This is a genomic window from Paenibacillus glucanolyticus NBRC 15330, from assembly GCF_004000885.1.
GTDB lineage: Bacteria > Bacillota > Bacilli > Paenibacillales > Paenibacillaceae > Paenibacillus_AQ > Paenibacillus_AQ glucanolyticus.
On the sequence record NZ_BIMC01000013.1, the window covers coordinates 57672 to 115342 of the forward strand.

The following is a 57671-nucleotide window of genomic DNA, read 5'->3' on the forward strand; positions in this document are numbered from 1 at the left end:
CCCGGATATCTACCTTAACAAGAATGGAAGAGAGTTTGCGATCTGTCTCATTACAAATATTCATGAGATTGGTGATACTAAGATTGTAAATTTAATTAATAAGCGAAATAAATATTTCGTAGATAAAGGGCTTGAGACCATTTGGTTTATAGAGGAGCGGGAACTGGCGTATGATTATGATCACAGAGTATTGTTCTTATGGGAAGCCGAGTATGGCCTTGCGATAAAGACTAAGGAAGACCGCGAGTGGGATAAGCTTGTAAAAGATTTAATCGAGGAATTCCCTAATGTCAGTGTTACGGATCTTTTTGGTTATCGTTCGTACGGTTCATTAGATATTGATGTTAGAAGTTTGTATTATGTCCACTCGGAAGGGAATAACATCACAATATCTACCCATCGAATCATTTTGGATCGAAAAAAGTCACCTTACCGTGCATATGCACTAACAAAGGGATATAAACAGAATATATCATACGCACTAATAGTTGAAGACGAAATCCTCCTCTGCGATCAAGAAATCGAGGAAAAGGCCCGCTTGGAATTTGCGAATGAAGTAGCATTCAGGGTTGACGAACTTATGAATTACACTCTGGATGAATCCGAGTTGATTGTCACAGTTGGAGAGTCAATCGAATATAGAACTGAGGAAACCAGTAAGACGACTGATTTAAAGGAAGACCATGATAGGAGATTTTCTATTGACGAGGATACCTTATCAGAAGTCCTCGTCGTCGATATTGATTTTACTGATTATCTTTTAAAGGTTAAGAGGCGAACCATAACAGTTGCAGAAGCAAGGCAATTGAATCACTATGTAAGATTGAATAAGGGTGAGCTAATTCATTATGGTTTTACCATTCAGGCACTTTCTAAAATTATAGATGAATCGATCGGAAGAATAGATGATCCTGCAATTCGCACTTGGCTTGTTGATATTCAATACTTATAAATTTCACAGGTAGTCGTTTTTACAGAAAAATTATGGGATCATGGAGGATCTATGTACAAGAGAATTCAAAGAGTAACCTTTAATTCAGCAACCTTTGCAGAGCCTATTGAGAACATTCTCTTGAACCAAAATAGACATTTTCTTAAGTCGGTCGAGTATTCGCTGTGGAAAAAATACCTTAGCGTTTTTCCTGAAGCTATGGGAATTGATGATATATATGACTATATTCAATTACACCTTGGTTTCCAGAGTGATGAAGAACCACTTGAATTTGATATCCATCCACAAGTTGTTGTGGAATTATTGGATAGCATTCTGACTTCTAAGATGGAAGAAATGATGCTTGTAACAGACTTAAAGGAGCCTTCAGATATTAAACCACTTATTCCATCAGTTACTTTCAATGAGTATCTTGAATTAGATCAACAGACAGATATTCTTAGCGTTCTCGGAGTTGTTTTCGAAACGCATCTTGAAAGTTACCCAGAACTTGAGAGAAAACCATTATATTTTATTTTATACCGGTTGCGAAATAATCTATTGTACACCTTTGATGATCGAATATTTACTACGGATCATATTGGAAAGACTTTAGATAAACTCAAAAAAAAGTTCGATGCTCTTTTATTAGATTGTGTACTTTATAATCACGGAGGCGTTCTCTCAGTTAAGATTATTCAGAGTATCTATAAAAAGTGTGAAACGCTAATAATCCATTATTTTGCTTCCGAACAGAGAGTGGGGAAGCCTCTGGAAGAGGGACGTAGAATATATGATTATGTGACTGAACTTATTAAAAACTCTAGAGAATTTGAACATTTAACCGCAAGATATATCGAGATATTTGAGAATCTATTTAAAAATGAACTGAGCGAATCTGATTTGAGGGGTTGGATTAGCCTTTATTTGAGCGATTTTTACCACATTGCTTTACAATTTGCCTCACCTACCTACGAAAAAAATAGCCTTTCAGGACGTTATTTTGAAGCTGTTCGATTGGCAATAGTTGAAGCAATTCTGGAACAAGGCGATCCAGAACTAATCATAAAGACTGAATATGACGCATTACAACCTGAGCAGTTCAAACAACTATTTGACTGGATGTACGAAGAGAACCTGAAAATTGTAAATTATACAGTATGTCTGCATGTAAAGGATCTTAAAGCTGACAGCCGTTTTTCTCGACTAGACTTGAAGGATATAGAATTTATGTCGGATGCACTTTTTGAAGGATGGCAACATGGCCTTCCATTTCAAAAAAATTTTGAAAGGCCGCATCTTGTGAGGAGTTCAGAAGATCAACAGAAAGAATACATCTGGGTACTCGTACATAATATTCTGGCTGGTATCAATGACATTCAGAGCACCTATCAACTAGCAGAGGAAAAACTCACGAGCTGTCTAAGTCTATTGTATTTCTTTTCGGCGCGAGACGATGATCATAACTTTATAATAGAAGATCAATACCTGGCTTATAATCATGATAGAAAGAAAATGCATCATGCATATGCAAGTAAAAAAGGAAATATATCTGCCAAATCCATTGATGAGCTAGATCCTGAATTAGTGGATCTTTTAGTTCGCTTTCATGACACTGAACTGAAGTGGAAGGCCGATATATTACAAGCTGCTAAAAACTTCGAGCATTATTTCCGATCAATGGGTATATCAGAACAGATGAAATATCTTAAGGCTGTAATCACAAGTCTTTTTGGAAACACGCAGGACCAAAGATCGTTAGCAGCAGCTTGTTCTGTTTTCGTTTCGGGAACAAATTATAGAGGTTCTGATGTTACATTTATAGATACGAGAGCTTGGCTATTTGATGACTTCATGGAGTTCTTTATGCTTTGTGAAACCTCGGGAAAGTTTGCATTAAAAGAACGTATTATGGAACGTTTCAAAGTGTTCTGCAAGAATGTTTTTGTGACTACGTTGGTTAATTTTGATATTCTGGATAGCAACGTTCATGCAACGATTAAAGACATAGTGGATTGGCTGTACTTCGTTTATCCTAACCATCGTCCAATCAGGGAAGAGGTGCGTGACCAATGAATACTCATTCACCTACCTACGACATAATTCCCTCTCTTGATGATCTGAATGGAGAACGTTGCTATATTTATCAGTCATCTGGTTCAAAACTATTAGCACACGGAAGCTTTGTTTTCCGACAAGGATCGTCTTTTAGAAAGAATATTGAGCAGTATGCGATGGTGGCTTCAAGTCATCTGCAAAAAGACACAAATGAGTGCCGGCTAGCGCTTAAACAAATCACAAAAGAACTTAAAGACGGAATCTATAAAGTCATTGTATTAACCCAATATGATGATAATAAGTATGCATTACTAGAGATTGAGGGTATCAACTGGGAAAACAAGCGGGGGTACTTAGAAACAAAAGTCCCAATTCCAACATTAAGTATTCAACCAATAACTAAAGATGAATATATAGAAATTTCAAAAACGACTTATGAGTTTGACTGGTCGAAACTAAACGTTCCACCAGGTTGTTCAGGGACTAAACAGTCGGATGCCTTTGAGGATCTTATAAATGAATTAATTCTTCATTCTAAGGATATCGTAAATTATGCTCGGATAGGTACCGGTGTTGATCGTGCAAGAGATGGTCAATTTGAGATAAATATGGCTTCTTGGCTTCCTAAGGTTAACGCATCGACGAGATGGATCCTTCAATGTAAGTACTCGGTAGATAAGAACACGTCCTTGGCTATTGATGAAATATACAGTGAAATGATAAAGGTCCTTATGCATAAACCTGATTATTATTTACTCGTAACAAACCGGAAAATAACAAGTGATTTTCTTGACTGGTTTAACAGTGATCTTATGTTAGAGACGAATTACTTTATTCCATATAAAAAAATACTGATTCAAAGAGAAGAACTAGAAGAGCTACTCGTGCAGCCAGAGTATATACATTTGAGGAAAAAGTTCTTCGGATGAGTTATCGTTTTTGTATCTCGGCAGTTAAAGGCAGCACTAGATACTCTCATTCTACTAAGATTAGAATAGGTGAATATATTTAGAATCTTATAGTGTAGGCTCTTTTTGGTGTCTTATACTCCCCAGTTAAGGTGAACATTATGGATCGGAATTTTCGTAATTTGTGTTCAGTAATCTCTTAAATCTTTCCGATATAAAGAGTAATTGGAGAGGGGGATAAACATATACATACCGAACGTTTGAAGTCCAAGGAAGGATTCTTATTGTTACTACTAAGTGCAATTCTACTAGTAATCAGTGGTTGCTCATCGAAGGAAGATCTTGTAGCCAGCAATATTACCATTAACATTTCGGTAAAAGAAGAGTTCGATGTTGATAATCGACTCAAATTTAGTGGAACTACTAATTTACCGAATGACATGGAGCTTATTTTATCCGTGTCTGGGGAAGAGGGATACTCTTCTCAGACTAAGGTTTATATCACTAATGGTCTATTTGAAAGTGAATGGTTCACCAATAAGGGGGAGGGGCTATCACCTGGCAGCTATAATCTTCGTCTCTCATCCCCCACAGCAAATGTGCAACCCGAATCGGTCCAAGATTTGATTGGAGAACAAGGAGCAAATTTGACTGGTGAGTACGTTGTTTCCAATGACACCTGGGGAAATATGATCGAATATACATATGCATTTCATGCAGGTAGTTTCACAAGTAGTTCAACAGATGAAGATGAAGAGATTTGGGAAACAGTTGATGAATTTTTGGCTTCGGGGCAATACGCTCTCGTAAGGGATTTCATTGATCAGATTCCCAACCCAAGCTATGATCTTCAGATGATGCATCACTTGGCCATGTACCATATTTATGGTCAGGGAGGAGAGACGGAGAAGTCATTTGAGTCTTTGTACAGCATACCGAGCAGCTATAGTGGTCGAAATGAGGACTTGATAGCCTATGAGAAAAGTTTGTACACAGATATCATAGACAGTAAAGACAGTAAAGAAGACAGTGACTTTAATATTTATGGAGAATACCAACCAGTAGAGAGTATGACACCTGAGGAAATACAAGCCGAATTAGAAGCAATCTTGAAAGAATCAATACCCGACAATTAACAAATATACCCAATGATACAATGTTTTGATGATTAGGAACATCAGAAGTTAAAGATCTTTTTGCTTCTGGTAATTCGACATCTCGATCTGATTATCAAGTAAAATGGAGACTAAACCTAAATCGAAGGAACCTACAAAATTAAAGTGGTTGTAAATGATGGTGTGGCCGTCCGAATGGACGGCCTTTTAATATACAGCTGAATAGTCATTAAAGGATAAGGCGGCATTGAAGTAAGGAGGGAAATCGTTGACATTCAAGTAAGAATGATCGTAGTTTTATATCTCGAAACAATTCTTCGTCTTTTCTCTTGGATTTTTCTTCTCAGTCTTGGGCTTCTCCTAAGGACTGAGCTCTTTTTTCAGCAACTTAATCGACCCCACCGAATCATGGGGAGCACTAACAATCTGATCAACTCTTTGTCTACACCCTTAGCTGACTCTCCGACAAGTGCATCTGAAACTCTAACGAAATAAACCCAACATACCGCTAGTTAGGAGCAGTATGCCGGTTCCGACAAGCATTAGGCGTCGTCGCGAGTTCCTCGCAGACTGAGGGGGACGATTTCACTGAACCACCATCCAGCTGCTGGAGTTTGCAGCCTAATTTCCAAATTGCTGTAATTTTGAACAGTTCCTTTTTTGGGGATAATAACGGCAGGAATGTCGGTTAAGCTATTGCGATAAAGGCGGGCAGCTGTATTCAGCACACCTTTATTAAAAAAGGCATCGCGATCAGGACTATCAAATCCATCGACCTGGAATCGTAGAATTGTATTCGGGTTATATCTTTTTGTATCTTTATTGAATACCGTTCCACCTTTGAAATACAGGACGTAACTGTTTTTCTGGTCTTTAACCATCAGGTTCTTGATCGAAGGTCGGTTATTGAACCATTTGAGCGTATTGATCGGCTTGATTAACCCAAGGTTAGGGTCATTCGGATCAGTAAGGTCGATGGCAATAAGTGCGTCGAGCTTGCCTTGATACAGTCCGTCTTTTGACGTGATGGTCATACGTTCTTCTTTCCACATTTCTTCGACCGAGGCCTTTCTAGCATGTCTCAGATCGGCTTCCGTGGTTACCCACATTTCCGGCATCACGGTGAAGATGTTTGTTCCATGCCATGCGATTTCAGCACTGCCGACCGCATACTTATCGACGTGGAGGTCAGTGCCGTTTTTCTTGGAAAGAATTCGTTCGATCACAACGATCGCCTGTGCACGCGTGGTCATCCCTTTCGGAGCGATCTGCCCTATACCGACGCCTTTAATAAGACCGGCTTTCGTAGCGAGATACATCCATTTGTCATCTTCTTTTGTCGTTTCTCCGATCGCACGAGCTACAACGCGGGCCATTTCTTCACGTGTCATGACTTTCGTCCAAGCGGCTTCGTTATCGTTGAAATCGGCGGATGCGTAAAGGCCTGCTTTGCTTGCAGCTTCAACGTACTCCGTGTACCATTTACTGCTTGCTGGCGTGGTCTCAAGTTCCAGGGCCGAGACGACCATCTTCACGAATTCCGCGCGTGTGACACTGGCGTCTGGCTTAAATGTACCGTTCGTGTATCCATCGACATAGCCTTTGGAAACGGCTTTGGTAATGGCGCTAGCGCCCCAGTGGGTCGATTTCACATCGAAAAATTGAGTTGTAGCGGCTTGAGCGTTAGGTGTCTTGATGCACATCATACTCACCATAAGTGCTGATGCCAGTGCGATTCCTGCAATTTTGATGAATTGTTTTTTCATGGTACTCTCTCCTTTTGATTAGGCGCTCTTAATTTGGGAGAACGCTCCTTTATATTTATCGTCATCATGGGCTTAGCAATTTGCTTTTCTATATACTAAAAGGTAAATAACCATACCTTGCCACGCCTTATTCGTTCTCAAATCATTCTTCTACGCGTCCCATGGCTTCGAAACGACGTGATCGTGATATTGAATTCTGTTCTTAGTGGGACAGATACGCGTTAACGTATCGATCAGAAGAATGGGTTATTAAATTTCAGGCACTGAAATCCATAAACTGAGGTAATCATTGTATACGGATCCTGCAGAGGGTTGGAATATCAAAACTGAAGTGAAAGCTTGAAGACCACTTGGGATTTCATCCAAAGTGGTCTTCATTTAGTTTAGAATTCTGTTTTTTACTTTTTTTCGTTTTTATCAGGAACTTGTTTGATAGCGGAACCTTAGATGGAAAGAACGACAAGATTACCGTTACTTTTCAAAAGAAATTCTACACCTTGGACCCCAAAAATCAAATCGTTTGGAATAACCGCACATACTACCCTACCAGAAAACTTGTGACTGGTATCGGTCTAAAACTATTGACCAAAAGCAACGAGCAGGCTGCAGATGATTGGAAGGAGTTTCAAATCATCGAATAGCGATCGGACGTATTCAAGTTACTCTAAAACAATAGAGAATCGCTAGGTAAACGGAGAAGACTAACGAAAGCCCACCTCACGAGGTGGGTTTTCGTTTAGTTTTCGACTGATCAAACAAAATAGTATGTTCGGGTGTTTGGGACGGTTTGGGCTACGAAATTCGGATATTCGATCTTGGGAATTTGAGGCGTATGGTCCTGAACAGTGAGCATCAGATATCCGGATTCGTAGTTGATCAATGAGTAAAGGACACATTCTCGTTAGTGATGTGTCCTTTACTTATGTTATCAGCATCCATAATGAAACAAAATTAAATTGAAACTATTCATATCTTAAATTCGGATTAACTATCCTCTATTAACAGCATTTAAACGATATTTCGATAAATTTTGTGTGAATCCCGGTTATGTTATTACGTTTCAGAGAAGTTCTTGGAAATAGACTACAAACGAAACGTTAGAAAAATCATAACTAAGTTCATAATAGATGCGTTATTTATTGGAGAGGGATGATTACACCGACTAGGTTGATAAAACTTAATACCTCAATCTACTAATATATTACTTGTTTTACAAATATAAACTATTGTGTTAAGGTTGTTTTGTAAACACTTCCAATTGTTAGGGGGTTGTGAGATAGTACGATACATTTACTAAAGTTTCATAAATAACGATTGAGGAGGATTTTTCAATGAAAAAAATGCTTGTAACAATGTTGGTAGTTATATTGACATCTGTAGGTTTACATACTGGTAGTGTCTCTAATGTAGAGGCTGCTGAAAACGATTGGGTAAATGGATTTCCGCCATATTCTGAAATTGTGAATACAGACTCAATTCTAAGTGAACTTACTGAGGAAGAATATCACGAGGCAGTAAGAAATGCTATTCCTATAGAATCATTGATGGTAGAACCCACAGAAACTCAACCAGAAGGAAATATTAAACCTATGGCTAATATGTCTTGGGCTTTTGATAATTTGCAACCACCCGGTCCATCTGGTGGGGCCCACTTCTCAGGTGAATTCACTTCTTCAGCAACTAAATTCAAGATTACTGTTGTTCAGTGGGCTACTAATAGTAACAAAGCCCCCTCTGTGAATTATACACTCGTCAACAGAGATTACTTTGGAACGCCAGCCCTCATCTATGGGAGATTTACACATACGAACGAAACAAAAGAGATATGGAACGTACCTCCTGGTACATACCAAGTAATGGTAACAAATTTGAACGATTTTCCAATTTCAGGGAATGGATATATTGATGCTATCTTTTAAGTATTTCCTCAACAACAAATAACATCTTAGAAGGGGTGAGTGATCATGAATAAGAAGTTTTTAAGAAGAACTATAATCATTGCATCATGTTGTTTTGTATTAATGAGCGCTTTTTTTATAATCAGAGAACTTATAGATAATAAGCAAGTTATAGACTCGACTATTAATGACACCACTCCACCAAAAAAAGCATTACCAGATTGGCAAATTGAATACGACAGAAAAGCTCGAACAGAACCGGTGGAAAGTGTAGCAACTGAACATGGAGAATTTTATTATGCACCTTTTCCAAAACAATTTCCACGAGAGGAAGTTGTTAGAGGAGATATTGGTGAGGAAGTGACCGAAGATACAAAACAGTTGATAATAAGAGGATATTATTACGAAAAAAAATAAAAATAATATCATCGTATACGGATTTCTCCGGTCTAACCTTCAAAGATGAAGGCTAGAAAGTGAAAAGCTTTCCAAGAAGCAAGCGGGACTGACCCTATTGCGTGAACAAAAACACCTTCAAGAGATGTCCATGTTTTTAGAAATGGAGACAACCTTGGAGGTGTTTTTGCGCACCTATATATCAAACTCTGAGGATGCCGATAAAGGATGAAAAAAGGAAGAGGAGCAAGATCAACTCACTTACTGGGTTCTAGACCTTAGGGATTAACTATTCGCTCTAATAACAGAATTTCAACTGTCGGCCTTGTTTACCGAATGACGTCGATCCTCTTGTGCAATATGAGTATAGATCATAGTCGTGTTCATATCGGAATGACCGAGCTGCTCCTTTAACTTGGCAAGATCATTATTCTCCTGATGAAACTTCGTCGCAAATGTATGACGCAGTTTGTGGATCGTCAAAGCAGGCCGGCCGAACGAATCAACGTACCGCTCAAGCATTTTCTGCGCGGCCCGAACGGTCAGGCGGCTAACGGTTCCGCTCGGTCCAGTGGGGAGGGAGAGGAACACGGCCGTCTGGTTGTCACCGACGCGGTAACGGTTTTTTCGTATCGCCACATAGGACTGGAGATCCTGAAGTGCAATATCGCTAATCGTTACGCTGTCCTTTTTATTGCCTTTTCGAGTCACAGAGACTTTTGCTTTCAACCAGTCGATATCGTCAAGATCAAGCGAGAGGGCTTCTGATATGCGGAGTCCGGACCCTAGAATAAGGCTGACCAAAGCCAAATCCCGTTCCTTGTTTTTTATATGGGAGTTAAAGATACGCTTGTTGGGCTCACATACGCCCTGGAAGCCTTCAGCTACAAACACTCGAAAATCAAAAATTTCATCATCTCGCAGAATTTTATCCTCGATACGAGCCGCCTTTTTCTCCACTGTGAGTTTTTCCTTGTCGGCCTCGACCTTAATCATGACATTCCGCTTCAGGTAAGGAAATCCTTGATCATCTTCCGAAATCTGCGACAGGAAATGGAATAACGATTTGAGAGAGGCGAATTTACGTGCAATCGTATCCTTTGAATTTCCATGTTCAATCGAAAGGAAATCAGCGTATCGTTCGACGTCTGCTGCTCGAAGGCTCTCCAGCACATCAAGCGGGAGATCCCCGCGCTCCCCTTGGTAGAAGCCCTCGGAGATGAGCCAATTGAAGAATGAGATATAATCAAGACTGTAATTCAGCAGCGTATTTGGCGACTTCTTGCGCTTGCTGCGCTCTATGTATTCCTGGGCGTACCACGGGAGTTCGATCATTTTGCTGTCGGTTTTTTTGAATAGGCGTTTACGTTCGTCGATGTGCATTGTGACCTCCACAAGTTCAAAGTTAATAACGCATACATTGGTAAATTTCGAATTGCGTAAGGGATTGGCCTCGTAAAGCTAAAGGAAATTGTATAATGAAATTCGCGCCAATTTTTTCAATAAAGAAGATTCTCTCAGTTCGAATGACGTCATCCACATAGCACTCACTTGCATTAACTAGATCCAGAAATCTAAGTCCGTCTCTAAGTAATCCTTTAACGGAAATAGGGACGGTTTTCCATTCGTCATTATCGTTTTTAAATGTTACATGATAGCGATGCTTAGGTTCGTATTGCATATATCCTCCAAAAAAGGTGGCTTATAGGAAAATTGCGTATAAACCGATGACTATGTAATCTTTAACGGCATTAAATAGTGTTATGCTATGCTGCTACTACATATATATTGTACCAAACATAAGTTCCATTTACTATGATTTCGTCTAACTTGAGTTATACGTAATTAAGATTAATTGACAAATACAACTTCCACATCGGAAATTGTTAATTGACAATGTTGCTTTAGAACATTTCGTATAGCTCTTTCACCCTTTTCGGTTAATATCTAATGGTATAAATTATTACCCCAAAGATAATAGCCACAATAATAAAGAGCCCTGCAGCCCCTAGAGTCATTAACATATCGCTTAATAATCCACGTTGTTTTAATCCATTAAGCTTTTCCTTTGCTTTTCTTTCAGACACATCTTGTTGGATTTGATCTAGATTCTCAGGGCCCATAACCATTAGTAATCCCCCTGTGCTTGTTTTTTCTATTTTACCACAATTAATAAAAATAATGATTAATTTGTAAATTTTAATGGTTTTTAAGTGGTTACTTAGATGTCCGGTTGAATTGGAATATCTTAGGGCAAGACCTATATATCAATCGTATAACTTTTCCGGCCAAAAGAGGATTCATGTATCAAGCCATTGAATGTACCATTCATAATGACGACGGGGTTTTGAGTTAAATGACGAACATACAACGACGTGACGAATGGACATGATAGGGTTGACGACGGATGATGACGGGAAGAGAGGTGAGTCATGGATATTAAGCGAACATATTCTCTTGTAGATATAGCCGAGCGATTGGGAAGGCCACGGACAACGCTTGCGGATTGGTCACGTCAATTCCGGGAGTTGTCATAGCCTCTATTACCGCCATTTACAGGGGGAGATTTGTGTCATTCTTCATTCCGCTCACCATGAGGGTTAATTTGTGTTACTACTTCAAACGTTTCATTAATGGTGCCGGCGCTCCACCGCAGCTTCCAGATCCTCGGTACCAGGAGTCGTATAGATCATCGTCCCAGCTGCGCAACGTCCTGGTATATCCAGGGGTAACGTCGCTGCAGCAACGAAATAGGTCTATCCTTCATCAATGTTTTTAAATCCAGCTGCTTTCAGAATATCTAAGTATTCCTGAGTGGCATCCTTTTCTTGAATTTTTTTTGTTTCAGCAAAGACGAATAATGCTTTGGCAACAGAATGGCCATCATAATCATTCTCCATCGCCACGCCAATTTTTTCTGCATTATAGCTAACCTGTCTAAGATCGCCAATAATCAATCCAGCATTCCAATCGGGGATACAAATAAACCATTGGCCAAAAGACGCTTGACCAAAATAAAGAGAAATACCTGATCCCCTTGCACTGATATCTAGCGAATAATGATTACCATACTCTTTATAGTTTTTGATCTTCCCTTGCCAGGTTGTTTTTCCATTTGAACAATTGAACTCCATTCTTCATTCACTCCCGAATTTTATTTGATTTGAATTTATGTCCAGCTGATCGACTCCACCACAGCCGCCACATCCGCTCTTTCATTTTAAAGTCTCACGGCCACTCTTGTTATTGCCAGGCTCCATGATACAGCGGACTAAAGGATACTTTTTACGTTTCCATGCCTCTATCTTGTAGAAAGTAGCCCCAATACTTGTACATTTATAAGCCAACCATTGCAACGGATTTGCCCGTCGAATCTCTATTGAAATATTCATATTTTTTGCCAGTTCATGAAGCCGTTCTTCCTTGTAATGATCAGTATAAAATAATACACTAACCCCCTTTTTCAAAGCTAGTCGTCGAATTTTTGCCGCTCTTATGGCAATCATATTCCAATCCGTGAGGGATCCAATATGAAATTCAAACGTATTAAACAACCGATTGTACCATATACCGTGTCCGTATCTTTTGTTGGAAATGGTTACTTCGACAATAGGATAAATAATAGCAGCTATTAAAAAAAAAAGAGAAATTGATGTACCGAGAATATTAGCTCGAAAAGCAAAAAAACTCCCGATAATAGCCATAGTGAATGATAATGAAAATACAAACTCGGTTATCTGCAATCTTATTTTCAATTGCGTTCTTCTCCCTCGGTGATTTGTTTAGTGTTTTAATTTCTCCAACAAGCACACAGGTCGCGGCCGACAGCTGGCCAAAATAAACCTTCCTCTCATATTACTTATTCATTTTTCTTTTCACCTCATACAACTCTCCAGACAAATAGGCTATTAACCCTGCTGAAACGTACAAGGCAATCCAATCGCCGTCTGCTCCAATAATTTTCGGAAGAAATTCAGAAGCACCTATAATAAGAAAGACAACGAATAGCATAATGACAATTTTCAAAATGAACAACTCCTTTTAAGAGGGATAAGAATATATTTCCCGGTGTAACGCTACAGTAGAATTCTCAGCCGATGAATTCGGCTCGCTTCTTCCATTATATCTCATCTTATCATCTCCTACATAGAAGACGGCGAATGACGCATGGTCAATTTCACCGATAAAAGGAAAAACGGACTATACAAGCCAAATTCAGTCCGTTTCTTCTGCTATCCCCGTTCAAGTTCAAGCTGCTGTTCAACAGCTGAAGGACGGTCATTTCGCCGAGATCGATGTTGATGAACTCGATCAACGGAACCTCATTTGTTGTCATATTGGACTTGAGCATGAGCTTGGATTCCAGTCGACCGTGACTTGCCCTGGGCCTGTGTGTGGAGAAGAAGTTCTCATATACCGGTGTTCAGGTTGTACTCCATGCTCGCGGATTGTAACGTCCGATCGACCAGCCTTCAGTTTCCTTGAACGTCGAGGGTCCATATCGGTGGACGGCAGCACCGTTACCGGAGAGCTAATCGTAGTGTTCACAGCTGGCCCAATCCCCAATCAGCGCATTATTGAAACTCTCTTCTTCTCTGCCTGTCCTAAGCGTGAAAAGGGCTGTTTCCGAACGAATAAATTAAAAATAAAAAAAGGAGCAAATGTCAACGCATTGCTCCCTCTCATCTATTTTCTATCGTTGTCCTTGTTAATTAAAGGACTTTTGTCCCGCTCTTCAATCTTTCCCGGATCAAAGATTTCTTCTTGGTTTAACATGTGTGGTGGGAATTTTTCATCTGTCATGTGTACCGGTGTAATTTTTGACGTAGAATTATCCTTGAGGAAGACGTTCCCAGTATCGTCTTTTCCAAATGTGTAAGACCATTTAGTCAGTGGTTTATTTTCTCCAACGGTAAATTCTTCAACTGTTCTTCCTTCTACCCTTAATGCTGATCCGACTATAAAAGAAACATTCATCACAGAAGAAATACCTTCAATTTGGTAAACAGTTGGTCCAAGTTCTTTCAGTCTACCAATTATTTCACGCTCAACCACATCAGTGGCAGTTCGAACGTTATAACCCTTATCCAGTGCATTCTTAAATATCTTCGATAACGGAGTCAACGTTTCCTTAAACTTTGACTGGTTCGTAATTATAACTCCGCTTCCTATTACTTCATTTTCAAAACATAAGTCCGGAACAAGATTATAAACACGCTTTGTTCCATCTGATAATGCATCGATACGGAACATTTTATTTGTCCCACTAGCAACATCTAAATAAACTCCTATAATGGCCGATTGAACATTATGTGGCTGTCGATCAAAAAAATCAATAATAGACTGATACAACACTCCATGAGGATCATCAACGTTTTGAAGCGTAATCTGATTTATTTTGGGCTCAAGTATGTTTTTTAAATTGCCTAGGGTGAAAACCGCCCCAGCCATATAAAGAGCTAGACTGTTATCTACAAAGACAAACTTCTGAGCAATATCAAACTGTTCACCAGTATTCGTTTTTGTTAAACGAAAATCACCAATTACACAGCCATAATTCCCGACCTTAACACCTGCAATTAGAGTCATGACTCTTTTACCCCTTTATATTTTTTGAAATGATTTTACATGAAGTGCTTACTCAGGCGGCTAATCTGTCTGAATTCCATCCAATTCCTTATAAACTCTACGCCATTCTTTTTTCAGTCAATCAGGAGGCAAACCAATTAGTTGCGCTATGGATTCAAGAGAACATCATTCATGTCTTTTTCGATTTTCTCAAATTACCTTATGTCAGTTAAGGTCATACCCATCATGTAGGCTACTTCCTTCTGTGTGTACTTCTGTACCCTTCTTGCTTTAACGATCTGTTCATGTAAGTATCTTTTAGCCATCACTAATGCTCACTCCTTTGTTTAGCTGACGGGTTTACTCACATGCTACACCATCCCCATCACGATCTAATGCGTATCTGTAGCCAGCTTCGTTTTTATATAAAGGAGCAACATTCGCAACCCTTGCTTCAGAGCAGTTGTTGTAATAAACATGATCAGAGTCTTTCTGGTTATTTATCCCCGCAGCCATTATAAACAGCCAAGGTATTAAAGCAGAAATTCCCCATAAATATGTCCTTGTTTTAAACTTTGAAACTCTCTTCATGTCTTCTGCATTAAGCCACTTAAACCCACTAATTATGAACATTAACATATTCAGAGTTATTATAGCTGATATCGCATACTCAAGAACAGAAAGTTCTTCGTTCAAGTATAGAGCCTCCTAAAAATATTGATTTTCAAAACGCCCTCATTATTAACGGAAGCAAACGTTCTTACCTAGAGGTTAATTATGTTGAAAATGTTAAATGGAAATGGGTTGTATAGAGTTCAAGATTTATTATGACTGATCGTGAGGCGACCGATCTTGGACTCACTTGGTTGGATGGTGGGTTGTTTTAGATGACAGGCACGACGTAAGGAATACTCAAATTCAAGGTGTGCCCGCTTCCCATAGGGAAAACGGGCACGCTGATTAATCATTAATCATAATAATACATTCGGTCCAGTAGATTATCTAATTCTTTCTTCAGATACTTCCGCATTTCTACGCGCCAATATTCACGGTTGCTGAATTTCGAATGAAACAGTTGAATATTTTCATGGAAACCTTTATCCCACGAATTAAAATAATATTTGCTCTCCATCTCCGTACGAAACGCATCGTAACTCAGCGCTATAGCGATCCTAGAGATAATTTGAGATTTTTGCTGAATGTAAATCTCCACAAGCCGTTCCGGCGCTTCGTTTATAGCCTTTTTTCCGGTCTCAGTCTGTTTCAAGTTTTCAAAGGAGATGTCAAAATGCATGCTCCAATCTTGAAAAAATGCGATTATCCACTTTTGAAGCATGTTCCGGATGTGCAACCTAAAATCAGCATACACGTTAGCCTGGGTTACATGCCCTACCCCGATTCGGTGTTTAAAGAGGAAAGTTTGTACCGACCTACCATGGTACACCTTATTAGGATCTGCATATTTCAAGTATTGCGTCAATCCTTCCTTCTCATTGAGATCAACCATATGTTTGGAGAATTCATCCAGTACGTGGACCATATATCCGTCCATGTTACTCTCCATGGCAGGATGAAGCGGGTTTGTTCCTTGTAACCACATTCGGCCGGCCAAAGGGGGCATATATGCATCATATACTTCACGGGAGAGGCTCAAGAGAGTCTCAAAAAGTCTCTCCTTCCCCATGTTTTTCTCGGCAAAGAAATCCGTCAAGCTATTGAGAGTGTGCAAATCAAGAGACACGAAATCAATCAGATCTGAACTGCCGAGTTCCTGTGAGAGTTCATCCTCTTCCCGCTTCAGCTCATCCAGATATGCTTGATACGCAGCCTGGGCGTAGGAATCCGTACTCTCTCCCTTCATGAAATTCGTGTCCCCGATTGCTATCATCCGGTCTTTCTTCATCTTCTCATACAATACAAGGTCAGATCGAGTACGTAAGATCTTTTTCGGCATGTTCTCAAGAGTTTTCTTATTCGAAGCCAGGAGCTCCTTACAAATATCGTAGATGGTTGGACGCTCATCTGCACCACATAGAAACAAAAAGGCATCAAAACGTTGAGTCAACACATGGTTCAAGGCATTTTCAATATCGTCTTTTTCCTCTCCAATTTGAGTGAGTCCAGGCGTATCCAAAATGTTAATCTTCAGAAGTTTTCCGGGATACTTAGATTCTGGATACACGCGTTTAAAAGCTTCATGGAAATCATCTGAAGGCGCAACCGCGTAAGCGAGCTCCTCTACAACCAAAGAATAAGGACTAGAAGGATCGTATGTTTGTTTAATCAGATTCTCAACCTGATCAGCATTTACAAAACTATCTAACACAATGTGATCCTCATCCAGCAACTGCTGGTTACAGATTTCAAGGATATCGGTTTTTATGGATGCATATAATTGTTCAAACCATTGGTAGAGCAATTTAATACCCGCCTCGCACCGTATATCTAGCCGTTCGTTGATGACTTTATCATAAAAGTCGCGCTTCTTTGGTTTGGGATGAAGCGACTTCCCTTCCTTTTCGCGTTCCCTGACTTCTTCACGAAGCCCATCCGTGACCATTAAATACAGATTCTGAAGCTTTTCCCGAAGGGAATTAAGAGTCGGAAATCCGGTTACTATGTCTGTATTTTTCATTTGAACGTAACTGTAATAATGATACGCCCTGTTTTTCGGATCTAGGATGTTTCTAAGGACTGTTTCATCCACTTCAGTATCCTCAAGGTCATCTCGGTAGGAATAAATGAATTCGATAAGCGTCTCGGTCAACTCGGCCTTAATAGGCAGAGGATCGAATGGTTTCGTCTTTATACGAATCAACACCTTATCTTGCATCAGTTTCCCATTCAGCATGAGTTTGGTGTTGATTAAGCTCGTTTGTTTGATGCCCACATTCCGTGCCAGTAGTCTGTTACTTGAATTCGGCAATACAGCAGTCAGAGTGGACGACTTCCCAGATCCGGATGGACCGGTGGCCACAATGGTTGGCGCAGCGTCTTGGTTACGAAAAAAGCCGCGTAGGTTCGTAACGGAGTCCAGATTAATGTGCTTTGGGTGGATCATATCTTCATCCTCCTAAAATGATGTGATGATCCCAAAATCGCATTGCTGATCCTACACACGGCATAATCATAAGAAGTAGAAAAAAGAGGCATGGTCAAGATAGACCATGCCTCTTTTGTAAGAGAACCCGGGCCATCAAAGTCTGTACGAAGCAGACTTACAGAACGAGATTCGCGTTTTCGAGGTTCGCGATGTTCTGGTGCAGTGCATGATGCGCTTTGAAATTACTTCCATCATACTAAGACTAACCAGGGTTTACCAGGAGTGATTACAGCCAAAAACTGAAAGAAATTAAGTAATAGTGCTCCGAATTCTTGATCTATCTTAATATTACTTACTACTACGCACTTTTTCACAGGTTTTTAGGACTCCAAGCGAAAATTTTCTATTGAAATCTTTTCATATGCAGCTTCCACTGCTTGTCTTTCTGAATAAAAATTAATAATAATTGAAAAAATATGTAAAATAATTACTTTTGAAATTTAAATTGGAATGATATCTTTATTAAGAAATCATTCCCATTTTAAGGAGCTGGTCGTGTGATTAGGAAAAATCTTGTGCTCAAATGTTTGTTAGTCTCAACGATTCTTCTGGCATCTATGAGTGGTATTGCGAGTGCCTCGGATAGCATTTCTACCACTGGACTATCCATCAATCCAAACTCTGTTGCTGCAGCAGCAGTTGAAAAAAAGTATGTAACTGGTGTTACGAGAAAATTTGCCAAAGATGCAACTATCCCTGCAACTACCTTACATGAATTTTATGATTCAAGAGGTAAATGGGCTGGAGTGCTGACTAGGTATGATATTACGGAGTCAGGTGACTTCTATATTGCTTATTATCAAGGGTATGTATACTTAGAAAACTGAGTAACTTGATGAGCCGTTATTTGTACTTAACGGCTCATTTTTATCTCTCACACTCTTAAGAAATTATGGCATTGAACTTCTCTGCGAGAGTCCAGCGTATTCCGTGAAAATAAAATACGATAATGAAAATAGTGAACCTACCGCGAATACGACAGCACTTATAATTTCAAAGTGACTGATAAAGTCTTCATTTCATCATCCAACAACTTGGTATTCAATGAGTTTCTTTTTATTTAGAATCCATGCATAGTTTTCACAATCACTCTCTTCCCTTTCTAAATCCTCTTCGCTTATATGGGGTCTAAGCTGCTCCGAGTAATCTTCAAACGTACCAGGATCATCCCCCATTTCTTTACACCAAGGAAGATGATCGCTCTCCCATAACATACGGATATGTTCATCTATTGATCGCTTTTTCTTTTTCGAACTATTCATCCTAATACACTCTCTTATTCATTTTGTTTCATCGCATCTACATCCGTACAGTTGCTTATAATCTTCGACAATACATTTTTTCTTCTTCGCGGCGATATTCTTTAGCCTGTCTATCTTCATAATTACTATCATGTTTCTAAGTAACGAAATCAAAAGTTGTTCCCGTTATATTCCTGGATATTATGATGTAAGTGCAAACGGCCATCCATTTTAAATAGGTCGTAGCATACCTGCCCTAACAGAATTGAATAACCATTATATTTTTCTTCAATCTCACTTAATATATGTGTTTATTGGCCCTTTCTAGGTTTAATATCAATCCAGCTAAATAATAGGCACACTACAATTACAAAGGGCAGCAGCCACCAATCGCTCATTTCTTTTTTCAGCATCAGGCTCTTAATCAGCCAACCTGAGACAACGCTGCCTGAAATTACGATTAATTCATGCCATTGGATTTTTTTCATCCATCTTCACCTCTCACAACCCCGTATTCATTGAAGTACATCGACATCTTCTACCAGGAGCAAAGGAAAAGTATAATCCGTAATCTGGGAGTTTAGGAATGATTGAGCAGCGTCCACATGAGTGGGGTCAATCTCTAAATACCAACGAACATGATAGGCAGTTTCATTATCATTCCAAGGAAACCGTCTATAGATATCCTGGATACGTACCGGTGGGTTTAAGACCGTCATAAGCTCCTCTCGTAACTGCCCGTAGGTAACTTTTTTTAAATCATTTTTTAGGGCGCACTCGTAACCTTTGTTTTTTAGAAAATCCATTAATGATTTAATGATTTCTTTCGGCATCTCTTTATTTTTAGTGAATTGTGTATATTCCAGCAATTCATATCTCCTCATAGAAACGTTCCTTTCTATGAACACTTTTATTCATTGAAGATTATTAGCTAAGTCATCATCTAATGCTTCATTTTCCGATTTACAGCTACAGCAAAGGTACCCGTATAGAGTCGTTTTCTTGCTGTCTTGGATCACATTATTTTTACAGCATTCATCCAATCGACTTCCGCACTCAAAACATAATTCGGCCTTATTTTCAGAACGATTATCCAGTGTTCTATCGATTCCAATTATAAGTTTCGGGTCAACTTTAATGGGCATTAGCTTGTCCTCCCCTTCACAACCACGTATTCAATATGTTTCCTACTAATCAAGACCTACCCATCTTGACGCAAAAGCCTTCTGAGGATTTTTTCTTCGATCTCTTCGCCCTCATCCCAGATCCGTTCACGCTCTGCTAGTATTCCCTTCTTAAACAAATGAAGTAGTTCATCGTTGGGTCTAACATGATCTACTTGAGTGACGGTACCACTAAACTTAACCGTATAACAGTCAGTACCATCGGTCGATTTTGAATGTTCTACATTAGCGGGAGTTTGAATATTTTCCATTAATCAAATACACCGTCCTATTCATTTTGTATCTTTTGATAGCCAATCAGTCACAGCTTGCATACCTTGGCAAAATAAATAGAACGATATTACAAACAAACCAAACGCTAAAGGAGCCGCAATAAATAACTTCCACACACTTACCATTTATGAGCACTTCCTATTCATTATGTTGCTAAAGAAATAATGAACCTACGCCCCAAGTTATCCCTCCAAGTGGTAAGTAAGTAAGCAAACAACAAACAATGGATGTGGTACACAAGCGATGTGCTCTTACGAGTTGGCCTACTTCTTTATATCCTTTTGATGTTATATAACCCATTGATCCAAAAAAAAGTAGAACAACAGCCCCTAACACTTGCGCCTCTTTAATCAATTCCATATAAGTTGCGCCTCCTATACATAATTAGTTCCTCTATTTATGTATACTCCCTTATTCAATATGTGGTTTAATGGTAGACCGGCTTTCCGATTCGAAGTCTCTGTTCAATCCGATTGTGCCGAGCTATAATTATAAATTGGAATAGAACACCTGCTACCGTGTTGCCCACCAACAAGGTTATAGCAGCCGTTCTACTACCGTTCATATCTGGAATTACTATTCCTTTGGTTGCCATCATAATAAGCAACGCAAACATTATTTGAAAGAATTTGTAGTGATACGTAGATAAGAATTTGAGGACTCTTAATTCAGTTTGCTTCTCCAAAAAGACTCACCCCCAAGTTCACTGTATAATCTTTAATAGGTATTATCGCCTACCTTTTTCTTGCGTTGACGTTTTCTCATGTTTCCCTCCATAGCGGATGAATTACAAATCGTTACTTTTATTTTCTTTTATTGATATTCTCTTATTTCCTTCAATTGATTTCATAGCAGCCAATTTACATTTAGCAACAGCTTCCTCAACTGTCTCCCCGATTGCGTGTATATCTTGCTTAAAAGAGCTCCAATTGGGGCCATCAATATTGACCCAAGCATCATACCGATTTACATATTGTTCGCCACGATCCTCAACATAGATTTGTTCTCCGTCTAATGTCTCTGTGCACGGAATCATTACTGCCATTGCTCACTCTTCCTTTCTTACACTCTGCCTCTTCCAACTTTCGTGCTTCTGTCGCAAGTTTTAAAGCTTTTGTTCTAAGTCTTCCTGCATTAACATAATCGACTTTTAAAGCAGCTGCCTTTTATCTAGTCTCCCAAAGTCCTGCTCTATTATACAAATCTGCCGCTTTTTTCTTCCTCTTGTCACATACTCACCCTATTCATCTTGATATATGACCTTTTTCAAAGCCATGTTGTCTATGTATTTTACAAAACCAGCGATCGTAACCGATTTACCTTGTTGGATGCATTCTTGAACATAGAACTTAAAACCTTCGCCTATGTCAGATAACCAGTCTTGGCCAAAACCACCATCATATGCCGACTGTTCATATGCCTCTAACTTTTCGAGTAATTTTTCTGCGATCATGCCTTTCCCTCCTTATGGATAAAATCAGCCTTAATCTTTAGTTACCTCAAAAGCATAGATGCATAATAAGCGTAAAAATACTCGTTCTGATGCTCTATAAATTCTTCTGACGTTCTTTCTACTTAAGGAATACCGACAGGACTAAACCTAACACCGATCCAGTCAAGAGCATGATTGTCCAATGCTAATTTAATCTTTTCAAACTTGCACTGCTGATACCCTCCTTTTCAATATGTAGCTGTATAAGCTTTTACTAGATCTTTCGCCATTGTGCCCACCGTCTCATCATCATGAATCTCATTAGACGTAATTTCAATCAGTAGATATAGTAATAAATCTCTTGGATCGTATTCGGGATGAGTCTTATTTTTTTGCAGTTTTTCCTCAAAATGTTGAAGGTAGCTTCCAGATTCAATTTCACTTTTTTTGATAATGATTTTATCCTCCACCACTTCGTGTATTGGAGTTACTTTACTGAATGCTTCTCAATACGTCCTCACCCTTCCGCTTGTGTACTCTTTCACTTCAAGTATCAGTCTATCAATTGCAATTTTTTTCATTCTTACATTTACATCCTCACAGAGATCCAATGGGCAATCATGGCAGCCAATGGAAGGGAAATATAAAAACCGATATGCAAAAGTGAAATCTTCTCCTTCTTTTTAATATGCAAGATTAATCCAACAACTGCCGCAAATAACATGAGTAGTACATAAAAAACAACTATATTTTGTGACATGAATTTATCATTCTCCCAGTGAGATTTGATATTCATTATGATTCTTCGTTCTACGGCCTTACCATCACTTCGTTTTACAGATCTGTTAGAGAAAAAGGAATTCCTGTTCTAATACAATCCTTGATAAAAAACGGTAGTCCTTATTACCCTCTTTCTCTTCCAAAGCAGTATCTTTCAAGTTCACGTATTCTCATAAGAATATAATCAGTACTACTATTATTATTTATAGGTATTTCTTTATTCTGCTCTTGAAGATTTTTTATAATTTTGTTGAATATTTCATAGTCTTTGATTATGTCATCTAAGAACTCATTGACCTGATCTTCTTTATATCCTAACCATGATCTATCAAATTCTTTATTATGTATATCAAGTGCAGTGTATTTGGGTTTTAGTTTGGTTGTTTCACTCATCCTCAATTCAACCCTTTCTATGTTATTTTTTAGATTATTGTTGAATTTCTTTGGAGTCTCGTTAATGTTTTTTTTACTTTGTAGAAAGTGTTTCTGTAGATCCAAAGAAAATATAATAATCGGTATCCTCTGGAATACCGTACTTCGATAATCCTTCCAGCCTAACTTTCACTAATTTATCTTCATTTGTTTCCGACACCATAACACTATCAACTTCAAGAACTTTGACCTCTACGCAACTATCTACTGAAACCTTAGCTTTATTGAAGTTAATGTCAGCGTATAAATATTTGATCTCTTCGTTTGGGAGCATACGAGCATATGTAGGTAGATTTTCATTCTTCCAAGCTTGAACAGCCTCTTTGTGATTCGGAATTTCTTTAGAGTCATGGTTAAGCATGGAAAAGAGAAAGCATAGGAAAGATATTGCACAAACTAATCCAATGACATGTTTAAGTTCTGCTAGTACATATTCGGATAGAAATAATGAAAGCCAAAATAAAAAAAGGAGGATCGACAACCCTCCAAACAACCAGATATACAACGTTGAAGGTTCGGAAGGATATAAAGCGATGAGTTCTTCTTTTGACATTTTATTCACCCTCTCAACTAAATTACTTAGGCATTGAAATACGGACGTTAATAACTTGCATATCATACTTCCCTAAATCACCGAATTCACATAAATTATAGATCATCTGTATCTCTTTCGAGAAATTAAAACCAGTTTATTTTTATTGAATTGATACGCCATCGACAATCATCTTTTTATGAAGTGAGACACAATGGTATGGTACGGATTGAAGTCTAGCCACTTTAAGGATCAATATTAACTTAAACCAAAACAAAAATAGCCGCCCTTTCGGACGGCCCTCTTATAATACCTGGATTCCAGGTATTAATATCTTTCCCCGAACTCATACACTAGACGACAAAATGATCCATTCTCTAACGCCAACTAATACAATTTTATGTATAATTTTGAGTTAAGTCTGTACTATCATTTCTACTGTAAATAAAAAGTTGAGAATATATTCGCAAATTATAACAAAATCATCCATTGATTAGGGAGCGTATGTTTGGTTATAATACAAACAAACGTTCCCTTTTAGAGGTGGATTAGATATGGGTATCGGACTTAAGTTAAACGAAACTAAATTAGTGAAGGATTATATTTTACTTCCTCTCCTACTCGATGTACTGGAGAAGGATCGTTCTTTGCTTTCACGATCAGATTTAAAAACTGTGGATCTTACCAATGTAATGATCGACCGTTTGCAAAAAGCTGCATTAACGGACTTAACAAAAGCTCGCATAAAGATGCGCGAGACTGGTTTAAAAGTTTACGAAAATAAAAAAACAAGTATTGGGGTAGAAGTTGAATTTGTCTGCAGAGGGTATCGCCATAAGATTTCGATGCTATGGGGGCTCATCGAGGCTGAAATTGAGCAAAGATCTTACAATTATCTTGGGTTTAATATTGAGGACAAGGGGTGGCCAGTTTGAAATCATCTAACCGAGTAATAATGTTAGGGGATTGTCAGTCCTTTTATGCTTCTGTAGAGAAAGCAGATCATCCCGAGTACAAAGACCGCCCTTTGGTCGTTGCAGGTGACCCTGAGCGCCGCTCTGGAATTGTTCTTGCTGCTTGCCCACTTGCAAAAGGTAAAGGCATAACCACTGCTGAAAGGCTGGGTGAAGCGCTCGCTAAATGTCCAGATCTCGTTGTTATTAAACCCAGGATGCAAAAGTACATTGATGTCTCTATGCAGATAACAGAGATTTATAAGACCTTTACTGATTTAGTTGAGCCGTATAGCATAGACGAACAATTTCTTGATGTTACAGGGAGCATGCATTTATTTGCCGAGTCTTCTGAAGAGTTGGCCAATATGATCCAATCACAAGTTCAAGAGGCAACAGGAGTATATACTCGGTTCGGGATAGCCGAAACGAAAATACTAGCTAAGACCGCTTGCGATAATTATGCCAAGAAGAATCCATCCGGCATATACACTTTGACCAAAGAAATGCTCCCTGAGACGCTCTGGAAACGACCCGTCAGCGACATGTTCATGGCTGGGAGTAAGATGACTCGCCATTTTACTGTTATGGGACTTCCTACGATCGGCAGCGTTGCTCAGACGCCACTTGGAAAGTTAAAACAGATGATGCGCAGAAAGTTCGGGAAAAATTCTGACATCAAGGCGGAAATGTATTGGCGGATCGCTAATGGAATTGATGATAGTCCGGTTCGTCCAGGAACACATCAGGTTGCTCCTAAGTCGGTTGGACACATGATAACACTACCTCGTGATTATGCAAAACTGGAGGAAATTAAGGTCGTTCTCCTTGAGCAAACGGAGCTTGTCTGCCAGCGTTGCCGAGGTCTAGGTTTTATGGCACACGTAGTCTCTGTTGGTTGCATGGGTGCTGATTTCGACCGGCCGACTGGGTTCAGCAGGCAGATAAAGATGGAAGATCCTTCAAATATCACGAATCAGGTATACAGTTGGGCGTGCAGGCTTCTTGAAATGTATTGGGATGGACTTCCGATTCGGAGAATTGGCATAAGTGTGACACAACTTACAACTGACACGGAATATCAGTTATCTTTATTTGATACTCGTCGAGAGAAATCAATGGCACTTGAGCGGGTTACTGATGCGCTGAAGAATAAATATGGAGAATCAATTGTTATGAGGGCAGTTTCCAAAACTGAAGCGGGTCAAGCGATCGATCGCTCTGCGAAGATAGGAGGACATTATAAATGACACGTAAATTACTTGATGGTAACGGACTCTGGGAGTCAAGTCGTATGATGCTGCCGGAACATAAGTATGCAATTAATCGTAAACAACATGAGGAGGGGCGAAAAAATAAACCAATACTGGATGGACAGGAAATCGAGCTGATTGAGACTGCATTAGTCGAGTCTTTTCATGAACATCGTAGCGTTACAGTACAGATTTTTGATGAATATCAAGATGTTAACTTTACAGGAATCGTGACTGTGATTCATACTTATAGACGGGAGATAAAACTTTCGATCTCATCTGGTGAATGGGAATGGATTAAAATTGAAGACATTATTTCAGTATCGTAATATCCCTCAACATATGCTATGAAAAGGCTATTTAAGCGAATTAAGCATCTCATAAAAATAGGGCTCTACGGATCTTTGTGGTGAAATCATAAATTCTAATATCTAGAGATTTACTCGGTTGTTCCTCTTCACAAAATCCGAAGAACCAAAAAAAACAAACGCTGACTAGCGATTTGTTTTTTTGGTTCTATTTCTTTTTGTGCAGATTGCAGCTTTCCTAGATTCGATGATTTTTCTCTTCATCAGACTTATGATCAAACCACCACTCATCATACTCTTCGATACATTTACAAACTAAAGTGAGTTGTTTTGTAGAAACCCAGAAGCCATCCTCCCTGATCACTCCTTTCCTTACTTTAAACTAATACTCACTTTATCGATTTATGGCCTTAGATCTTACGAATATAACTTCTTTGATAGCATATTACTTTGAATTATTTATTGTCCCTTTTTGCTGCTCTTTCTAAAATAAAATCATGATATATTTTCTGAATTTCCTCAGCTGTTGAACCGAAATATTCGCTTGCTGATTGGAAATTTCTTATATCAGCTCCGTTATCTTGGTTCAATTCATTCACCTCATTGCTAATATAATTGTAAACATCATTTTTCGTATTTTGGCTATATTTAGATCCTGAAACTTTGGTGGAGTTAAACACGATTGTATACTCGATTATTTTTGAGCCTTCTTTTTCAACTACATACTTCCCTGTATATAGCTTGTCATTAATGGGGATTTCAGAAAAAATAGTTAATCTAATGTTACCGAATGGTTTTCTTATAGATACATTTCTTAAGTACAAGTAGCCATCTTCATGAAAAAAAGTCGAACCAGTAAATGACTCATCTGTATCCCTATTAGCGCCCCAAGCAAAATATTTAGTATCAGGGGCGTTAGTTTTCACCCTAATATTGTAAGTATCATCCCCTTTTAGAAATACCACAGGTTCCTCAAAAAAAATTTCAATTGGTTCTATTTTTTCCGAACAAGCAGACATAAGCACCAATATAAGGAAAAGCGAAGGAATCATTGTCCATCTATTAATATTAGACTTCTTCATATGTTGAGCTCCATTCTCTCGTTTTGTTCATTCGCATATCTTAAGGGTTTTATAAATCACTATATATATCGGCTTCTCTCAATCAAGATATAACCAATCTCGAATGAATTGCTGATTAAACAAAATATTTCGTCGATAATGTTTAAAGTGTTTCAGATTTTATAGATAAATATTTAAAAAATATTGACCGCTGGTATATTTATACATTAAATTACTTAGTATAAAGAAATTATTTAGAAAATACTGGATTTGGATCTGGGGGGGTCTCATTGGAACCTACAGACAGAACGATTAGTTCAGAATTGTTACGATATTTAAGGCAAGAGAATGTAACTATCTCATTCTTTGCAGATAAATCGGGGATCAACTCGGGGACTCTTAGCAGAATCATAAATGGGCAACAATCTATTTCCGTATCAAGTCTTGATTTGATAACCAAGGCGATGAATCTTGAGGAAGGATCTTTATATTCTTTATACGCTAATGAAACTTGTATGTTATCTTCTCTCGATTGGAGACGGCTTGGACCTTTCATCAAACGGTGTGCTGAACTCAGGAAATTACAAATTATTGATCAAGTAGTTGGTTTGATGATGGATAGTCTCAGCTATGCAGCTGTGCTTTTTGAATGTGCGGAAAATTTATATATAGCAGGTTATAAAGATGCCGCAGTGATTATATACAAAAAAGTGGCTGAAAGTGAAAGATATCAGCATGCAGAGAGGTTAGCCTTATGCCAATACAGAATATTTACTTGCTCACTAAATAAGAATCAAGAGCACAATTTGGAGTGTGCTTTACAACTTGAATCGTATGTATCACGTCTTGGTGAATCTGAGCAATTAGACGCATTAAAGGATCTCTCGAATATTTTTTTATCCTTACGAAAATGGACTAAAGCAAAATACTATGCACAATTGATGGGTCGCATCTCTAAAAATCTTTACGATCGAAAAATAAATCGAAATAAACAGGGAAAAAAATCTGTAGTGCCGGCAAAACCACTGTTTGGTTATATTTTATATTCTAACTTGATGTTGGGTGCGATCGCTGCAGAAAACGCAGCGTATGACCAAGCTCTATATTACGTTTCCTGTTATGAAGATCTTAACTGGGTTGTAGAAACAGATAATGAATCAGAGCAAACCAAGAAACAATTCCAAGAGTGGGCAATAGGTAACAAGTATCTCTACCGGTTAATGTCAGGGAGTACTGAGGTATTGGAAGAGTACGTAGATTATATTTCTGTTCGTAAAAACGAGGTGTTGATGGCCCTATTTAAGATTGTTCAAGCAGCAAATTTGTATCGATTTGATATCGATAAGTATCTCGAACGATTTAGGGGTTATATATCTGATCAACTGGAAAGAAGCGAAACCGTGGGTAGCTATACGACTCATTTCTTTGATGATCGTTTTGCAAATTTTTTGACTGATGTAGGTTTATATTATTTGGGAAGAAACAATATCCATAATGGCGTTCGATATATATTGGATAGTTTGGCAGTTTCATATAAAATCAATAATGCAGCGAATATAGTGAGGTGCTGCAGCACAATCGAGAAAATTCGATCTAAAATAGATCACTCAGATCTCCAAAAATACGCTGCGATTATGAAGGAGGTTTACGATCAAGATGAAGAGAAAAATGGTGTTGCTATCATTAATTGCTAGTCTAGTGTTTCTGGTATTACCGAGCGGTATAAGTTCAGCGAATGAAGCAAGTTTGATTATAAAGAAACCTTATACCGCTGCAAGTCCTCAACATGGTGAAGGCGGATGGTGAATAACATCCAATAGGGTGCAGTGTTTTTGCTTGTTGAAAAATAGTTTTCTGATAAAAAGATGATTCCTGGTTACAGGAATCATCTTTTTTATGCAAAAACAATTTTATAGATGTACGGTTAAACGAGGATGTTAATGGAAAAGTATAACAAGGAATCGTTATAACATAAGGAGGAAAGTAAATGATTAAAGTTACCTTAGATATACTCTGGGAGACCTAACCCTGACACTCAATTTTGTGGATATATGTTGGCACCTAAAAGCATGAAAGTTAATTAAGGCTATCTTATCACAACACTATATTAGAACAGAGCCGGTAAATCGCAAGAACGATTTACCGGCTCTGTTTTTGCTACTGTTTTCTTCCTCCCTCACGGATAATATCCCGATTACTCCATAAGAGATTTCTTAAGTTAGATTTAGATCCCTCTATCGTAAAATGAGGGATATTGTGTTCTTTAGCAATCTCTACTCCGGAAATTGTAGCTCCATGTGATGTTGCTGTCAGAAGCTTAAATAGTGCATTGGATTTTCGCAACTCAGCGAATATTCGTTCAGGGTGTTCCCCGTTCTCATGCACAAATTCAGCGCCGGTCTCTTTTACAACTGATTCAAACCACTTTGCTTGTCCACCAATAACAGCAATTTTACAACCTTGGAGAAAAGGAGCAATATTTTTTGGGGGCTTTTTGATTTTTTCATCAGTCTTCTTCGGATGGAAAACATCATCTTCTGATTTCATATCTTCATGGTTCTTATAGATTTTAGAGATTCTTGCATACTCTCCTCTTTCTAAAGAAACGTTAAAGAGACATGGAACCCCGTTTGTAGGGTTGTGAAAAGCAACATCCCGTTCGTGTATAAGATACCTATTATTGTTGTCATGAATATCCACACAGTAATATTTGAAGTGCTCACCTAGCTCTATATAGCCTAAATACTGAACTATAGGTGCATAAGTATCGTCTCCTTGAAAGAGGAGCTGAATATACTGATAGGCTGAGCCATCTCCTCGTTGTCGTTTGGTACATTCTACCTCTGCTTCGTGTTCCAACCCAACAGCATTAACTATGGATTCAGTTATGACACTTTGCTGCCCATCGTCAAATATAATGTAGCCACCGTGTTCTCTTCGATAAAATGTTCCACTTCTTTTGAGTTCATTAGATGATAATGTATCGGTTACTGAAGCATCTTCTGTCTCGATGTTTGTCGCAACCGCTACTTCTGATACTGACTTATTTATTTGCGAGTGCTCATTACTTGAAGTTGCAATGTCAGATTCTTGGTGATTTTCTGATTGCACAATAAAATATGATTCAATTTGAGAAGCCAGATTTAACATCTGAGTGATTTCATATCGTAAGTTTTGTTTCTCGGTTAAATCAATGGTTCTTAAATTTATTAGATTAAGTTTTTTTAGTGCATCCTTATGAATAATTTCAATTAATCCTTCTGCTTTAAAGGATGGAGAGGAGTCATTATTTTTATATACTTCAACTTGTTCTAGTAATCGAGATTTTTCCGCTTCGTTAATTTGTTTTAATGTTAACTCTTGTTCTTCGTATTCAGATATTCTTGAATTTAATTGTGTTATTTCCCTAACTAAATACTTATTTTCATATTCTAATTGAGATACTTCCTTGCTTAATTGTGTGTTTTGATTTTGTACATCTAACAAGTCTTTTTCTGTTGATATCAGTTTTTTAGATAAGTCATTATTCGCTTTAATTAATTGGTCCATAGCTTTATTTATTTCTTTTATTTCTTTATTAAGCCTGGTTATTGTTTTTTCATTTTCTTGTCTGAGTTGACGTTCTTGTTTAATAATCAGGGTTTCTTTTGAAACTTTTGTTTCTTTCTGATCTATAGGCGGCTTTAAAATTGAAGTATCTTGTGATTGTTTCATACCATTAGCACTTTGTATAAGTTCCTCTAACCTCTTGTCAATAGCATCTGACCTTCGAGGAAACATGCGAAGCGCCCAAAAGTAATGCCATTGGCCAAATTTGTTTATTATTTCATTTTCTTTCGAAAGGAAATCAGAATCTGTTAAATCGGGATTCTCACCTGTATAAATATCTATCAGAGTATAAGTGATTGCCTTCAGCACGCTGATTTTCCCGGATGTAGTGTTAACTTTAAGTTTAATTATTTGTAGAAGTCCATCAATTTCTGCTGTTTTTTGAGTTCTTACATTCATTAATTTTTGAAATTTCCGAATTTCAGATGGATTCATCTCTTGAAGTAAGAGGGTTAAGTATTCAATTGGAAAGGTCTCATTCAGTAACTTTAGCAACACATACTCGTACTCTTTCTTTGCTGCTGGATCCAGCTGATCAAGCAGTTGGTCTAATTTTTTTTCCTTCAATATTACTCCTCCAGCCATTACTATGAGATAATAAAGCCCCCAAAGATTATGTAATTTACTCTTTGAGGGCAAAATCTACATATGTTTTTTTAGATTATACAATTCATTTGTATCGCTAACAATAGCCGATGTATCGACAAAGAGACTGCAACAATGAAGGCAGTCTCTTTGTCCAGCAGTTTTATACCCATTTAACGGTTTCACGTTATTAGTATATTCAAAGAGCCTGTTATTATTCATCATTACCATATTGGTTTAGTAAACATGAATATCTGTTCCCCCATGCGTTACTCATTTATCATCTTCCCACCCCTATTAAAAGCTGATTTTTATGATGTTCGAGTTTTCATCCCATATGTAAGAAACACTATACCGAGCGATCCAAAGCTTGCATAGTTAGTTACTTTAGTAATCAGCAGTTCGTCAGTCTCCTTCATAAAGAACAATATAAAATAAACTGACCCAGTTATTGCAATCAATAAAAAGAAATACTCCGCACCATGAGCCAGGCGTTTACTGAACTTATACTTACTTTTCCTCTCAACTACGTCATAGGATGCTTTAGATAAATCGTAGCCTGTTACCAGGAGTGCAACTACACTTACATATCCCGAAAAAGTCGGTGGTATTTTGATGTCAGTAAAAAGAGCTAGAGCTGCAATAATGACATAAACCACTGCAAGACTATAAAAGACGATAGCTACCTTAAGTTTCATTCAAATTCTCTCTCTTTCAATAGAATATAAAAAGATTATGAAAGGCTCATTTTACAATGTTTAATTCATATTCTTCAGTCGCATTTCCTGTAGTTACCATAAGTTTGTTTTTGTTTTCTTGTATTGATCCGGTCAAATCAACAACAAAGTGCTTTTTAATATAGTTTTTGGAGTAGAAATTTGCTGCCTCTTTTTCAGGTTGGCCATTATAAATTACTTTGCCGTTCAGAATAATAACAAGTGGATCAGAACTATTTACATATCTACCGTAGAGAAACAGATCTACTTTGTGGCCGCTATATTTAGCAAGGTCAATATCCACTTTGTATTGATCATCTAAAGAGATCTCTTCCTCATATCCTCCACCAATCTCATTAAGCATTACTCCTAAGTACACCCCATAAAAATTAGTGTATGGATCACCAAACGCATTCTCCAGCTTGTATCGCAGATTATTTGGAACTTGTAGTATAATTGCGACAATTAAAACCGCAATTATTCCTCCTATTATTTTCTTTTTCATTTGTTCTCCTTTATGTTTTATTTGCTTTTCACAAGATCCACGATAAATGCAGGTTTATCTTTCATTAGCGGCTCCAATTCACTTATTGTTGAAACACGCCTTTGAAATTGCAGTAATGAAATTGGGTTTAGTCTTATTTTACCATTTTGACTCGACATCTTGTCTCAATTTTAAAGATATTTTTTATCAAGGATGCTGATTGAAACAAAGGACCCGCTACAATTATGTAGCGGGTCACTTTACTTTAATTGAGTTTTTGGTTATTTAAAAAATGCTGTGCGAAGTTAATAATCAAAAGCTCTACATTTAATCTATTTAGAATTTAATGGTATCTCCTCTATCAGAGAAGGACTGGTATTCTTCACATTTCCCACATCTTTAGAAACAGGATACTTTATCATTCGGTCAGCAGGATATGGTTTCAAGAAACTTATAACCTTATTGGTCTCCTGGATATTTGGATTTATCCATTCATCTGCTGCTCTACCTGTTAATATTACAGGCATACGATCATGAACATCCGTAACAAGTTCATTTGGTGTGGTAGTTATGATAGTACAGCTATGAATTTCATTACCTTTTGGATCCTTCCAGGTATCATGTAGACCAGCAAAAGCAAAGGGGGCTTTCGTATTCAATTGAAATCTAAATGGCTGCTTTCCTTCTTTTTCATGACGCCATTCATAAAATCCGTTACTAACAATAAGGACCCTGTTTTGTTTTAATAAGTGCCTGTAGGCAGGCTTTTTTTCTATACCTTCAGATCGAGCATTAATGGTTTTGTACGCTATCTTGGGATCCTTGCTCCAGAATGGTATGAGTCCCCACTTTAGTCCGATTAATATCCTTCCTTCTCCTGATTGTTGCAAGATACAGGGTATCATTTGTGTCGGAGCAACATTGTAGCGTTTCGAATAGTCATAGTTGACCTCATCTATTCTAAATGTATCTTGAATTTCTTCCAGGTCTGACGTAATAGTAAAGCGACCACACACTTTAATCAACTCCTTTTAAAGTTAATACTCTCCTTAAGAGAATTACCTACTTCGAATAATATTAAACTCAAATATTATAAGGGAAAACCCACACTTCTTATCAGTGTGGGTAATTTTTTGCTAACCTCTGTTGTATGCTTGTTTAACAAATTTGGAAACATATTGCTCCATTTTGTTCCATTTCCTTATTAAAATATATACAAATGCTGCAGTAATCATACTACCAAGACCAATAGATACAAATAAACTGATTTGACCAAGGAGTACTATAGAGACGAACCAAATTGCTGCTAGTACCAAGTAGGACAGGCTAAACAAGATTAGTTTTTGAGTGAAATATACTATTAATGGTTCTTGTTTGTTGTGTTTAATCTGGTTAATAAAGCTGAGGAGAATAATTGCAAGAACTGTAATCAGCGAAATCATAGCTGTTGGAGATGCTACCATAGCTTGCCACCCTTTCCACTTGTATAAATATACAAATATTATAACACAACAGATTTTATGGGTGTCTTGTTCAACGTAAATAATCGCATCATTAACAAAAAGAAGCTCGATTAAATCATCGGGTTCTTTCCGCGTTATCTCCATTAGGGGTAACAGCCCTAACTACCGGACATTAACTTTTTTTAGGTATTCATGGTAAAGCTCATTTAAATAGGTTGTATACTTTAAATCAACTTCAGATATTATATTTAGATTTTTTAATCGTTTTCTTTCGTTAGTTTCTACTTGATTTTTTCTATACAACTTACATATGATTTCTTCATAAGCCATTATCTCAGCTAATTGGTTATCATTTAATTCATTTTTTGCTACAAAAGCGGTAACTTGGGCTTGAATGTTATTAATACCAAATTCATTGCATAAAAACGATCGGTGATTACCCCCTGCATTAACAACATAGGATTGATCAGGAAGTCTAATCAGACTTATGCCGTGCGGTTCAATATCCTGCCATCCATTCTCTGCAATCTTTCTTCGCAATGTACTTAGCTTTTCCTCATCTAGCTTCCTAGATAATCCGATAATATCCAATGGATTGACTATTTGGATGCCTAACTCGATTGAGATGAAATCGTGGCTGTTGTAAGAAATTTGTTTTAATATAGTGTCCGTCATTCCCCATATTTTCTTCATACACTTATTACCTCGATCTTCATTAAATTGATTTACTAAGGAATTAAATGACAGTCCAATCAACAAGTCTCAATAATCGATCGATTTGTTCCGGAGTACTACTATCACGCTGTTGCATTAAAATGCTGGAGGCATATTCGATATCTTGTAGCTGTTTATCATGTGTTCCCAATGAATAGACATAGTTATCAGTAGGAAGCGTCAAGTATCTCTTGACATCTACGCCTATTATAAGGTCCCGCTTTACTCTGACTGAATGTAAAATTTCAAGACTGTCGTTCCATAAAAAAGGTGACCGAGCTTGAATCAGTTCCCTAGTACGTGGCCAAATGCTCATAACCCCAATTTCATCTTCATCCACTAGAAGTTCCTCTTCACTAACTTCTACTTCAAAAATGTAAATTTGATCATTAGAATCTATGGGGATTACCCTGGCACCATAGAAAATACTAAGAGGGAAACTGTCAGTTAAATAAACAAAGCCCTCGGTTGTAGGATAAGTAGATGATGTATCGAAGTTCCTTATTACCCCCGTTGATTTTACTACACCAGCAGATAAAATCTCCTTTGCACGGGTTTCATATGTAGCATGGTATAATATCATGGTTTTAATCTCCTTTATTTTTATTACTATTATCGGATCATGAGATTCGTTGAATTATAGAGATATGATTTAACCAGTATATTGTAACGGGGAAAGAAAAACGAGCAGTCATCCAATTAAGGAAGATGCTCGTTTTCACACGAACTAAAACAATGTCAGAGGTGCATATTCCTCTTCATAGTTCATAAAAAAGTATTCAGTCTCAATCCTCTTCTTCTGACCACGTTCTGCCTTCGTCACTGTTGATCCAACCTTTGCTTCCACCGTGACAAAACGCCAATCCTTATATAGTTCCAGGATGAAAGGGTGTCCATAATAGGAGACTAAACATTTTCCTTGGATGTTATGAAGAAGATCAGCTAAATCTCGAAAGTCCTTTTCGCTGAAATTACCTTTGTAATAATGTGATCGTCCATAATACGGAGAATCAATGAAGAAAAAAGTTTCTTTGGAATCATATCGTTTGATACATTCTCTAAAATCCAACTTTTCGATCATGACATTCCGCAGTCGCTTTTCAAATTCAGCTAATCGACCGAGGGAATTTTGATAATCAGTTGCGGTTGATTTTATTTTTGAGGCTCTCCAGCCTGAAGGTTCATTGTTACACGGAACCATCATCTGACGAAGAAGGTAGTACCAAACTACTGCTCTTTCAAAATCATCTTCAGGGAGCGGTTTTTTTGACCAAGTTTCATATAGATACCTGGATGTTGGGATTGATGACAACGCGTCAATCAAGTCATCTCTTCTGTATCTAAGTTGCATAAGAAAATTTATGAGGTCAGTATCAATATCATTATATACTTCAACTGTGCTTGGAGCCTTCTGCGTGAGACAATGGCCACCCCCGCCGAACACTTCGCAATACGTATGATGCGCTGGTATTAATGGTATGATTTCTTTGGCTAATAGGCCCTTTCCGCCAAACCACCTAATTGGACTTTTAACTTTGTTAATATGAAATGGATTATAAGTTTTGAAGGCTTGCATAAGAGAGATCCCCTTTTCCGTATCGTTTAGTATTGATCGATCCGGAAAATGGCAGGAATCTTCGTTTTCCTCTCATAGGCTATTACTGGGGGCCGTATGAGTGCTACTTCTCACATTCGTGAAATGAGCCGGAGGCGGCCACAATGGACAACCAAACGGAGAATCTATCTTACTATGTCCCCAAATAGTAAGTTCCCCGCTCCTCCTTCGCACCATGAATTAGAGTCTCTCTCTTCGTTTCCTTCCCTTATCTTTGATTATTTTCACGGTATACACTTCCTCATTAAATCAGTGCTACTCTAAGTTTATTAAGAGTTGCTGCAATTTTGTTTTCCATCTGCAGCACATAGTCTCTCTTAATAAGATACTTTGTAAATTTCGCAATCAGTTTTCCATAACGGGATTTTATTTTTTCGTAGTGCTCCCGCTCCTTAAATAATTTAGGCAAAGTATCCTTTCCCAGTAGGAAATTTTCTACTTCCCCGAGATGATCCTGCTTCTTAAGTAGGGACAAGAAAGCTGCTTCGGCAGCGTCACTGTCTTTTTTTCGATTTCCGTAACTTTTTAGCAATTCTTTAATTTCCTCAAAAATGTTTTCTACACCAAAAAGTTGGGCTTTGTATTGGTAGTTTGTTAAGATTTCTCTGGCAATTAAGGGTGTTAACATTTCAAGTTCTGAAATAATCGAGTGTTTTTCACGCTGAATATCCTTTAATCGCCTTTTGTTTTCTTCCTCCTCGATGAGCTGTTGATAATGCCCAGGCTTCATAGCCAAAGAAACCGACTCTCCATAAATTCGGAATCGGATACCATTTTTCTCGAACTGAGCTTTGAGCGGATCGGTCATGACTCGACTCATATGTAATTCAATAAAAGGAATCGGATCATAAGACTTAACAAATTTGACTATATTTTCTGCAAATTGCTTCGCTGCAGACCGGGTCGTTTCGGTTTGCGGATAATCACTAATGGTTTGTTCAAATGGAATAATACGCTGTTCATAATGACTCAGAAAATAAATGTCTTCTCTTGGGAACTCCCGTGCTTCCATGTAACGAATGATTTCATTGACCCACCGACTTTTAGGACTCTGATAAAAAAGATATGCCGGCAGCTCTGTTGCTTGACGCGTGGATGATTCCGTAATGAATGCGATTCGTTGTTCATTCATGAATTGTCATAACCTCCTATTGTGTGATTTCCACTAAGGCGACGTCACAAGTGCTATTCATGAGAAAACAAAAAACACTTCCCCTAAGCACTTTGTTATTCTGCAAAAAGCACAGAAAAGCACTTAAGGAAAGTGTATGTTTCTCAAAAAAGATAGAGCGGATAAGTCGCGTGACGCCGCCAAAATGGTTGTTAAGATAAGCTAAGTATAATTCAGAGACCAATACAAAGTAAAGGGTATTAACCGGTATGAATAATCAATTAATCTGTCTTTAAAGGATGATTTTTTGCGATTCGATCTCCTCAAGTGAGCTACTCTCAAATAACCATTCATCTTTATCCGGAATATAATAAACTGATCCAAGACTCCATTGCATGATTTTACGATCGTTAACTGTTTTAATATAGGTGTGTGCCATCATCAATTGTTTCCTTTCAGATATTAAAAACCATGTGAGAATTAGGTTCGGACTTTAATAATTGCAATTTGATATTAAAGACATTTAACAACAACATTGAAAATTAAATGTGGGTTACCATATTCGGAATCAAATACAGATTTAACGCTACCACCTATTTTGATGGCATACATATGCTTCCAATCAAGTTGGTCGAAATATTGCCATAGTTGCGTATTGCCCTCATCATTAAGTAATTCCCAGTCTCTAGTAAACTCTTCAATATATTTATTATCCATGCCAAACTCCTTCTTTTATATTTATATTTTTTGTTTGATTGTTAATTCTAATTTTAATTTTTCCGTCCGCTATGCAATGCCTCCTTTGTCAGTTTGAAGAAATTCCTCTAGAAAGATTAGTTGACATAATCATTGATTTGAACTGGATATCAAACAGTCTTCCGTCTCAATAGTAATTCGATTCTTTAGTTTTTCAATGAGTGTACTTTTACCTATCCCACTACCTTCTCATCTAATGGGTAAAGAAAACACTTTCCTTAAGCCTGATAATTCTGCATAACAACACAGAAAAGCACTTAAGAAAAGTGTTACTTTCAAATTTGAAAAAGTAGCGGGTGGGTCGCGTGACACCGCCAAAATGAATTCTAAGTTATGTTAATTATAAAACAATAATAAATTTGATGTAAAGTTCTTAGACTCAACGTTTTCTATCCTATTTTCTTTACCTCTTTCCCCAAAGCGTAAAGTGGTATTCTCAACTTAAACAGGTTCCCATCTGCCAAAGGTTCTACAAAAACATTCCCGTTGTACTTTTTAAGAATAGTATTCACGATATAGAGTCCTAGGCCCGAATGCTTCTCTGTATTTGACTTAGTGCTAAAACCCTTCTCAAAAATCTGATTAATTTGTTCGTCCTGAAGTATTGTACCCTTATTAAATACTCCAAAACACAAATGATCATTTTCGACATAACCATTTACTACAACATATCGATCTTCCTCAGGATTATTTTCAACTGCATCAAAAGCGTTATCAATTAGATTACTGAGGATTTTAACAAGATCGGTACTCTTCAAAGTACCCAGCGAAATATTCCCCATATTTATAATGTCATGTTCAAATAGGATCTTATTATTCATCGCCTGTGTAATTTTGGCCTGAATAAGAGCAGAAATGGCCGGAGAGTTGATATTAATGATGTCGTTTACAATCATAGTTTCACCAACGATCTCTTTCGTGTACTTTTTAAGCTCATCATATTCACCTAGCTGCACAAGGGAATGAATCGTACTTAGATGATTATTAAAGTCATGTCGCTGTTCTTTAATAGAGGAGAACATTTGATCAATGTTTTCAACGAATACATCTCGAACTGACTGAAAAGCTACTTCCTTATTCCGGCTATAATACTTTGAAACCAGTAAAAAGAAAATAACTCCCAATATGGTTGTGATGGATATGATGATTAGCAGATTCTTTTGAAACTCATGCATAGTTGCATTGACGGTAGTTAAATCTGCAACTAGACCAACAACTACTGGGTAGTCTAAATGTAGCGGGATAAAAGATTTTAGAACACTGGTACCGTGGATTGTAGTCTCATAAGATAACTCTTTCTGTGATTCATATGCCTGCTTCACGTATTCATCGTCTCGTGCATCTTTTAAATTGTATGAACCAAATAGTATTTCTCTATCGGAATACCAAACAACGCCTTCTTTTATAAATTGCTCTTGTTCTTTTAGGAAGATTGGTGGGTTAAACACGGATACTTCTGTTACGATACTGTTCTGCACGATTTGACTTATCATGGCATCAACGCCTGTATCCTTCTGATATTCCCTGAATTTTTCATCATGAACGAATGGGTCGATAATATAGTTTGTAGTCCCATCATAATAATATCCCCAAAGATCAACATTCTGAGTGTTTGTCATAGACGTATTCATGGGTCCCGCCCAATAGTTCGGTAGAATCTGTCCTACCGGCACATCAACATTTTTATGATCTAGAAGCTGGTTGAATGCTTCAAACCAGTAACCCCTCCAGTTCTTTGTGGTCATCCCCAATTCTTTTGGATCAGAAGACTTGTAGCCAATGATATCATCTCCGGAACGCTTCATTAACGTAATATGATCAATTCCCGCTTTTTTGCTGATGATATCTAGCTGTTCGTTTGTTACCTTTTCTATATCCGGATCCAGATTAGATTGAGCGTATAAAGCAACAGATCTTAAATTTTGACCAAGCATCCAAGTCATATAGTCTTCACCTTTTCGAGAAAGTTGGATCGAAGCGCTGATGTTCTCTGCCTGGATTTTCATTTTTTCGTTTTGCTGGTCGATGAGAGTTCTTCGACTGAAATTGTAGAATGCGTAATCGATCGCTCCCAATATTAAAAGAATTAAATGCAGTGTAATAACAGTGACTTTAAATTGTTTTGATGTTAAGTAGGATCGTAACTTCAACAATGCTCCCCCTTAGATGTTATCAATCTTCTTCTATATCTTCGACATAACGAATGTAAACATTTAGATGCGTAATTTTTGAGATGAGTTATAATGATATTTCAATTAAACAACAGGAGGAGCAGATGTAATGAAACTTACTTTCTTAGGGGCTGGAGATATGTTTTCCTTCAACCAGGGCCATAACAGTGTTTTGGTGGAGTTCTCTTCCACCAATTTAGTGATTGACTTCCCGGAGACAAATTTCAAAGCGCTACGTGAGATGGGTAAAGATTTAAATGATATTCAAAATGTTTTTATATCCCATCTTCATGAGGACCATATTAATGGGCTGCAGTTGCTAGGTTATTACTGTGGTGTACACTCTGAGATCAAACCCAACTTATTTGTACACAGCACATTGTACGATTTGCTTTGGCAAACACTTCGTACCGGCTTGGAACATAGCACCTTTGGGCCTAAATCCCTCTCGGATTACTTTAACGTACAGATTTTTGATGATGAATTCACGGTTGAAGGCCAGACGTTTAGGGCCATTAAAACTTTACATGTTCCAGGGATGATTTCTCATGGATTGTTGTGTGAGCCACATTTTTATTATTCTGGCGACAGCACATTAGATGAAGATTTTGTTGTTCAAATATCCAGTAATGTGAAAACAATCTTCCATGAATGTCATCTGCAGAATGAACAACTGAAGTCTCATACCTCGCTTGAGGAAATCATGAGTTTGCCCAAAGAAGTTCGTGATCAAATGGTTCTCATGCATTATGAGGATCGATACACTGACATTATGGAGAAAAATTCTCTTGAAGAACGAACGGGGCTAAAGATCGCTGCAGCTCATACCGAATTTCATTTTTCTTAAACGCAAAAAAGGGACTTCTCAGTGGAGATAGGTCCCTTTTTGGTTGCTTTGATAGTTTTTAGAAGTCGCATGGTATGTTAAGTACCCAAGAAACAAAGAGATGTGAGAATCAAAAATAACAACCACATCAGAAAAAATATTGATTTTCTTGTTTACATCCGTCTCTATTATTTCATTTCCAGAAATGATACATATATCAGGCACCAAAACACTTATATCTAAGCCAGCGGTATGTAAAACCTGTATGTATAATAAGGTACAAGCTAACTCCTATAGACCCGGATAACAAATAAAGTACCATTCTGTTCATTGGTTCCACAATTATAAACAAGTAGAACATAGAACCAAACCCCAAAGTGGTAATCGCGAGAGCTTTTATTGTATCAGAAGCACGTGTTTTGTGATTTGGTGGAGATATTTCTCTTTCCTTTGAAGATTTTTCGAAAAGTTTACAAGTTGTTTGGTACCTGTGCCTTTCTAAAAACATTTGCATTGTGACGCTATAAAATAGGAAAGTACCAATTGTTCCTGTTAGGAATGTTTTAAAAGATGGTGGTTGGTGCGAAAATGAATAGGCTAGGCAAGATACAATAATGATCATTAGTGTCAATGCAGCAAATTTAAGTATTGCAGGTGGTGTTAATTCAGTATTCGAATTGGTATTTGAATTTTTCATTAGGTACCTCTGATTTATTGATGGAAGTTTTATTAGTAAAGCTTTTAAAAATTAGATTAATTCATTAGCAACTAACAGATGGATATATAACACATGCATTTCTACTTATCAGATAAATCACTAGTATTAATGTTTATCATCCACCCGACTGATTCTAGATTTTTATTTCTAGCGTATTCAGCCATTATATCTGAACGTTTTATCACTTCGTTTACCATCTTAGCTCTCTGTTCTTGCTTTGCTTCAAGGGAATTTATGTTTATAGCTACCACGGATAATACTGAAACAATGATCAGAGAGGAAGCAATCCCCATTATAAATGCAAGTTTTTTCGGTTTCATTTATGTGTGCTCCTTTCCCTTATTGGAGATATAGGTTAAAAGAAAATCAGTCAATTTCATATAAAGATTGATTAGTAATTTATTTCTTGATGAGTTCTTCCGCTGGCGCAGTTAACTCTATATGATAATAGCCATCTTGTATACCGTACATGCTCATTCCTCTAACATCTTTGACTGTTAGAGTTGTCTTATCGTCCTTAGATACTCTTATTTTATCAACGACTAGAGACTGTAGTTCCGCTTTGTCATCTTCAACTTTAACAATTGTTTCCCTTGCTTCACTAACTATATCCAGAACATGAAGTGATTTTTCCGGTAAGTTGTTTATGAAGTCAGGCACATGTGTTTCTTCCCAGACTTTCTTTTGGACTTCCCATTTTTTGCTGTTTGATGTCTCGATTATGTACGAAACTAAGTCTGAAAGAACCAATGAGCCTATTAAAAGAGCGCCTAAATAAATATATAGAACCCATTTTATTCTTTCTCGAATTGACTCAGTATCAAATTTATATATTAAAATAGAACCAACAATTAAACCAAATAATACAAGAATCAATTTAATCCATATTGGTATATCGGGCGGGACATCACCTGGATATAAACTTATTAATTGTTCTTTTGTCAAATCAGCCATACTCCTTTAACTAAGATTTAGTATATCATTTTATCTTTTTGGTAAGTATAAAGTCACTTCATGGAAATCCGGATAAATCTCATACTCAGATAAATCACCTACCCACTTAGCTTCAACATACGGTTTTTCAGAATTTGTATATTGTATTTTTGATGTCTCTACTATTTTTATAGATTTATCGGTGTCCAAAACTACTGAGTATTTTCCATTATTTAATGTCCTTTCTATAATTTCATACCTTTCTAGTGCTACATATGGTAAATACTCTTCATGGAAAGTGAAGTTTTTCCATTTATAAACATCTATAGAATGATTTAATTCGGATGATAAAGTTGGTTTTGTAGAAACATCAAATATACTAGTCAGTAGAAATATAGAAATGATAGTCGTAAGAGCAAATGATAGAAAAAGCAGGAACCTATTAACTTCTCTACTTATTTTTAAAAAGAAAAAATAAACAAGTACTGTGATAAAGACTCCAATGATTACTGAAATTATAATTAAGTTTATAAGTTTTATAAGAGGTGAGCCTGATTCCATCAAAGGATAATTTGAAATGAATTCTTCCCTCGTCATGTATAACTCCTTTATCATGAAGATTTTTGTGCTTACAAGAATTTAGTTTTAATTTCTAAGCAATATATAGATCTTAGCAAAAATATGAAATAGCTTACTTAAACTATAGATTTGATATGCTTTCTCTTCCTAGAGGTGTTGTTAATTTCGGAAACTTTCTTTAATCTAGTTGTATATATACATCGTAAATCCTAAAATTGTGAGAACCAATAGCAGCCTACTACCAAAAGAGCAATAACAGGGCCAATAGTTAATTCACTTAACTATTACACTTCATCTTTGCAATTCATCAAGCACCCTCCGTGGGATTACTTCGTAATGCTTCCCATAAGTGATTCTAATTTGAAACCAATGGTTCAGATTCAAAGTTATCAGTTCTTTCTACTTCAATCTTATTCTTCACAGCATTTCCTTTGTGAGCTTTTTTCAGTGAAGACAAGTGCTTTTGTATTTGTTTTTTGTATTCTGGGATCTTGGCAACTTCTTGTTCATCGATATCAGTTGTGATCCCCGCCGTAGTATATTTGTATGGGTGAGGTTTTATATAGTAAGTACCATTCGTTTGATATATCTCACCTGAAGGGTCGAACCAAAAGATAAAATCTCCCGCGTTTCCAAACACACCAACTTCATCAGGTGCCTCAACAATGACATCATTATTGTAACCACCTTGGTATGCCTTACTGAAAGTTTCAGTGCTGGTAAGCCTCTTGTTACCATTCGTAACTTTTCCTCTTACTGGTACCCTATCGATTATATTCCCTTCGGAAATTACGTATAGCCACATAAGCTTTGATGGATCATTAAAAGCTTTGATGCGGTCAACAATATTCTGTCGTTCTAAGCTCGCATCCATTTGGGGTACTTCCACTTGGGTTGCTAGTTGAGCAGCTTGCTGCATCTTTTGTTCTGTTTGCTTGTTTATTTCTTGCTGGGCAATACTCGGCTCCTCTAAAAAGCAGCCAGAAAGGATTGATAGTGAAGTACAAGTTATAACAGAAGCGGAAATGATTCTCTTTAAAGACATATCTGCGTCCCTCCTTAATTTCATGATTACACTCAATCATTATTAACTTACGGATGATGATTTTTTTAAATATAAGCTGTTACGTTTAATATATAACAAGGGTTGTTGGTTCGAGAAACAAAAGAAAAGAAGCGGGATGAAAGCTTTCTTCCCGCTTCTTTACTATGCTCACGTATAAAGTCTTGGTATGTTTTGATTAATAGCTCATCATTACAAACCGATGCCGGCAGCTGCATTCTCTGTAAAAAGAGATCCCATTCGTATATATTTACGCACCATGGCTTCGGAGCTGTGTCTTGTTTGCTCCATAATAGAACGTTCGCTTTTGCCGAGCATGGCCGCTGATGTTGCTAGTCCCGCTCTCAAACTGTGACCAGCATATTTAGATTCATCGAGTCCGATAGCATCGATATAACGCTTTACTATTAATGCTACAGACCGATCTGATAGGCGGTTTTCAGAGATCTGGCTGTGTCTATTAATTGCTCTATAAACAGGACCAGATTCAATTTGAGCAGCTTGTAACCAGGATAGATAAGATCTAACTGGGCAGGTTTCGATGTTTGTACCATAAGGTATACCAATAAGTTGTCCTTTTCCATCTTGATCTGTTTTGGATTGGTTAATTCGGATCGTAAGCCCTTCCCTTGAGAGATCAATATCTTCAACATCCAAATTCACTAATTCGCTTCGTCGGAATGCTCCAGAAAATCCAAGTAGCAAAAGTGAACGGTCTCGGACTCCAATCAGTTTATCAGGAAGTTCATTAAGCATTAATTTCAAAGTGTCAACCAAAATGGGAAGCTTCCCGGTTTCTGAAGCACCGTGCATTTTTCTTATCCCTGCCCATACTGTCTTAATCCGAGCAGTTGTCGGTGAATCATAACCATCTAGTGTATGTGCTTGTGATATAGCAGTCATACGGCGTTGGATCGTACTAGCTTTTTTTCCTTCGTAAGCTAAGCTGGAGAGATAAAGAGCATATGTTTCATCATTTGTTGGTTTGGCCGGTAGCTGATACTTATCACACCAATCTTTGAAATGCCTCCAATCTGAGCGATAAGACCTGAGTGTATTATCTGATTTGGAATTGTCGACATACTGCTTAGTTAGCATTAATAGTTTATTTAGAGTTTCCTCAGCCATTTGGATTTCGTTGTTAAATGCAGGTGTAATCATTTCAATAATCCTCTCCCCCGTTACAAAGAACCAAAGAACAAATTTTATGAATCCGAACTTATAAATGTTTGAGAATAATGGTTAACATAATATTCATACTGTTCCCTTTTTGATTTTTCTTATGAAATTAGTAGAGAGGTCAACTATGAAACAAAAAGAAATGAAAAGTAGAGTACCGATTTTGAAGCTTTGAGGATCTACTTTTAAGTTCAGTATATAACTAGTGTACACCTCGAAGTATTCACTAAATATGTAAGGGAGGTAAAACCAAAGAAAATACATGCATCCGACCAAGGTTAGTAAACCTGGAATATTTCCTAGATCAAGCCCCCGTTCATCCTCTGCATATAAACACACCAATCTTTTCCCTATTTGATTTGAATAGAAGACAAGAACTAATAAGAGTAATTATGATGATAGCAATCAAGTTTTCTGTATTCATACCATGTATATATACAGAAATAAAGGGACATAATAAAACAAGAATAATAAACATAGGGAATGTTATATTAACTAGCAATCTCATGACTATCATTTGATAATCGCCTCCAATGATCCCATATAGCAGTTTTTTTAAACGATTATAACGTCTATCTCGTCAATTCATTATTCCAAAATCTAAACGAAGAATCCAATTTACGCTTCTCCATTCACTCCTTCTTTTCCTCAACTAAAACTTCTACAATCCTAACTTCCGATACACTTACATTATCGGAAGTTAGGATTTCTTTAATTATAACACCCAAAATAAACGGCTCACTACTATCATTCAGTTTAAATCCATGTTATTGTTACCATATAACAGATAGGTTAACATGTTAACATAGCTGTTATATAAGAAATATTGATGTTAACATAGGAGATGAATAAATGAGCGCCACTGAAAATTTGAATGTTGACATGATTGAAAATGAGGGTAAAACAAAAGGAATGAGGTTGTCCCCTTCTACTCGTACTATGTATGATCAGATGAAGGCTGCAGCTGGGGGGACAGATGATGCGTTTATAGCAAGTCTATTGCAATTATCCAAACTTAAGGATTTACAAGAGACTGAACCAGGGTTTGCAGCAGAGCTCAAGGAACTCCAAAAATATTTAAACCGTATATCTAGCTCATTCATTAGAGTTATGGAAAGAGGTTCCGATTCACTTACGGAACAAAAGAAGGAATCTCAAGATGAGTTACAGCGCTTAGAGCGAGTAATAACATCTCTAAAAGATGAAAAAAACGCACAACAAAAAAAGCTCTCAATTAAAGACCAGGAGCTTATGGAGCTAAATGAGGAATGTGATGAACTTCGCTCTAAAATGGTTCAGTATGAGAAAACGATTCAGGCTATCGAAGAACTAAATAAATTAACAAATGAAAATAACTCCAAATTACAGGCTCGTGTTGAGGAACTTATAGATGCAGAACAGAAAGTTATTGAACTGAAACAGCAAATGCATGATCTAAAGGAAAATTATGATCGTGAAATTGTTAACCTAAAAGAGGTGGAGAAGGAGTTAAGAGTTCGCATAGAGGGAATTTCAAGTGAAGCCAAGCGTGATAAAGAAGAATTAATACAAAGGTATAATGATTTACAAAAAGAACATAAAAGAAACATTGAACATATTAAGAAAGAAACTGAAATGGAAGCAAGAGAAAAAATCTTTAAGGAGAAATTGGAGTTACAGAAGGCCATGGATCAATTAAGAGAAAGACATAGCGAAACGATTGAAGAGCTATTAAGAAAACTGCAGGAAAAGAATGATAAATAAAAATTCCATTTTCAAAAGTGGAAAAGATGTTGTATATTCGTTCTTTATTAATTCTCATTCAAAGCAAAGGTTGAAATCCAAAGGCAAGAAGCCGTCCGGCATTATATGGACCTGTCCGCTCTATGTAAAGCGTGTACGGCTTCTTTCTCAAAAACCTCCTGTAGCACCATTTAAGACCGACAATAAGTTTTCAATCTGTAGTATTCCGGACATCTGAAGGGATTCGATGTAAACTGCTTAGGAGGGACTTTTCCAAATCCATATTTCTAAACCCTGACATTCTGTATCGCATATAAAAAATTTGGAATAACGTCCTGATGTGAAAGGAATCTACTCTGCTTAAATTGGATAAGTCCTCGATTCTGTTATTAGAAAGGATCTGAGGATTTCTCTTTTCTTCTATTGTCATATACTTCGTAAATTGTCGATAAGCATATAGCTGCCCCACGTTAATACCACTTTTGTTAGCCCAGTCATTTTCACGATAGGATGACCTCAGTTGAACAAGCAAATAATCAATAGAAATTTTTGAGAATATTCTCCTTTTACACCGACCAATCATCCCTATTTTTTTGCGGTATTCTGGTAGGATCAATCTATCGACATGGGTATCATCCCACATCTTCATTAATGCACGCTCCCTATTGTTTACCCATTTAATTCTTTATCCAATGGTTTTATTAGCGACAAATACACTCCTCGATTGCATTTCGTTGATCGCGCCAAAATTCGAAGCGAATGCGTGCCTGAAGCCGTTCTTGAGATGTTTTCGTTGTATCACGGACAATCCTAACCTGTTCTAACATTTTGTCGTGCAATTCATGCCACTTACACATTCTCTCCACTAGTTAATCACCCCGTTTGCAATTACACTTTGCTATTTTGTCGAATCAATCTTTTCCAACAAAAGACTTTCAGTTCTACAACAAATCAAAGTTTGTATGCAAGACCATCCCCCGCTCCGCTCTTGCCATACCCTTATTGCGTTATAGGTTCTTATTCAATTTATAGCTTTCCTCTAATCTTACATGCCTGTATAAAAACTTGAAAATGAGTGTCGTTCCATGTACTCAGACCACTATTAAGTCTAAATATTTCACCGTTATACATGTGCATTCCCGCAAACACCAAATATTTGTATGGATCATCCATGTAAAAAATAGCATCAGTCAAGCTTTTAGTGCTTTCATCATTCTCATCTTCCCAATGATGTACCCAATCAAAAGGAAATTTACCACTGTTTTCAGGTATTCTCTTTAAAACATCGGGCAAAGCCAAGATATAACAAGCTACTTCATATTCAATACTGGGTAGGCTGCTTGCATAAAAAATTAATAGAGATTCATAGTTCTTTCTATGGGCCTCATCAACAAAGAACATCAAAAAACCTCCTTCAAAGGTGAAATTCGCTAATCTCCCGATCAATTATGTCTTGATTAATCCCTATGTATCTCATGGTGATGAATTGAGCTGACTGGTCAAATATCTCCTGCAGGAGAGTTACATCTTTTGTTTTTTGGTTAAAGTGATATCCGGAACGCCTTACGTAGTGTATGAGTCTCTATTTAACTTAGATCGAGCGACTTCTGCCGCTGCTGCGTTCAATATTTTCGATAGACCTTCCCGAACTATGTTTCGTTTCGTTTTCCTGGATGGGAACAAAAATGTGATTTCAAATCTATTTTTTAGATCTCCAATTTTTAGGGTGTCTTGGTTGACCAGGATTAGGTTGATTTTTATCAAGAATCCATGTCTTACCCTTCTTAACGGCCTTTCCTTCTTTTTGGAGTTTCAATCTGCATAAATCTTTTATGTAAGAAGGCTTAAGCCCCCAAAGCCTAGAAGCTTCTTCAACATCCATAATGTGTTCAAGAGGATTCATTGGCAGTTTGGAGGCTAAATCATTGTCCTTGCCATAGTCACTGGAATTCATTATATCACCTTCAAAAAATGCTTTAAACTCAATATAAGCGATATCGCGTATTGTGTCTATGAAAGGAAGAGGTTGAAGATAATTTCCTTATTGCTTATTGATAACCTCGTTTGCCATTTCAATTACAGGCGCATCCCAGCGATGCTGTGGGTTATCAGCAAGCTTATCACTCACTTTATTGCGAATGTTCATCTTCGCAGTATCCATACGATCTCTTACATTATTCAGTTCGATCTCCACTTGCTTCTCATAGGAATTTTTATCCAAAATGTCACGCATTATTTGAGAACGGATAACTCGTTCTGCGCTTTCTTCGAATGTTCTGGCCAGCACCTCTTCGGTAGGGATTACTTTGCCGACACCGTAATCCTCCATTTTCCCTTCCAACCACTCAATGAACTCAGGTGTTGTCATAGCGTTCAACTCCACGCGATTCGACTGCAACCACTCTGTCCATCGATAAGATACATAATCTGCTACCGGCCGGCGCCTATCACTTTCGAAGGACTCGACCTGCAAATCCATATTAATAGCTTCCTCCGGATCGAGGCCGAGATTAATGACTTTAACCTTTCGTTCAGGACGGGCACTTGTGGCCTCTTGCAACGTCTCGAATATTTTAGTTCCGGCAGCGTCTGCATCGTGAACACAAAAGAACTGAATCTCTTCGTCCGTTTCTCCCAGTAGATCGAATAAGTCCTTTACAGCTCTCGAAGCGTAACCCTTAGAAGAGAGCAGAGCACAGTCATACTTTTCCGGAAAGCCTACATCCCGTAAGCTGGCAAAATACCCTTCCTTCTCAATAAAAATGATTTTATTAAATGTCCAGCTCGGTCGATTATAGTTATCTACCGCGATCGTGCCAAGCGGGATCTCCTCGCTAGTATGAGGGTGATAGAGTGTTCCCCGCGGATCTCTATACATTCCCGGTATATCTCCGTATTCTGCTTCATAGTCAGTGATAATGGAGCAGAAATACGTGTAATTCGGTTGCTTTCCATCAAAAGCATCCATAATATAGGGACGGATTGCATAGTACAACTGTCTCTGACTAAATATATACTGACCCCCGCCACTGGTCTTCTCTATTGCAGCTTCCATATTATCTACTATGATCTGTTTTTCGCTTCGCCCCCCTGACAAATCGGTTTGATGTTTCTTTTTTGCTTTTGATGCTGCCCGTTTGACTGCATCTTCGATTAGTTCAGACATCACCCTTAAGTCAGGAGCTTTACCGTCGCTTGTAATTGGCATATAAGGGGTGATGATATTAACAAAAAAACTCGCGGGGCGGCTCCGCACATCAATGTATAATCCTCCCCCCCAAAGTGTGCTCGTAGCCTGCTTAGTACTGATTCTGACATCAGCTGTTACAGGCGTTTTATTAACGCATATTGTCAAATCGGATTCTTTAGAATCGGTGTTACCTTTATGAATGCCAGTCCATGCTTCGACAACGACGGGAATACTAGCATCGAATTTGCCTCTTTCGGATGCCATCCAAAAATCCCCTACCTTTTTGGAATGCTCCAAATTCTTAAAACCATCACCCACCTCCCCTAGTTTTTGTGGGACAGTTGTACGTATTTCTTCACGCATCAGTTTCATTAAGACCTCTGTATCTGCAAAGTTGAACTGATCCGTTGTTGAGAGTAAGGATCCGGATTCATGTTCGAATTGTTTAAGAATCTTAACTGCTTTGCGGCTGCTGCAGAAAAGTGACAAGAATTTATCCGTTGGCATATTAGCAGCATTCACGAGCTCATAGAAAGCTTCCGATGTGTACCAGTACGGTGAAGAGAAACCGGAGAACATACTCCCTTGTCTAGTGAATGCAATAGCCGTCTTTCCCCAACTTAGCGTATCTTGGTTCACAGTCATGCCAAGGGTTACAAGAATCGAAGTCCCGCTATGGCTATCGGTACAGATCCACTCCTTTGTACTGCTCCCATCTTCTTGTGGATGTATTCTATAAACTTGACCTCGGGTAGAAACTGTTAGACTTCCTCCCGTAGCAATAACTGAACCGGTTACAACTCGCAGACCATTCCCAAGAGCTCCACGACTCGGCAGCCGAAGCAATTTAGAAGAAATCATCGGTCGATTAATCGAAAAATATTGTTCAATCCATTCTGGATCAATGCCAGCACCATTGTCAGTTACCCTAAAACTGTGATCATCGACAAGCTCTAACTCACAGTCCCCAGTAGCATCCAAAGCGTTATCAACCAATTCTTTGACGACGAGTAGCGGGATGAATTGACGGTGTACACCCGCCTTTTGGCAAAGCGTCTCAATACTACGAAATAGCTTCCAATCCTCACGAACCAGTTGCATATGTATGTCCCCCCGATAATATGTTTTACACAAGCGATCTATATTTAAATTATCATAAGCGATATCGCTTATCAATTTCTCGCGGATATTTTTAAATCTATAAAAGGGAGTTGCTAGAGATTACTCGGAGTGTATCCGAATATGGCAGTGTATTGATTTCATATTCGCATAATATGGGCAATAATTGCTGCTATTTGTTAGTCATATATGTTCGTAATTTTAAAAAACAATAAAGAAGCCCGAGGGAGTAAAGTTCCCTAGGGCTTCAGCTTCTTAAGGAGAAATTATGAATTGTTTCTTGGAAGGTTCATCACCCAGATCATTACATCTTCAAGGATTCTGAGGCACCATAGCGCATCATTAATAGTCGGTTCTTCCTCAACACCTTCTGTGCGATGAGGACCTAGTTCGCAATATAATGCGTATGCTCTATACACTAATTTAAACCGAGGGAAAGTTGCTCCCTCTTCCGCTTTGTCTTGTAGAATCACGGCTGCATTTTTAATTTTCAAAATCTTCTCTGCATCATTATAGCTATCAGGTGTAAGTTGTAGAACACCATTGAACCAATCCTTCATATTTGTATAGTTAGAGAATAATCCAGTCAACGCAACACGGCAATCAGCAATGCAAGAGCCTGGTCTTTCCTCAATGTAATTATTAATGGCATCAAGATAAGCTCCATGTACCTCAGGATGTTGATTTTGAAGCCATGCTTCTAAACTGGAAGTATCCTCATCTCGATTGGCAACTCCCGTAGTTAAAGGACGAAGGGCAAATTGACCATCAACAATTTTAATGTCTAAAGATAACACACGGATTGCTCGTAGAAATTTCTTGAATGGCAGAATGCCATGTGAGTTCCATAATTCAGGGTTTGACTCAATTTGAGAGAGGATATTTTTCTTCTTTTCGTTTAGTTTAATTTCATCATCAAAAATCCTCGCTTCTGTCCCGACCAGTTCAGCCTTTATTGTTGTTAAGGGATCAATCTCTTCAACGACTGTTTTTAGGAATTCATGTACGTCCAACATATTGTTATCGCTAAAAGGGTGGGGCTGAGAAATATAAATCAGAATATCAAAAAGGGTACTACTAATCCTGTCAAATCTAGGATTTGGATTGGTGAATCCTCCATTGTATGTGAAAGGAACCAAAAGAGCTTCTTTCTGTTTTGCTAGTTCCGGAAATCCAGCTCTCCGGAGGATATCAGGCCATACATCAGGATTAGACTTAGGATCAATCAGTTCTCCCTTAGATAAAACACTTGTTATTTCAGCTATTGCTATTTTCTCTGATCTCTGCACGTTAAGTCTCCTTCATTAGTTAAAAAATGAAATTAATTGAGGGCGCATTATTCACAATGTGGTCGTCTAGAATTCTATCATAAATTTATACGTAGTATTATCATAGCTAAATTCATCTGCCATGTGTTGGAGTAGGTACTGTTCCTGTTAGGCTGTATATTACTCCTAATTTATTCATCTAGGGACGTTGACTTAGGCTCCTGCTCAAACTGTTCAAGTCTTTAAGTTGTTCTCTTGTATATTTTTTACCAGGATGGGAACTTATATATAACTCCAGATCGTTACGTGTAGGTTTATCCATGCCGAGGACAATACCTTTAAACCTATTAAATAATTCGGAAAGATCTGACTCCACATATTTTTTTGTCTGTTTATCTTTAAGATAAGCTTTGTTTTGATCGATCGATGAATCAGTGGTTACGAAACCAATGCCCCATTTACTTATGTGTTTTTTGAAATCCTCAATAAATGTATAAACTGATATTAGATCGTAAGATTCACTGATTCTAATGATGTTAGCAAGGCTAAACGCAGCTTTGGGTTTTTCATTCAATAATATCTGGCCGAAGTGAGAGAAGAACTTCTCGAACCGGCAAGCCAATTTTATTTTAGAATGTCCGATTTTCAGGACAAAAACATTACTTTCCTGATCAAGATTTAAAACTGTTGCACCAATACTTTCAAAGACATCTTCTATAATCGGTTTTTGTTTGCTGACATACTCTGGTTCCCATATAGATGAAATTGTCTCAACCGTAATGAATCCAATCGTTTTTAATGTATTAATCGACTTATAATCATTACGGATTTCAAGCCAGTTAATTATTTTTTTAGTCGCTATAAATGGGTTACCGACATTTGTTTCTGTATAGCTATCAAACTGGTCAATGTAAGAGGCCTCACTAGACAAAATGCTCTCGATATCATCAAAAACAGATTCATCATAATCTCCTCTAAGGTACTTGCTATGCATATCATTCAAACGTTCGCCATCTTTAGAATGTGGCTCTTCGTACAAACTTGGTATAACTACAGAGTAACGATTCAATCGATTTTCCCATGTGTCAATTCTGTTCTGAATACCTGGAAATCTCTTGTTAATCGTACTCATTCGCCTAATTTCTTGTGCTTTTTTTATTAACTTACTCTTTGACACTCCCTGTGCTATGGTACTTAAATCTACGAATTCTTCTACACAGTCTTTACCAACATTCATTTTTCGCCCATTTAGCTTATTCTGAATATAATATATATACCTATTACCTGTGCCACATAATGAGCACGGTCGTCTTTCTTCACCTAAGTCTTCAATAGGGTGGAGAACAGATTCATCCCCTCTCCACTCATCACCACATTGTTTTATGATGTAAGGCACCACATATCTGAAATCGTTCTTGTATTCTTCAGCAACATCATCAATCGATATTTTTTCATTATTTAGCAAGAGTTCTTTTAGCCAAGGGTGTTCATCTATGATATGACTATTAATCATTAGATTTCGCTCTTTCTTAACTATTCTCTCTTTCATTTCATCCCCCCACAGAGATGTCATATTTTGTATTTATATTATATCTTATTAGAGATTGGAATGCCTGTTTTGAATAGTAATAGTCCTTGTTCATATATTTAAGGTTAGCGTATGCAAACTATAAAAATGAAAAAAGAATCCCGTCAATTTAAATGATGAGATTCTTCACAAATTTTTTACCTTATTACCGTTTCAGAAGAAAGATAATAGAACCAAGATCGTAGTTTATCAAAAAAAACAAAGTTTTCAACATCAGAGTTAAACATGCTCTTATATTTTATTGCATGTATGCCCTCTCTTTGGCAACATTGTGAAAGAAAATTTGGTACCAGGTATTCTTTAACTACTTTATTATTATTTGATGCGGGGTACATGCACATATCAAATAACGGGCATGAGTACATTGTTAAGTCAATTAATTTAATTTTTGCTGATAACCTAAATTGAACAATATCATAAGTTTTCCCTTTTTCTTGTTTCATTTCACGAATCGCTACATCACTTGTTTGTGATAAATAGAAAAAGCCATTGCCACCAACATTAAACCTTCCCTGTGAGCTTACACCCATTGGAGCTTCCCACATCTCAGTTTCCGTCCATGGCATTAACTCATTATTTTCACGAACCCTGCAGCGATAGAGTGTTTCCTCAATTTCAGCTTCGACTGCAAGATCACAAACGGATTCTCTGATGATCTTTCCCACAGGTTCTTCTAAACCTAGCATTGGATATCTTTGTAGAAACCCAACGAATTTAACCATCTCATCTCTTGTTATTTCCATGATATCAGTCAATCCCAAAGCGCTCGGCATTTGTTCTAACTCAATTTTAGTTTCAATCGAATCAGAGGTAGGGTCTAAATCGATTATTGATGAATCTTCATCAGGAGAATCTGAAAAATTTGGTTCATACAAGTAGGTATTGGCTAGGCTGTTGACGTGAGTTGCATAATCAATTAAACCTGTTGTGATGAACGGTTCAGATATCAAATCGGATGTCTTAGGTAGAAATCTTGATATTGATTTTAAGGGTCCCTGATGGATATTCAATGGACTGGTTTTGAAAATGTCCATAAACTCTTGACGAGGTAATAATCTATCTAATGATGATGTCGGTAATTTGAAAGGCTCTGCGATTGGCCTCACCATATCCAATGCTGATGAATTAAACATTTGACTATAAGATGAGGTTGGAATCCATTTTTCTATGCCCTCTGGTCGATAAAACAAGGATTTTTTTAAAGAATCTAGGGCCGAATTTTGAGCAGTATAGCTATATAAGTTTTTCTCCTGGTCCATAAATGAACGAGATATGCGTGCAGCAGGTGATTCTTCGAGCGCCTTTAATGCTCTATTGTCTAGTAAATAGCTAAGGTCGTTTTGTAAGCCTTTAGGTTGATGGAACATGGATGCTTTTATAGAATCAAAAGCAGAAATGTGATCAGTGTATCTGTATAGTCGTTCTTGATCCGCCATAGTACGTGCAACACGAGAGGCAGGTGATTCTTTAAGCGCTTTAATTGCTTTACTATCAAACAGAGAGGATGTTTTTTCTCTAAGATCGTATTCTTTTTGTAATACCGATGTTAACCTCTTTAATGGATCACTTGATCGAATTTCAGTCAAAGAATTTTTTACTTTCCGGCCCGCCGGCTTTTCAGAATGATTAATGTCACCAGATTTTTGTTCTTTATCTTGTCTTTTATCATCATTCATAGCGATGTCCTTTCTCTAGAAAGAGATCTTATTGTTTTCTCAACTGTATACTATCATAATTCCGGTTCTTATTTCCTTAATTTAGTGGGGGGTATTCTCTTGAAAATTAAAAACAACCTTCATCAATAAAATTGACAGAGGTTGCTGAATCAATCTGGTCCTGAAAGAATTTAATAGGATTCTCAATTGTCATATGTCACAATAAATTGTGATTTCAGAATCAAAATTCTTCTGGATAATAAAAGTAGAGCTATCGTATCCATATAAAAGGTCGTGTCAATTTCCTTTGTTTTTTAGACCTGCTCAACAAGCTCATCTTCGATTTGTTGTAATCGATTTGCGGCTTGCTGGTTAACAATCAACGAACGAATGGCTTGTTTTTGATGTTCTTTTAAATTTTGAAACTCAACACCAATTTGAACATCAGAGGCTTGATCAGATTTTTTAATATGCTTAATTGTTGAATCAAAAGTATGGTCAAGGAAGCTAATAGACAGCCTGTCATTTACAAGAAGGGGTAACGGGCTCTTAAGGGTAAACAATATACCGTTCATACTGACGTTCTGTATACCACAGGGGATACTTTGATCAAGGATCAGCGCTTTTTCTAAACGCGATGTTTTCATATTAAGGATCGAGCACTGTACATCAGTAACCGGTACTCTTACGTCTTTTCGTCGGTTGATGATTCTTTGCTGGAAGTCTGATGGTAATATACAAAGTAACCTGTTTTCATAGGAGGCAACTGGGTAAGTCTCGAAAACAACTAATCCATCAGGGGAATAAATGGTGACCCCAATTTCTTGTCTTAATTCGATCTTTACAAGGTTTGAAAAACAGATTTCGAAGACATCACCTTCAATATAAGAAATATTTCCACCCATCGTTTGTTGATTGGTATGAATGATGACAATACAATTAATTAATGAAGATTCAGTTATTTTATATATATTCATTTCACATTGTTCCTCCGACTACTTTGTAGATGTTGACTTAAATTTATCTTTCTCTTTGAATTTGATTGGAGGAAGATAATCTCCATAAATGAACATTAATTGACCTTAGGATCCTGGATTTTCATGCAATACCGTTTACAACTTCATTATAAAAAGAACAGAACAACTCAACAAATTTAGATGGAAAAATCTCGAAAGTTAAGAGCTTGTTAAATGGCAGCTACTTTAAATTTCAGCTATGCTCTTTAGTAGATAATAAACCCCTAATTCATTTAACTCTTCCTCTGTCAGAATAAATTCATCGTCTAGTTTCATACGACCATCTTTAACTGCATAATGGTCATATCCCATACACATACAGTATTTATTCCAAATGCCAAGTTCGATGAGTTCACTAATAGTGAATACAACCTTCATTTAAAAGCATCCTTTCAAAAG

At 37.5% G+C, this 57671-nt stretch carries 59 protein-coding genes (1 of these 59 only partly in view); 13 read left to right on the forward strand and 46 right to left on the reverse strand.

The window, feature by feature from the left end; all coding sequences use genetic code 11:
• From PGL02S_RS18445 to PGL02S_RS18460, 4 genes are all read left to right on the forward strand, one after another.
• Positions 1 to 952: the 3' portion of a competence protein CoiA family protein gene (locus PGL02S_RS18445; RefSeq protein WP_063477347.1), read on the forward strand. Its footprint begins 377 nt before the window's first position; the window shows 952 of its 1329 coding nt (coding positions 378-1329); the start codon falls outside the window, past its left edge; the stop codon is at positions 950 to 952.
• Positions 953 to 1003: 51 nt separating this feature from the next.
• Positions 1004 to 3007 (forward strand): hypothetical protein, encoded by a 2004-nt coding sequence (locus PGL02S_RS18450; RefSeq protein ID WP_063477346.1) that lies wholly within the window; start codon positions 1004 to 1006, stop codon positions 3005 to 3007.
• Positions 3004 to 3918 carry a hypothetical protein gene (locus PGL02S_RS18455; protein WP_063477345.1) on the forward strand — a complete coding sequence of 305 codons (915 nt, stop codon included), beginning with the start codon at positions 3004 to 3006 and terminating at the stop codon, positions 3916 to 3918. The genes PGL02S_RS18450 and PGL02S_RS18455 overlap by 4 nt, the downstream gene beginning before the upstream one ends.
• A gap of 239 nt (positions 3919 to 4157) precedes the next feature.
• Entirely contained in the window at positions 4158 to 5033 is an 876-nt protein-coding gene (locus tag PGL02S_RS18460) for a hypothetical protein (RefSeq protein ID WP_164762871.1), read from the forward strand.
• A gap of 521 nt (positions 5034 to 5554) precedes the next feature.
• Here the strand turns inward: PGL02S_RS18460 and PGL02S_RS18465 are convergent.
• Positions 5555 to 6778, reverse strand: a complete 1224-nt coding sequence (locus PGL02S_RS18465) for an S-layer homology domain-containing protein (protein ID WP_063477343.1) — start codon at positions 6776 to 6778, stop codon at positions 5555 to 5557.
• 1331 nt (positions 6779 to 8109) lie between these two features.
• Between PGL02S_RS18465 and PGL02S_RS28865 the strand changes: the two genes are divergently transcribed.
• Together PGL02S_RS28865 and PGL02S_RS18475 are read left to right on the forward strand one after the other, a co-directional pair.
• The gene (locus tag PGL02S_RS28865) at positions 8110 to 8697 is read left to right on the forward strand and encodes a hypothetical protein (protein WP_063477341.1); all 588 of its coding nucleotides are present in this window, start codon (positions 8110 to 8112) and stop codon (positions 8695 to 8697) included.
• 45 nt (positions 8698 to 8742) lie between these two features.
• Positions 8743 to 9093 (forward strand): hypothetical protein, encoded by a 351-nt coding sequence (locus PGL02S_RS18475; RefSeq protein WP_063477340.1) that lies wholly within the window; start codon positions 8743 to 8745, stop codon positions 9091 to 9093.
• A 291-nt stretch (positions 9094 to 9384) separates the two neighbouring features.
• On the opposite strand, the gene xerS is transcribed toward PGL02S_RS18475, so the two are convergent.
• The 9 genes from xerS to PGL02S_RS18510 form a co-directional block, all read right to left on the reverse strand.
• Positions 9385 to 10455: a tyrosine recombinase XerS gene (gene xerS, locus PGL02S_RS18480; protein WP_063477339.1), complete on the reverse strand. Its 1071-nt coding sequence runs from the start codon at positions 10453 to 10455 to the stop codon at positions 9385 to 9387.
• 557 nt (positions 10456 to 11012) lie between these two features.
• Complete coding sequence (locus PGL02S_RS18485; protein WP_063477337.1) at positions 11013 to 11201, reverse strand: hypothetical protein; 189 nt, start codon at positions 11199 to 11201, stop codon at positions 11013 to 11015.
• Positions 11202 to 11828: 627 nt separating this feature from the next.
• Complete coding sequence (locus tag PGL02S_RS18490; protein ID WP_063477336.1) at positions 11829 to 12206, reverse strand: hypothetical protein; 378 nt, start codon at positions 12204 to 12206, stop codon at positions 11829 to 11831.
• Positions 12207 to 12287: 81 nt separating this feature from the next.
• Complete coding sequence (locus tag PGL02S_RS18495; RefSeq protein WP_063477335.1) at positions 12288 to 12827, reverse strand: hypothetical protein; 540 nt, start codon at positions 12825 to 12827, stop codon at positions 12288 to 12290.
• A 100-nt stretch (positions 12828 to 12927) separates the two neighbouring features.
• Positions 12928 to 13098, reverse strand: coding sequence for a hypothetical protein (locus tag PGL02S_RS28255; protein ID WP_156515012.1), 171 nt, complete (start codon positions 13096 to 13098; stop codon positions 12928 to 12930).
• Positions 13099 to 13249: 151 nt separating this feature from the next.
• Complete coding sequence (locus PGL02S_RS28260; RefSeq protein ID WP_164762872.1) at positions 13250 to 13408, reverse strand: hypothetical protein; 159 nt, start codon at positions 13406 to 13408, stop codon at positions 13250 to 13252.
• A gap of 350 nt (positions 13409 to 13758) precedes the next feature.
• Positions 13759 to 14661, reverse strand: a complete 903-nt coding sequence (locus PGL02S_RS18500) for a hypothetical protein (protein WP_063477334.1) — start codon at positions 14659 to 14661, stop codon at positions 13759 to 13761.
• 339 nt (positions 14662 to 15000) lie between these two features.
• Complete coding sequence (locus PGL02S_RS18505) at positions 15001 to 15336, reverse strand: excalibur calcium-binding domain-containing protein (protein WP_063477333.1); 336 nt, start codon at positions 15334 to 15336, stop codon at positions 15001 to 15003.
• A gap of 271 nt (positions 15337 to 15607) precedes the next feature.
• Entirely contained in the window at positions 15608 to 17701 is a 2094-nt protein-coding gene (locus PGL02S_RS18510; RefSeq protein ID WP_063477332.1) for a hypothetical protein, read from the reverse strand.
• Between the two features lie 539 nt (positions 17702 to 18240).
• Here PGL02S_RS18510 and PGL02S_RS18515 point away from each other — a divergent pair.
• Positions 18241 to 18570 (forward strand): hypothetical protein, encoded by a 330-nt coding sequence (locus PGL02S_RS18515; protein ID WP_063477331.1) that lies wholly within the window; start codon positions 18241 to 18243, stop codon positions 18568 to 18570.
• Positions 18571 to 18765: 195 nt separating this feature from the next.
• Here the strand turns inward: PGL02S_RS18515 and PGL02S_RS18520 are convergent, their stop codons facing one another.
• The 11 genes from PGL02S_RS18520 to PGL02S_RS18560 form a co-directional block, all read right to left on the reverse strand.
• Positions 18766 to 19005: a hypothetical protein gene (locus tag PGL02S_RS18520; protein ID WP_063477330.1), complete on the reverse strand. Its 240-nt coding sequence runs from the start codon at positions 19003 to 19005 to the stop codon at positions 18766 to 18768.
• A gap of 290 nt (positions 19006 to 19295) precedes the next feature.
• Positions 19296 to 19472 carry a hypothetical protein gene (locus tag PGL02S_RS28265; protein WP_156515010.1) on the reverse strand — a complete coding sequence of 59 codons (177 nt, stop codon included), beginning with the start codon at positions 19470 to 19472 and terminating at the stop codon, positions 19296 to 19298.
• Between the two features lie 27 nt (positions 19473 to 19499).
• Entirely contained in the window at positions 19500 to 19853 is a 354-nt protein-coding gene (locus tag PGL02S_RS18525) for a hypothetical protein (RefSeq protein ID WP_063477329.1), read from the reverse strand.
• Between the two features lie 45 nt (positions 19854 to 19898).
• On the reverse strand, positions 19899 to 20129 hold the full coding sequence (locus tag PGL02S_RS18530; RefSeq protein WP_063477328.1) for a hypothetical protein: 231 nt from the start codon (positions 20127 to 20129) through the stop codon (positions 19899 to 19901).
• A gap of 56 nt (positions 20130 to 20185) precedes the next feature.
• A complete protein-coding gene (locus PGL02S_RS18535) occupies positions 20186 to 20419 on the reverse strand; it encodes a hypothetical protein (protein WP_063477327.1) in 234 nt (77 codons plus the stop codon).
• 175 nt (positions 20420 to 20594) lie between these two features.
• A complete protein-coding gene (locus PGL02S_RS18540; protein ID WP_063477326.1) occupies positions 20595 to 20801 on the reverse strand; it encodes a hypothetical protein in 207 nt (68 codons plus the stop codon).
• A 427-nt stretch (positions 20802 to 21228) separates the two neighbouring features.
• Positions 21229 to 21486, reverse strand: a complete 258-nt coding sequence (locus PGL02S_RS18545; protein ID WP_063477324.1) for a hypothetical protein — start codon at positions 21484 to 21486, stop codon at positions 21229 to 21231.
• A 195-nt stretch (positions 21487 to 21681) separates the two neighbouring features.
• The gene (locus PGL02S_RS18550; RefSeq protein WP_063477323.1) at positions 21682 to 21894 is read right to left on the reverse strand and encodes a hypothetical protein; all 213 of its coding nucleotides are present in this window, start codon (positions 21892 to 21894) and stop codon (positions 21682 to 21684) included.
• 227 nt (positions 21895 to 22121) lie between these two features.
• Positions 22122 to 22343 carry a hypothetical protein gene (locus PGL02S_RS28270; RefSeq protein WP_164762874.1) on the reverse strand — a complete coding sequence of 74 codons (222 nt, stop codon included), beginning with the start codon at positions 22341 to 22343 and terminating at the stop codon, positions 22122 to 22124.
• Positions 22344 to 22776: 433 nt separating this feature from the next.
• Positions 22777 to 23046, reverse strand: coding sequence for a DivIVA domain-containing protein (locus PGL02S_RS29020; protein ID WP_063479673.1), 270 nt, complete (start codon positions 23044 to 23046; stop codon positions 22777 to 22779).
• Positions 23047 to 23119: 73 nt separating this feature from the next.
• On the reverse strand, positions 23120 to 23638 hold the full coding sequence (locus PGL02S_RS18560; protein WP_063477321.1) for a hypothetical protein: 519 nt from the start codon (positions 23636 to 23638) through the stop codon (positions 23120 to 23122).
• A gap of 533 nt (positions 23639 to 24171) precedes the next feature.
• Between PGL02S_RS18560 and PGL02S_RS18565 the strand changes: the two genes are divergently transcribed.
• Genes PGL02S_RS18565 through PGL02S_RS18575 form a run of 3 tightly spaced genes read left to right on the forward strand, consistent with a single transcriptional unit; the run spans position 24172 to position 26152 of the window.
• Positions 24172 to 24552 carry a hypothetical protein gene (locus tag PGL02S_RS18565; RefSeq protein WP_063477320.1) on the forward strand — a complete coding sequence of 127 codons (381 nt, stop codon included), beginning with the start codon at positions 24172 to 24174 and terminating at the stop codon, positions 24550 to 24552.
• Positions 24549 to 25820, forward strand: a complete 1272-nt coding sequence (locus tag PGL02S_RS18570) for a DNA polymerase IV (RefSeq protein WP_127502891.1) — start codon at positions 24549 to 24551, stop codon at positions 25818 to 25820. The genes PGL02S_RS18565 and PGL02S_RS18570 overlap by 4 nt, the downstream gene beginning before the upstream one ends.
• Entirely contained in the window at positions 25817 to 26152 is a 336-nt protein-coding gene (locus PGL02S_RS18575; protein WP_063477670.1) for a YolD-like family protein, read from the forward strand. Before PGL02S_RS18570 ends, PGL02S_RS18575 begins: the two co-directional genes overlap by 4 nt.
• A gap of 434 nt (positions 26153 to 26586) precedes the next feature.
• On the opposite strand, the gene PGL02S_RS18580 is transcribed toward PGL02S_RS18575, so the two are convergent.
• A complete protein-coding gene (locus tag PGL02S_RS18580) occupies positions 26587 to 27213 on the reverse strand; it encodes a hypothetical protein (RefSeq protein ID WP_127502893.1) in 627 nt (208 codons plus the stop codon).
• A gap of 269 nt (positions 27214 to 27482) precedes the next feature.
• Here PGL02S_RS18580 and PGL02S_RS18585 point away from each other — a divergent pair, with 269 nt between their 5' ends.
• Entirely contained in the window at positions 27483 to 28886 is a 1404-nt protein-coding gene (locus tag PGL02S_RS18585; RefSeq protein WP_063477667.1) for a helix-turn-helix domain-containing protein, read from the forward strand.
• Between the two features lie 463 nt (positions 28887 to 29349).
• Here PGL02S_RS18585 and PGL02S_RS18590 read toward each other — a convergent pair whose 3' ends face one another.
• The 11 genes from PGL02S_RS18590 to PGL02S_RS18640 form a co-directional block, all read right to left on the reverse strand.
• Entirely contained in the window at positions 29350 to 31368 is a 2019-nt protein-coding gene (locus tag PGL02S_RS18590; protein ID WP_063477666.1) for a hypothetical protein, read from the reverse strand.
• Between the two features lie 329 nt (positions 31369 to 31697).
• Entirely contained in the window at positions 31698 to 32084 is a 387-nt protein-coding gene (locus PGL02S_RS18595; protein WP_063477665.1) for a hypothetical protein, read from the reverse strand.
• Positions 32085 to 32130: 46 nt separating this feature from the next.
• The gene (locus PGL02S_RS18600) at positions 32131 to 32607 is read right to left on the reverse strand and encodes a hypothetical protein (RefSeq protein ID WP_063477664.1); all 477 of its coding nucleotides are present in this window, start codon (positions 32605 to 32607) and stop codon (positions 32131 to 32133) included.
• Positions 32608 to 32918: 311 nt separating this feature from the next.
• Positions 32919 to 33602, reverse strand: a complete 684-nt coding sequence (locus tag PGL02S_RS18605; protein WP_063477663.1) for an SOS response-associated peptidase — start codon at positions 33600 to 33602, stop codon at positions 32919 to 32921.
• A 120-nt stretch (positions 33603 to 33722) separates the two neighbouring features.
• Complete coding sequence (locus tag PGL02S_RS18610) at positions 33723 to 34193, reverse strand: hypothetical protein (RefSeq protein ID WP_063477662.1); 471 nt, start codon at positions 34191 to 34193, stop codon at positions 33723 to 33725.
• A gap of 18 nt (positions 34194 to 34211) precedes the next feature.
• The gene (locus tag PGL02S_RS18615) at positions 34212 to 34742 is read right to left on the reverse strand and encodes a hypothetical protein (RefSeq protein WP_127502896.1); all 531 of its coding nucleotides are present in this window, start codon (positions 34740 to 34742) and stop codon (positions 34212 to 34214) included.
• A 43-nt stretch (positions 34743 to 34785) separates the two neighbouring features.
• Positions 34786 to 35346 carry a hypothetical protein gene (locus tag PGL02S_RS18620; RefSeq protein WP_063477660.1) on the reverse strand — a complete coding sequence of 187 codons (561 nt, stop codon included), beginning with the start codon at positions 35344 to 35346 and terminating at the stop codon, positions 34786 to 34788.
• A gap of 144 nt (positions 35347 to 35490) precedes the next feature.
• Positions 35491 to 36339: a DNA adenine methylase gene (locus PGL02S_RS18625; RefSeq protein WP_063477659.1), complete on the reverse strand. Its 849-nt coding sequence runs from the start codon at positions 36337 to 36339 to the stop codon at positions 35491 to 35493.
• Between the two features lie 283 nt (positions 36340 to 36622).
• Complete coding sequence (locus PGL02S_RS18630; RefSeq protein ID WP_063477657.1) at positions 36623 to 37510, reverse strand: hypothetical protein; 888 nt, start codon at positions 37508 to 37510, stop codon at positions 36623 to 36625.
• Positions 37511 to 38002: 492 nt separating this feature from the next.
• Positions 38003 to 38206 carry a hypothetical protein gene (locus tag PGL02S_RS18635; RefSeq protein ID WP_063477656.1) on the reverse strand — a complete coding sequence of 68 codons (204 nt, stop codon included), beginning with the start codon at positions 38204 to 38206 and terminating at the stop codon, positions 38003 to 38005.
• Between the two features lie 428 nt (positions 38207 to 38634).
• A complete protein-coding gene (locus tag PGL02S_RS18640) occupies positions 38635 to 40395 on the reverse strand; it encodes a sensor histidine kinase (protein ID WP_063477655.1) in 1761 nt (586 codons plus the stop codon).
• Positions 40396 to 40525: 130 nt separating this feature from the next.
• Between PGL02S_RS18640 and PGL02S_RS18645 the strand changes: the two genes are divergently transcribed.
• A complete protein-coding gene (locus PGL02S_RS18645; RefSeq protein ID WP_063477654.1) occupies positions 40526 to 41263 on the forward strand; it encodes an MBL fold metallo-hydrolase in 738 nt (245 codons plus the stop codon).
• Positions 41264 to 42040: 777 nt separating this feature from the next.
• On the opposite strand, the gene PGL02S_RS18650 is transcribed toward PGL02S_RS18645, so the two are convergent.
• From PGL02S_RS18650 to PGL02S_RS18670, 5 genes are all read right to left on the reverse strand, one after another.
• Entirely contained in the window at positions 42041 to 42280 is a 240-nt protein-coding gene (locus PGL02S_RS18650) for a hypothetical protein (RefSeq protein WP_063477653.1), read from the reverse strand.
• 79 nt (positions 42281 to 42359) lie between these two features.
• Entirely contained in the window at positions 42360 to 42905 is a 546-nt protein-coding gene (locus PGL02S_RS18655; protein ID WP_063477652.1) for a hypothetical protein, read from the reverse strand.
• Positions 42906 to 42944: 39 nt separating this feature from the next.
• The gene (locus PGL02S_RS18660; protein WP_063477651.1) at positions 42945 to 43490 is read right to left on the reverse strand and encodes a hypothetical protein; all 546 of its coding nucleotides are present in this window, start codon (positions 43488 to 43490) and stop codon (positions 42945 to 42947) included.
• A gap of 337 nt (positions 43491 to 43827) precedes the next feature.
• Entirely contained in the window at positions 43828 to 44517 is a 690-nt protein-coding gene (locus PGL02S_RS18665; protein ID WP_063477650.1) for a hypothetical protein, read from the reverse strand.
• Between the two features lie 210 nt (positions 44518 to 44727).
• Complete coding sequence (locus PGL02S_RS18670; protein WP_063477649.1) at positions 44728 to 45696, reverse strand: site-specific integrase; 969 nt, start codon at positions 45694 to 45696, stop codon at positions 44728 to 44730.
• A gap of 870 nt (positions 45697 to 46566) precedes the next feature.
• Between PGL02S_RS18670 and PGL02S_RS18675 the strand changes: the two genes are divergently transcribed.
• Positions 46567 to 47457, forward strand: a complete 891-nt coding sequence (locus PGL02S_RS18675) for a coiled-coil domain-containing protein (RefSeq protein WP_063477647.1) — start codon at positions 46567 to 46569, stop codon at positions 47455 to 47457.
• Positions 47458 to 48462: 1005 nt separating this feature from the next.
• On the opposite strand, the gene PGL02S_RS18680 is transcribed toward PGL02S_RS18675, so the two are convergent.
• The 8 genes from PGL02S_RS18680 to PGL02S_RS18715 all read right to left on the reverse strand — a co-directional run bounded on the left by PGL02S_RS18680 (position 48463) and on the right by PGL02S_RS18715 (position 57650).
• A complete protein-coding gene (locus tag PGL02S_RS18680; RefSeq protein ID WP_063477645.1) occupies positions 48463 to 48837 on the reverse strand; it encodes a DUF2538 family protein in 375 nt (124 codons plus the stop codon).
• A 298-nt stretch (positions 48838 to 49135) separates the two neighbouring features.
• Complete coding sequence (locus tag PGL02S_RS18685) at positions 49136 to 49390, reverse strand: helix-turn-helix domain-containing protein (protein WP_063477644.1); 255 nt, start codon at positions 49388 to 49390, stop codon at positions 49136 to 49138.
• 87 nt (positions 49391 to 49477) lie between these two features.
• Positions 49478 to 51727, reverse strand: coding sequence for an ATP-binding protein (locus tag PGL02S_RS18690; protein ID WP_063477643.1), 2250 nt, complete (start codon positions 51725 to 51727; stop codon positions 49478 to 49480).
• Between the two features lie 284 nt (positions 51728 to 52011).
• On the reverse strand, positions 52012 to 53034 hold the full coding sequence (locus PGL02S_RS18695; RefSeq protein ID WP_063477642.1) for a hypothetical protein: 1023 nt from the start codon (positions 53032 to 53034) through the stop codon (positions 52012 to 52014).
• 178 nt (positions 53035 to 53212) lie between these two features.
• Entirely contained in the window at positions 53213 to 54562 is a 1350-nt protein-coding gene (locus PGL02S_RS18700) for a hypothetical protein (protein WP_063477641.1), read from the reverse strand.
• 176 nt (positions 54563 to 54738) lie between these two features.
• Positions 54739 to 56277: an RES family NAD+ phosphorylase gene (locus tag PGL02S_RS18705; protein WP_063477640.1), complete on the reverse strand. Its 1539-nt coding sequence runs from the start codon at positions 56275 to 56277 to the stop codon at positions 54739 to 54741.
• A gap of 293 nt (positions 56278 to 56570) precedes the next feature.
• On the reverse strand, positions 56571 to 57233 hold the full coding sequence (locus PGL02S_RS18710) for a PilZ domain-containing protein (protein ID WP_063477639.1): 663 nt from the start codon (positions 57231 to 57233) through the stop codon (positions 56571 to 56573).
• A 225-nt stretch (positions 57234 to 57458) separates the two neighbouring features.
• A complete protein-coding gene (locus PGL02S_RS18715; RefSeq protein ID WP_063477638.1) occupies positions 57459 to 57650 on the reverse strand; it encodes a hypothetical protein in 192 nt (63 codons plus the stop codon).
• Between the last annotated feature and the right edge of the window lie 21 nt (positions 57651 to 57671).

Excerpts from the sequence above, each read along its gene's own strand:
- PGL02S_RS28865 (WP_063477341.1), top strand. The coding sequence starts at position 8,110 with ATGAAAAAAATGCTTGTAACAATGTTGGTAGTTATATTGACATCTGTA.
- PGL02S_RS18595 (WP_063477665.1), bottom strand. The coding sequence starts at position 32,084 with ATGAAACTTAAGGTAGCTATCGTCTTTTATAGTCTTGCAGTGGTTTAT.
- PGL02S_RS18475 (WP_063477340.1), top strand. The coding sequence starts at position 8,743 with ATGAATAAGAAGTTTTTAAGAAGAACTATAATCATTGCATCATGTTGT.
- PGL02S_RS18565 (WP_063477320.1), top strand. The coding sequence starts at position 24,172 with ATGGGTATCGGACTTAAGTTAAACGAAACTAAATTAGTGAAGGATTAT.
- PGL02S_RS18700 (WP_063477641.1), bottom strand. The coding sequence starts at position 54,562 with ATGAAAGAGAGAATAGTTAAGAAAGAGCGAAATCTAATGATTAATAGT.
- PGL02S_RS18530 (WP_063477328.1), bottom strand. The coding sequence starts at position 20,129 with ATGCCCATTAAAGTTGACCCGAAACTTATAATTGGAATCGATAGAACA.
- PGL02S_RS18600 (WP_063477664.1), bottom strand. The coding sequence starts at position 32,607 with ATGAAAAAGAAAATAATAGGAGGAATAATTGCGGTTTTAATTGTCGCA.
- PGL02S_RS18710 (WP_063477639.1), bottom strand. The coding sequence starts at position 57,233 with ATGAATATATATAAAATAACTGAATCTTCATTAATTAATTGTATTGTC.
- PGL02S_RS18510 (WP_063477332.1), bottom strand. The coding sequence starts at position 17,701 with ATGATCCACCCAAAGCACATTAATCTGGACTCCGTTACGAACCTACGC.
- PGL02S_RS18575 (WP_063477670.1), top strand. The coding sequence starts at position 25,817 with ATGACACGTAAATTACTTGATGGTAACGGACTCTGGGAGTCAAGTCGT.
- PGL02S_RS18670 (WP_063477649.1), bottom strand. The coding sequence starts at position 45,696 with ATGATTACACCTGCATTTAACAACGAAATCCAAATGGCTGAGGAAACT.
- PGL02S_RS18560 (WP_063477321.1), bottom strand. The coding sequence starts at position 23,638 with ATGTCAAAAGAAGAACTCATCGCTTTATATCCTTCCGAACCTTCAACG.
- PGL02S_RS18500 (WP_063477334.1), bottom strand. The coding sequence starts at position 14,661 with ATGACTCTAATTGCAGGTGTTAAGGTCGGGAATTATGGCTGTGTAATT.
- PGL02S_RS18665 (WP_063477650.1), bottom strand. The coding sequence starts at position 44,517 with ATGTCTTTAAAGAGAATCATTTCCGCTTCTGTTATAACTTGTACTTCA.
- PGL02S_RS28265 (WP_156515010.1), bottom strand. The coding sequence starts at position 19,472 with ATGAAAAAAATCCAATGGCATGAATTAATCGTAATTTCAGGCAGCGTT.
- PGL02S_RS18580 (WP_127502893.1), bottom strand. The coding sequence starts at position 27,213 with ATGAAGAAGTCTAATATTAATAGATGGACAATGATTCCTTCGCTTTTC.
- xerS (WP_063477339.1), bottom strand. The coding sequence starts at position 10,455 with ATGCACATCGACGAACGTAAACGCCTATTCAAAAAAACCGACAGCAAA.
- PGL02S_RS18625 (WP_063477659.1), bottom strand. The coding sequence starts at position 36,339 with ATGCAAGCCTTCAAAACTTATAATCCATTTCATATTAACAAAGTTAAA.
- PGL02S_RS18455 (WP_063477345.1), top strand. The coding sequence starts at position 3,004 with ATGAATACTCATTCACCTACCTACGACATAATTCCCTCTCTTGATGAT.
- PGL02S_RS28260 (WP_164762872.1), bottom strand. The coding sequence starts at position 13,408 with ATGACAACAAATGAGGTTCCGTTGATCGAGTTCATCAACATCGATCTC.
- PGL02S_RS18645 (WP_063477654.1), top strand. The coding sequence starts at position 40,526 with ATGAAACTTACTTTCTTAGGGGCTGGAGATATGTTTTCCTTCAACCAG.
- PGL02S_RS18610 (WP_063477662.1), bottom strand. The coding sequence starts at position 34,193 with ATGGAGATAACGCGGAAAGAACCCGATGATTTAATCGAGCTTCTTTTT.
- PGL02S_RS18535 (WP_063477327.1), bottom strand. The coding sequence starts at position 20,419 with ATGGAAAATATTCAAACTCCCGCTAATGTAGAACATTCAAAATCGACC.
- PGL02S_RS18635 (WP_063477656.1), bottom strand. The coding sequence starts at position 38,206 with ATGGATAATAAATATATTGAAGAGTTTACTAGAGACTGGGAATTACTT.
- PGL02S_RS29020 (WP_063479673.1), bottom strand. The coding sequence starts at position 23,046 with ATGAGTGAAACAACCAAACTAAAACCCAAATACACTGCACTTGATATA.
- PGL02S_RS18660 (WP_063477651.1), bottom strand. The coding sequence starts at position 43,490 with ATGACGAGGGAAGAATTCATTTCAAATTATCCTTTGATGGAATCAGGC.
- PGL02S_RS18550 (WP_063477323.1), bottom strand. The coding sequence starts at position 21,894 with ATGATCGCAGAAAAATTACTCGAAAAGTTAGAGGCATATGAACAGTCG.
- PGL02S_RS18715 (WP_063477638.1), bottom strand. The coding sequence starts at position 57,650 with ATGAAGGTTGTATTCACTATTAGTGAACTCATCGAACTTGGCATTTGG.
- PGL02S_RS18545 (WP_063477324.1), bottom strand. The coding sequence starts at position 21,486 with ATGGCAGTAATGATTCCGTGCACAGAGACATTAGACGGAGAACAAATC.
- PGL02S_RS18615 (WP_127502896.1), bottom strand. The coding sequence starts at position 34,742 with ATGAAGAAAATATGGGGAATGACGGACACTATATTAAAACAAATTTCT.
- PGL02S_RS18685 (WP_063477644.1), bottom strand. The coding sequence starts at position 49,390 with ATGAATTCCAGTGACTATGGCAAGGACAATGATTTAGCCTCCAAACTG.
- PGL02S_RS18705 (WP_063477640.1), bottom strand. The coding sequence starts at position 56,277 with ATGAATGATGATAAAAGACAAGATAAAGAACAAAAATCTGGTGACATT.
- PGL02S_RS18650 (WP_063477653.1), bottom strand. The coding sequence starts at position 42,280 with ATGAAACCGAAAAAACTTGCATTTATAATGGGGATTGCTTCCTCTCTG.
- PGL02S_RS18540 (WP_063477326.1), bottom strand. The coding sequence starts at position 20,801 with ATGGAATTGATTAAAGAGGCGCAAGTGTTAGGGGCTGTTGTTCTACTT.
- PGL02S_RS18490 (WP_063477336.1), bottom strand. The coding sequence starts at position 12,206 with ATGGAGTTCAATTGTTCAAATGGAAAAACAACCTGGCAAGGGAAGATC.
- PGL02S_RS18690 (WP_063477643.1), bottom strand. The coding sequence starts at position 51,727 with ATGCAACTGGTTCGTGAGGATTGGAAGCTATTTCGTAGTATTGAGACG.
- PGL02S_RS18450 (WP_063477346.1), top strand. The coding sequence starts at position 1,004 with ATGTACAAGAGAATTCAAAGAGTAACCTTTAATTCAGCAACCTTTGCA.
- PGL02S_RS18465 (WP_063477343.1), bottom strand. The coding sequence starts at position 6,778 with ATGAAAAAACAATTCATCAAAATTGCAGGAATCGCACTGGCATCAGCA.
- PGL02S_RS18485 (WP_063477337.1), bottom strand. The coding sequence starts at position 11,201 with ATGGTTATGGGCCCTGAGAATCTAGATCAAATCCAACAAGATGTGTCT.
- PGL02S_RS18675 (WP_063477647.1), top strand. The coding sequence starts at position 46,567 with ATGAGCGCCACTGAAAATTTGAATGTTGACATGATTGAAAATGAGGGT.
- PGL02S_RS18520 (WP_063477330.1), bottom strand. The coding sequence starts at position 19,005 with ATGAATAGTTCGAAAAAGAAAAAGCGATCAATAGATGAACATATCCGT.
- PGL02S_RS18620 (WP_063477660.1), bottom strand. The coding sequence starts at position 35,346 with ATGATATTATACCATGCTACATATGAAACCCGTGCAAAGGAGATTTTA.
- PGL02S_RS18680 (WP_063477645.1), bottom strand. The coding sequence starts at position 48,837 with ATGTTCTTTGTTGATGAGGCCCATAGAAAGAACTATGAATCTCTATTA.
- PGL02S_RS18630 (WP_063477657.1), bottom strand. The coding sequence starts at position 37,510 with ATGAATGAACAACGAATCGCATTCATTACGGAATCATCCACGCGTCAA.